The organism is Porphyromonas sp. KLE 1280, from assembly GCF_000700805.1.
Lineage (GTDB): Bacteria > Bacteroidota > Bacteroidia > Bacteroidales > Porphyromonadaceae > Porphyromonas > Porphyromonas pasteri.
This window is the reverse complement of record NZ_KL362964.1, coordinates 1-57,671: the sequence shown is the minus strand read 5'-3', so window position 1 is coordinate 57,671 and position 57,671 is coordinate 1. Positions and strand designations below refer to the sequence as shown.

The window sequence follows — 57,671 nt, the reverse complement described above, 5'->3', positions numbered from 1 at the left end:
GTACGAAAGCTTCGCACAGGGGGAGCCTGCTTGATTGGGCTTAGTGTCAGAGACGACTACTTAGCTGCAGGGATTTCCTTGAGGACCTGCAGGAGGTGACGCCACCAGAGGTCTACCGTCTTGATCTCGATACGCTCAGCGGGTGAGTGTACGTCACGGAGCGTAGGACCGAAGGATACCATATCGAGGTCGGGATAGACATCGAGGATCAGACCGCACTCGAGACCTGCGTGGATAGCCTTAACAGCTGCTTCCTTGCCGAAGAGCTTGCGATAAGCATCAGCCGAAGCCTTCAGGATAGCAGAGTCTGGGTTGGGCTTCCAGCCTGGGTAAGAGTCGGTGACCTTGACATCAGCACCGGCGAGCTCGAAGACAGAGGCTACCATCTCCGAAGCGCTGTCGCGCAGGCTCGTCGTGGAGCTACGCTGGCTGGTTTCGACGAGGATGACGCCGTCACGCTGCTTGATAGAAGCGAGGTTATTCGACGTCTCTACCAGATTTTCCAGCTCGTGGCTCATACCGAGTACGCCGTGAGGGCAAGCGTAGAGCGCACGTACGAGAGCGGACTTCGTCTTGCAGTCGATGACCTGTGCTGGAGCAGCAGCGTCCTCGATATCGAGGCGGACCTTGGGGTCGACGGCCTTGAGCTCATTGCGTACAGCAGCATCGAGCTCGCGGAGGAGTTCCTCAGCCTTAGCCTTGTCAGCGGGCTTGACACCGATGAGCGCGTGAGCTTCGCGGGGGATAGCGTTGTGGAGGTTACCGCCACCGATCTCAGCGAGGCACCAGTCGAGGTTCTTCTCGAGAGCGTAGAGGTAGCGCGTGAGGAGCTTATTAGCGTTGCCGAGGCCGACATGGATCTCACCACCAGAGTGACCTCCCTTGAGACCAGAGACCGAGGCACGGAGCCATACGAGATCCTGAGGGGCAGCCTTGTACTCGGGCTTGAAGGTAGCGACGATACCCTTACCACCGGCGCATCCGATGAAGAGCTCACCTTCGTCCTCGCTGTCGAGGTTGATGAGGATCTTACCGGTGAGGAAGCCAGGCTGGAGGGCGAAGGCACCGGTCATACCGGTCTCTTCGTCGATGGTGAAGAGGGCTTCGATAGGCCCGTGTTCGATGTCGTCCGAGGCAAGGACGGCGAGCTGTGCAGCACAGCCGATCCCGTTGTCAGCACCGAGGGTGGTGCCGTCAGCATGGAGCCATTCGCCATCGATGATGGTACGGATGGGGTCGTTGTCGAAGTCGTGCACGGTACCAGCGTTCTTCTCGCATACCATGTCGACGTGACTCTGCAGGATGAGCTTGACACGGTCTTCGTAGCCAGGGGTAGCAGGCTTGCACATGACGATGTTGCCCACCTTATCCTTCTTGTACTCGATACCGTGGTCCTTAGCGAACTTCTCGAGGTAAGCGATGATCTTCTCTTCCTTCTTCGAGGGGCGGGGGACTTGTGTGATCTCATGGAAGTACTTCCAGACAATCTTGGGGTTCAGCTCTGTAATTTCCATTGCTTTACTTGATGTTTACGTATAGGTAAATGTGTTGGCAGGGCGACAAGCAGCACTTTTCTGTACCCCTCGTAGTACACTTAAGGCCTTAATCAGCGAAAACTTGTACCTTTGCTCCCAACAAATATAACGATAAAAAACAAGCATGGCACTCCTTTCGATAGTCCTCTTCGTAGGTGCAGTCATACTTTTCATTCTCTCTAAAGGCAAAGACAAAGAGTAGTATGTCACTATTCCTCATCTCACTCCTCGCTATGGGGCTCGTGGTCTTCCTCCTCTCTATCGGGTTGATCTTCAAGAAGAACGGGCGCTTCCCCAGCACCCACGTTGGGGGCAACCGAGCTATGCAGCAGCGTGGTATTTCGTGCCACACGTCACAGCACAAGGACGCCCAGCGCCACAAGACCCTGGCTGAGCGCCTCTCAGCTAACGAGGGGTAAGCCACCTCTATAGCCCCCACTATCCACCCCGCATATCCATATACAAATCATAATCTACCTATGACAAAGAAAGGTTTCGTAAGCCTCGGCACACTCGCCATCGCACTCGCCAGCTCCCTCTGCCTCTCCTCCTGTGGAGGGAACAAGGCCGAGCAGAAGTCTACCCCCACCACTCCCGTTGAAGTACAAGCTACTGGCCTGCCCATTGCTCTTGTGAATATGGACAGTGTCACCTCACAGTATAAGTTCGCACAGGAAATCAAGGAAGCTCTCGAGAAGGATGCTGCCGCTCACCAGACCCGTCTTCAGGGCAAGAGCGCTGCCATCCAGAAGGCTGCAGCCGACTTCGAGCGCCGTATGCGCATCAACGCTTTCGTCTCTGCAGAAGCCCAGCAGGCTGAGCAGCAGAAGCTCATCCGCATGCAGCAGGAAGGTCAGGCTCTCAGCGCTGAGCTATCCGAAAAGCTTGCCCTCAAGCAGCAGTCCCTCCTCGAGGATATGATGAAGTCGATCCGCGAGCAGCTCAAGGACTACAACAAGGATGGCCGCTACAAGCTCATCCTCACCAAGGTCGGCGACAACATCCTCTACGCAGAAGACGCGCTCGACATCACCGAGGACTTCATCAAGTACCTCAACGAGCACTATAACGCTGGCGAAGGCGTCCAGGCTAAGACGGACTCTACCGCTAAGAAGTAGTATCCACCCTGTGGGCTTCATCGCCCCAAGGTACACCGCATAGAGGGGGAGCAGCATCACGCTGCTCCCCCTTATTATTTGGACCTACTCCCCCACGCTATATAGGATGGCTGTCTATTCCTATATAGGTCGATGAGCTGACCTATATTAGGTTGTTGCTCTGCGTAGGGATAAAAGTTGTGGACGAGTGACAGATAAGTTTGGGCTACGTACGTAGCTCTAATGTCTACGTACGTGGATATTTGGATTTACGTGCCTGGTCTTTAAGACTACGTGCATAGATAGACGAATTCTACTACGGGAAGGCGCTTTTTCTTCACGAGAAGGACACATTTCCCTCTGCATGATAAGAGGAATACTTGTGATAGGGAAGGGCTTGCGTATCACTTCGGAGAGGTACATCAGGGTGCTGGGCGTGCGATGCCTTAGCACAATAAATAGAGGGTAGGACTCTCGGCAACAGTCTCTAAAGGCTGTACAGGAATGCCCGCACACGCTCCCCTCAAACAAAGACATCGCCCCGTGATCCGAAGAGCGGATCACGGGGCGATGCGTATTGGTATGTGTGAGGTGGTGTGAGGTAGAGGCTTAGCTCTGGCTCACTTCTGCCTCTTCGCGCTCAGCCTTCAAGAGGGCTGCGACCTCCTCCAGCTGCGTGTAGAATTCCTCGCCAAAGGCGCGGACGAGCGGCGCACGCAGGAACTGATAGACGGGCACCTGGAGCTTGCGCCCGAGCTTGAGCGCGCACTTGCAGATCGACCACTTATGGTAGTTCACCGCCGTGAAGGTGGGGTACTTCGTCAAGCGCACAGGATAGAGCTGACAGCTGATGGGCTTGATGAAGTCCGTCTTCCCTTCGCCATAGACCTTCTCGAGGGCGCAGGCACAGCGTCCCTGCTCGTCGTAGGTGGTGAAGACGCAGTCACGCCCATTCACGATAGAGGTCACCTCGTCACCGTCTTCATCGAGGTAGCTGACGCCCTGCTCCTCGATGATCTTGAGGGCCGCAGGGGAGAGGAGGTGACGCACATGGGGCAGGCACTGGCGGAGCTGCTCCGCTTCGCCCTCCTCCAGCGGCGCACCGCTATCGCCTTCGACGCAGCACTCCCCCTTGCAGGTGTCGTAGTCGCAGACGAAGAGTACGTCGAAGAGGTCTTGACTGACGATCTTATCTTCTATTTGGATCACTCGGCAGGTCCTCCTATTATCGGATCTTCAGCGTGACGATAGTCATCGCAGCCAGCAGGATACCGATGAGCCAGAAGCGCATCGTCAGCTTGGCCTCAGGGATCTTAGCGATAGGACGCTTCAGGATACTATCCGTAGCCGCGCCGCCAGGGAGCTGGAAGTGGTGATGCAGGGGCGCCATCTTGAAGACGCGCACACCCTTGCCCGTACGCATACGGGTGTACTTGAAGTAGAAGCGCTGGATGAAGGAAGAGGTAAATTCGGCGATGAAGATACCGCAGAGGATAGGCAGGAGGAGCTCCTTACGAATGAGGATAGCGAAGACACCGATGATACCACCGAGTGCCAGACTACCCGTGTCGCCCATGAAGACCTGTGCGGGATAGGAGTTGTACCAGAGGAAGCCTGCCGTCGCCCCAACGAGCGTAGCGGCGAAGATAACCAGCTCTTCTGCCCCTGGGATAAACATCGTATTCAGGTAACCCGCCATATCGTGGTGCGAGGAGACGTAGGCAAAGACCCCCAGCACCACCCCGACAATAGCCGACGAACCCGAGGCCAAGCCATCGACGCCGTCGGTGAGGTTCACACCATTGGAGAGGAGCATGACGACGACGACCGTCATCATGATGAAGATGGTCACCCCGACGATCTTCTTCACCCCTGGATCAGAGAAGGGAAGGATCTCAGAGTAATCGAGGTTATTGGCCTTGAGGAAGGGGATAGAGGTCTCGAGGCTCTTGGTATCTGTGGTCTCGAAGCGAATCTCACGCACACCGCCCTCACGGACGATCTCACTATTACGCTTGATGACGACCGAGGGGCTGAGGTAGAGCGTCACACCGACGATGAGGCCGAGGACGACCTGCCCGATGATCTTGTAGTGCTCCTTGAGCCCGTTCTTATCCTTCTTGAATACCTTGATATAGTCATCAGCAAAGCCCAGAAGCCCCATCAAGAGCGTCGTGACGATCATCAGGATGACGTAGATATTGTCCAGTCGCGCAAAGAGGAGCGTAGGCACCAGGATCGCCATGATGATGATGATACCCCCCATCGTGGGGGTGCCCTTCTTCGTCTGCTCGCCTTCGAGACCGAGGTCACGCACCAGCTCGCCGATCTGCTTGCGGCGGAGGAAGTCAATGACCTTGCTCCCCCAGATCGTGCTGATCAGGAGCGCCACGATGAGCGCTAAGCCCACACGGAAAGAGACGTAGGTGAAGAGACGTGAGAAAGGTAAGGCAATACCCTGACGGGTCAAGTACTCAAAAAGGTGATAAATCATAATCTTGTGTAGAGTGAAATACTAAGCTTCGTGAGCGAACTGCTCGAGGATGATCTCGCGGTCATCGAAGTGATGACGCACACCTGCGATCTCCTGATAAGTCTCGTGGCCCTTGCCTGCGACGAGGATTAGGTCGCCTGCAGAGGCCAACATCGTAGCCGTGCGAATAGCCTCGGCACGGTCGGTAATAGAGAGCGTGCGGCTCAGCTCTTGGGGGCTCAGGCCAGCACGCATCTCCTCGATGATCGCTACGGGATCTTCGCTACGGGGATTGTCGGAGGTGAGGATGAGGCGGTCAGCACGGACTGCCGCCTCGTGCGCCATGATCGGGCGCTTACCGCGGTCACGGTCACCACCACAGCCGACGACGCAGATGATCTTCGAGCCCTTTGAGCGAAGACTCGAGAGCGTCTCCAGCACATTGATGAGGGCATCGGGAGTATGCGCATAGTCGACGACAGCGATATAGCCACGTTTCTCGGAGATGAAGCTCTGGAAGCGCCCGTCGACAGCGGTGAGCTCGCTCAGGCGGCGCAGAGCCTCTTCCTTCGACATACCGAGGAGGGTCGCTGCCGCATATACGGCGAGGAGGTTGTAGACATTGAATTCGCCGACGAGTCGCACCAGCACCTCGACACCTGCGATACGCAGCTGCGTGCCGTAGGGATAGAGCTCGAGGATCTCAGCACGGTAGTCGGCTGCCGCACGCAGTGCATAGCTATACTGATGCGCACGGGTATTCTGCAGCATCACAGCGCCGTTCTTATCATCGGCATTCGTCAGCGCAAAGGCATCCTTGCCGAGCCCATCGAAGAAGCTCTTCTTAGCGCGGAGGTACTCCTGTACCGTGCCGTGATAGTCGAGGTGGTCGCGTGTGAGGTTCGTGAAGATACCGCCACGGAAGTGCACCCCAGCGGCACGATGCTGCGCCATAGCGTGGGAGCTGACCTCCATGAAGACGTGCGTACAGCCCGCTGCCTGCATACGCGAGAGGAGCGCCTGCAGCTCGGGGGCCGAGGGCGTGGTGTGCGTAGCGGGGACGGCTTCGTCCTCGATGTAGTTGCACACCGTGCTCAAGAGGCCACAGCGATAGCCCGCCGCACGGAAGAGGCGGAAGAGAAGCGTGGCGATAGTCGTCTTGCCATTCGTCCCCGTGACACCGACGACTTGCATCGCCTGAGAGGGGTGGCCGTAGAGTGCCGAGCTGGTGAGCCCGAGCACCTCGGCCGTAGAGCCGACGACGATATAAGCGACGTCCGCACGCTGCTCCTCGGGGAGCGTCTCGACGAGGACGGCACGTGCACCCGCCTCGATAGCGGCGGGGATGAAGCGATGCCCATCGGCATGGACACCACGTAGGGCGACGAAGAGCGTCCCGGGCTGCACAGCACGGGAGTCTTCGGTGATATGAGTGATCTCACAGCCCGCGATGAGTGCGGGGTCGGAGGGTGAGGTATAGGCAATGCCTTGGAGAAGGGTGCTCAGTGTCATTGGATATATAGAATTGATATACGTCGATGAGGGGAAAGGGAGAAGGAAGGAGCCGCGCGCCTTAGGAGGCGAAGCCCAGCTCCAGGACAACCTCTGTGCCGGCTGCGGCTGGCGAGCCTGCCGGTATGGACTGCCCGACGACGTTGCCTGCACCACGCAGGCGAGGGTTGTAGCCCATCTTACGCAGGAGGTAGACGGCATCCATAGCGCTCATACCGACGACGGCAGGCACACGGCCATTCGTAGCCGGCAGGGAGCGAGCATGCAGCGTCGTGTCGACAGCGATGAAGAGCCCAGCATCCTTCGGCATACGAGGCGTGGGCATACCGAGCTGCGCCATCACAGCGAGGAGTGCCGAAGCGCGGCCTGCGGCGATCTCCTTCGTATACGCTTTGGGAGAGGATGAGCGACGGAGCGAATCCAGAGGGATAGGATCCTCGAGTGCCAAGAGGCTCTCGGCGATCTTACGGATGATAGGAGCAGCCATCACGCCCCCACCAGCGCTGAACTGGCTCGAGGGTCTGCGGATGACCGCGATACAGGAGTACTTAGGCGCCTCGGAGGGGAAGTACGCGCAGAAGGATACCTGGTGGCGTACGTGCCCCGTGGAGTCGCGGTAGCCACCACGACCCGAGGCGAGCTGTGCCGTACCGCTCTTCCCGCTGATAGCGACGAAGGGCGAGCGCGCCTTCTTCCCAGTACCCTCGGTGACGACACGGCGAAGCATCTCTTGGATCGCCGTCAGCGTCTCGGGCTTACAGATCTGCTCACGCACGACCGTCGGCTCGAAGGTCTTGATGACCTGATCCTGTCTGCGGATCTCGGAGACGAAGTAAGGGCGCATATAGCGACCACCATTAGCGATCGCATTGAAGAAGGCCAGCGTATAGATAGGAGGCACCTGCGTCTCATAGCCGTAGGACATCCAGCCGAGGGTGGTATTGTACCAGCGGTCGGGGTTGTCTGAGCGCTTGCGGATGCGGGCCTTCTCGTAGCCATCGATCTCGAGCTTGAGGTCTTCGCCGAAGCCTAGGTTACGGATCTTCTGCACATAGTCATCGGGGCGCGACTCATAGGCACGGGTGATGATCTTCGCCACACCGACATTACTGGACTTGACGATGGTCTGCGCTACGGAGATACGCCCATAGCCACCGTGGTGGGCATTGTGGTCACGTATGACCTTACCGCCGTACTTCCAGAGGCCGTTGCCTACGTCGATGGTATCATTGGGATGGACGACCCCGTCATCGAGGGCGACCATCATCGAGGCAACCTTGAAGGTAGAGCCTGGCTCACTCATATCCGACACGGCCATATTCACCGTCTCGTGGTAGACGCCAGGTGCGGTGCGCTGGAGGTTGGAGATCGAGACGACCTTACCCGTCTTGACCTCCATCAGGACGACGGTACCGCTCTCCGCCTCGAGGTAGGAGAGCTGCTCGCGGAGGTTGCGCTCCACGATGCTCTGGATATTCATGTCGAGGGTCGTGTAGACGCTTGCCCCATCGACGGGGGGCTTGCTGATGGTCTGCTCGTAGCGACCCATGTTGTAGAAGGAGAGCTTCTCACCGAGCTCCCCACGGAGGAGATCGTTGTAGCGAAGCTCGAGACCGAAGCGCGCCTTCGTCAGCCCGCCATCGGTACGGTCGTAGATATGCCCGATAGTGCGGTAAGCCAGCGAACCGAAGGGATAGACACGACGGCTCTCATTCTCCGTATAGATAAGCTTGCTGAAGAGGCGCTTCTTATACCTATTGGGGCCCGTCTTATGGATGACGAAGGGCTCTGCCTGCTCGAAGGCGCGGTACTGGACGTAGGGCACGTCGGCAGGATAGACCGCGCAGTGGCGGGACTTGGTGTCGAAGCCTTGCTTCCAGCGTGCCTTGAGCCTGGCCTTAGTGAGCTTGCGTGCCGAGAGGTCGAAGGTATTGGACATCAGCTCGGCCAGCGAATCCAGACCGGCCTCATACTCGGCACGAAGCTTGAGGATCTGCTCGCGCTTGGCCTGCTGCTTGCTATCGCCATCCTTCGGAGGGAGGGGCTGACGCAGCGGCTCGAGGGCTTCGTGTCCGAAGTCAAAGAAGAGGCGATAGACGGGGGAGGTGACAGCGACAGGGCGCCCATCACGGGCGTAGATCGAGCCACGCATAGGCTCGACAGCGCTGTAGCGTGGGGGGTTGACCTTAGAGGCCATCTCCGCATAGCGCTTGCCGTCGGGACTGAGGATGAAGAAGACAATGCGGAGCATCACGAGGACCATCGCCAGCGAGATAAAAGCCACGACCCAGGGATAGCGGTCGTGGGTGAGGCGGTGCCACTCGACACCACGCTGGGACTTGAAGAAGAGTCCACGGGCGAGGGCCTTAGCCGCTGCGACGAAGGCCTTGAGCTTAGCGGTGATTGTACGCAGGTTCATTGACGAATCTCAGTCGTAGGAAGGGGGGATATACGTGGGGTTAGTGAGGCTTGGGCGTAGGATACTGGCCCGAGTCGACGAGGAGATAAGGGGGCTGGGTAGCGGGTACGAGCTGGAGCTGATACTGGTCGACCTTGGTCGTGATGTTGTTGATACGCTCATACTCGATGAGTGCCGCCGAGGTGAAGAGTGCCTTGTAGCGGATATCCTCCAGCTTCTTCTCCAGCGAAGTGATCTCACGCAAGCTGCCCTGATAGATATAGGGCCATGCGATCATCACCCCCACGAGGAAGAGACAGTAGGCGATGAAGCGAATATTCTTCCGAAGGCCGGGCAAGCCCCACAGGTCATTCTCGATCCACTCAATGAGGCCGCGCTCGCGATCCTCTTCGCCCTCATGGGCATCGGTATAGTGGGGCTCATGTGGGGTATCCGCTTCGTAGTGGCGGCTCTCGTCGGAGGGGATATATTCGTCTGGAGTCATCGGTAAGGGTAGAGGTATTGGGAGGGATCAGAGAAGCTCAGCGATACGCAGCTTAGCACTGCGAGCACGAGGGTTGCGGGCGATCTCCTCGGCAGAAGGCGTGATGGGCTTACGCGTCACCAGACGCCAAGCCGAAGCCGAAGAGCCGTAGATACGGGCATCAGCCGAGTCATCGCCCTGACGGAGGAAGTTCTTGACGATGCGATCCTCGAGGGAGTGATAGGTCATCACCACGAGACGGCCACCGGGGCGCAGGACGCGCTTCGTAGCTTCGAGGAGCTCTTCGAGAGCCGTCAGCTCGCCATTGACCTCGATACGTAGCGCCTGGAAGATGCAGGAGAGCTGCTTCTTCTCTTGGTCGGGACGCACCAAGGGGCGGACGACGGCGATGAGATCCCCGACGGTCTGCAGAGGTGCCGTAGCTCGGGCCTGCACGATACGCTGGGCGATCTTGCGGCTCTGCTTCAGCTCACCATAGCGGTAGAGGATATCGGCAAGAGCGGCTTCGTCATACTCGTTCAGAAGGTCACGCGCCGAGCGGCCTGCGCGGTTATTCATACGCATATCCAGCAGGGGCGTCTCGTCACGGAAGCTAAAGCCACGCTCCATATCATCGAAGTGATGGGAGGAGACACCGAGGTCAGCCAAGAGCGCATCCACCTGCCCCAGCTCCTCATAGTAGTCCATGAAGCGCTCGAGATGGCGGAAGTTCGAGGCGACGAACGTGAAGCGCTCCGTCTCCTCGGCTCGTGCCGCAGCATCGGGATCTTGGTCGAAGGAGTAGAGATGCCCGCTGTCGGAGAGGCGGTCGAGTATAGCACGTGAGTGCCCCCCTCCACCGAAGGTGACGTCGACATAATGGCCTGTGGGCTGGAGGTTCATCCCCTCGAGGCACTCCTCGAGCATGACGGGGACGTGATAGTCTACTGCTTGTACGATACTCATTGGGCTATAATGTCTTGCAAAGGTACTCAATATAGAGCAGAATCTTCATGAATTTTTCACGCCCTCCACTCTTACTTACAGCACGGGCATCGGGCGGGATAGCAACACTTCTCCTAAGCGCAGCACGGCCACCCCCCCAGCGAGAGCTGGAGCGGTGGCCGTGCTATATCGTGCGATGTAGCGGGGAGGAGCGGACTACTTCGTACCCGTAGCGGTGATCTTCAGATCCTTCCCCTGCTCGGCAAGTGCCTTGAGGATAAAGCCACTCTCACCCTGAGTTAGGTGCTCTGAGGGCATCTGCTTCAAGAGGGCATTTGTGATGGAGATCTCCAACTTGAGTAGCCTACCCTCACGGACGACACTCCCGATGGGGAGGTTATGCACGGAGAGTTTACCTTCCTTCAGAGCAAGCTTCATGCTCTTCTGAACGCAATAGCCAACGGCGCGAAGCTCAGCTGTCTCGCCCTTGATCAGGATAAATCGAGGCTCCCAACCCAGCCCAGTAAAGAGGAAAGTCTTGAAAATGTGGTCTGCCACCTTATGCTCCTTGCCCTCGATGGTGATGGTCTCGGGGGAGATCGTCGGCTTACCAAGATCCCACGAACCCTCCAGGTACTTAATAGCGACACTCGACTTAGGTCCATTGGGGTCGTCCTTAGAGCACGAAGCCGCACCAAGGACGAGACTACCGAAGAGAAGGGCTACTGCCCACTGCTTGATATTCATACGACTTATACATTAGATAGGTTAAAATCATGCGTTCCTAAAGAGCGGGTAAGGCAAGCATCCCGCACGCGCTCGGGGTGTGAGCGAATATACCGATAGTCCGACATGAGGATATCCTCAGGCTATAGCACTCCATAAAGGTATCAAATAATCGCACACGGCCACCACCCCAGCAGGAGCTGGAGCGGTGGCCGTGCTATATCGTGCGATGTGGCGGGGAGGAGCGGACTACTTCGTACCCGTAGCGGTGATCTTCAGATCCTTCCCCTGCTCAGCGATCGCCTTGAGGATAGTACTTACTTCGTCGTTAGCAAAGTGACTCAGAGGCATCTGCTTCAGAAGGTCATTAGTGACGGCGATCTCCAGCTTGAGCTGGTTGCCTTCGCGGACGACACTACCGAAGGAGAAAGAATGGAAGGAGAGCTTACCATCCTTCACCGTGACGTCGAAGGTCTTCTCTATGCCGTCAACGACAGAGATGAGGGTAGCCTTTTCGCCTTCGATCTTGACCTTAGAGGGAGCTACGCTCAGCCCGCCGAAGATGAAGGCCTTGAAGATATGGTCAGCGACCTTGTACTCCGTGCCACCCACGGTGACGGTCTCGGGGGAGAAAGTAACCCCACTGAGGTTCCACGTACCTGCGAGATCCTCGATAGCGACGCTCGTCTCAGGCTTCTTGGGTTCGTCCTTAGCGCACGAAGCCGTACCGAGGACGATAGCACCGAGGAGAAGGGCTGCTGCCCATTGCTTGATATACATACTGCTTTGTTAATTATTTATTGGTTAGAGAATGTGCTCCTGTAGGGAAAGCGAGGCAAGCGCCCCGCGCGCTCTCGGTAGGGAGCAAAAGTACAAAATGAGGAGGAGCTTATGTCACAGGACACTACTCTGGGGCGAGCTACTCAACGAGTCATCTCTTCTCAAGGAGCTAAACGCTAATGACATACCCCACTATATGTAGAGAAGCAGAATACCTAATAGTGGGGATGGGGTCAAATACCCGAAAAAGCACTCCTGCACTCCTTCCTCTATGAGACTCACTTCTTCGGAGAGAAAAGCTGGGAGCAGTAGTGGAGTGACCTCCGATGAGCACGAATAAAAGGTGCCGACGCATGGTAGATAAGTTCCGTCTACGTACGTGGATCTAATGACTACGTGCGTGGTCATTTGGATTTACGTACGTTGTCTTTAAGATCACGTGCGTGGACAGAGGAAAAGGATTACGGGAGGGGCCTTTTTCCCGCACGAGAATACCACTTTCTCCTCCGCTGGATAAAGAAAATCCTTGTGCAAGACGAGGGGTCAGTGAGGGGTATGCCTTGCCTCATCTCGGGGGAGCTACGCGAGTCGTCGTATCTTTGCACCCAGATTATCCCCACGACATTCATGCTGATCAACGAAATATTTTACAGCCTGCAGGGCGAAGGTGTGCACATGGGCAAGGCCTCGATATTCATCCGCCTGAGCCGATGCAACCTCCGCTGCAGCTTCTGCGACACGGAGTTTGACTCGGGCACCGAGATGACCATCGAGGAGCTTCGCGACGCCATCGCCCCCTACCCTGGGCGCCGTATCATCTGGACGGGTGGTGAGCCCACGCTCCAGCTCACCGAGGAGACGGTGGCTTACTTCAAGGCCCTCGGCTACCACCAGTCCATCGAGACCAACGGCACGCGACGCCCACCCGCTGGGCTGGACTACATCACCTGCAGCCCGAAGAAAGAGGCGATGCAGCTCCTGCACCGCAACTTCCCCGACGGCGTGGGCGAATTCCGCTTCCCCGTGGGAAGCCCCGCTGATCTCCCACCTGCAGTGAGCGAACTGCCCCCCGCTGGCGCCTACCTCCTAAGCCCGATCTTCGTCGGCGAGACGCAGAGCGAGGCCGACAAGGCTGCCATTGAGCTCTGTGTCTCCCACATCCTCGAGCACCCCGAGTGGCAGCTCAGCCTGCAAATGCACAAGCTTATCCACATCCCTTAGCACCGCTCTGCGCCATGCTTTGGCCGTCTCATCGCCTCCTTCGTCTCTTCCCCTTAGCCCTCCTCCTCGCCCTCAGCTCCTGTGCTGGGAGCCTCCTCTCTCGGGCTCGGGAAGCGGAGCGCACGGGAGCCCACTACGAGGCAGAGCATCTCTATAAGGAGCTCTATAAGAGCACCCCGACGAAAGATCGACAGCGCCGCGGCCTCTACAGCCTGCGTGCTGCCGAGGCCGCCTACCGAGGCAGGCGCTATGCCACAACAAGGGCTCTACTGCAGCGCGCTCAGCGCCTGCACCTCCCCGACAGCCTACTGCGAAAAAGCAAGCTATACACGATCTTATCCACAGCAGCGCTCCGAGCAGAAGGTAGCTCTCCACAAGGGCTGTATGAGGTGGAGCGCTTCGATCGGCTCCGCTCTACACGGAGTGAGTTCGGAGTGAGCTTCACCCCCGACGGGCGGACGCTCCTCTTCGGGAGCCACCGCCCGACAGCGCTCTCCAAGCGCACGTCTCCCGTCACGGGCGAGCCTCTCGGACGCCTCTACCGCCTCAGCCAGCAGGCCGATGGCACGTGGATCAGCGCCCCCGACAGCCTGCAGGGTCTTGCCGACGCGACGGCAGAGCTCGGCACCCCGAGCCTAAGCCCCGACGGGCGACGGCTCTACTACACCTACGCTCCCCAGCGCGAGGGAGAGCGCAACACGCCTCAGATCTGGGTCGCCACCCCCGACGAACGTGGGCGCTGGCAGCCCAGCGGCCCCCTTCGGCTCTTCGCCGATAGCACACGCCTCACAGCGCACCCCGCAGTCAGCCCCTCGGGCGCACGCCTCTTCTTCGTCAGCGAAGTGCCCGACAAAGCCCGTCGAGACAAGGAGCTCTACTACGTCGACCTCTATGGCGATGCCCTCGGTGCTCCCGTACCTATCACGGGAGTGAGTAGCACAGCCGACGAACTCTTCCCCTACGCCACGAGCGACAGCACGCTTTACTTCGCCTCCGACCGCTCGGGGGGCTTCGGTGGGCTGGATATCTACCAAGCGACCCTTCACAGTGATGGGCACACCACCCTCCTGCACCTCCCCTCTCCGATCAATAGCGAGGCCGACGAACTGACCTTCACTCCCACACCAGCGCCACAGGCCTGGCCGAGTGCGGAGCCGCTGGCCGAGGCGGGGCTTTTCGCCTCCTCACGCGATGATGCACGTGGCCTGCCGCACCTGTATGAGTTCCGTCGCCGTCAGATGACTACGACGATCACCGGCTACGTCCTTGACCGAGAGGAGGAGCCCATCCGAGGAGCGACAGTGCGCATCGTAGGGCGACGACCCGACGGGACAGAGCAGCTCATCACGACCGACAGCGAGGGGGCCTTCCGCCTCACGGTAGCGCCCGACACGGAGTACATCCTACTGGCCAGTAGCAGGGACTACCTCAATCAGTTCGTCCGCCTGCGCACCGATCCCCAGCAGGCGCTCAGCGAAGAGTATACCGTAGAATTCTTCCTCTCCTCCCGCGTGCGCCCCGAGGCCCTGCGTGAGGTGTACTACGCCTTCAACCGTGCCGACCTACTCCCTGAGAGCACGCCCGCTCTGGAGGCCCTCTACCAGATGCTCACCGACAACCCCGAGGTGAAGATCCGCCTCACCGCCCACACCGACCGACGAGGTACAGTGAGCTACAATGCCCGCCTCTCCCAGCAGCGAGCTGAGTCCGTCGTCCGCTATCTCATCGGCCGAGGCATCGCCCCCGAGCGGCTGGAGGCGATGGGACGCGGGAGCGATGAGCCCTACACCGTCACGAAGCGCACCGCAGCGGCATACCCCTTCCTCGCTGTGGGTACGGTACTCACCCCCGACTTCATCGCCAGCCTCACGAAGCCCGAAGAGCAGGCCGTATGCGACCAGCTGAACCGCCGTACCGCCTTCGAGGTGCGTGCCACGCCTTAGCCCCCCGCACGACACAAAAGCGCCACGGGTCCGTCTTCTCCAGCGTGAGAAGGCGGCCCCGTGGCGTAAAAGGGGACTATAAAGGCGGAGCTATGCGCTTAGCAGCCCGAGCCGTCGATACTGCAAGCAGCACCCTCGGCAGGACGTGAGCGCAGGCCTGCGTCTTCGGGAGAAAGCGTCACACGCCCGTCCTCGAGCACGAAGCAGGGGATACCAGCCGCACCGCGTGCCTTGGCAGCAGCGAAAGCAGGGTCGTTGTCACGGAGCTTGAGGAACGCCTTGAGCTGGCGGACATCGAGTCCGAAGTCTATCACTTCGTAGCGGGCATCGCCCTGGACCTGGTCCCAGACATACGTGCAGTCGGGGCAGGATTCCATTCCATAGATCTTGATCATTGTCTTATTATCGGGTCATTAGGCACCACGAGAGGGTGCAGTGATGAATTAGAGTGAAGGAGGAGAAGGGGTTACTTGACTACGGGGCGACCCTCGGCCGTCCAGCGCATATAGCCACCCTCCATGTCGCGCACGCGGAAGCCCTCGGCCTGCATGTAGGTAGCGGCAGCATTGCTTCGCTTCCCGCTACGGCAGTAGAGGTAATAGGTGCGCTTCTTATCGAAGTGCTTGACACCTTCGATGAAAGCAGGTTGGTCGAGCCAGTCGAGGAGCTGTGCGCCCTCGAGGTGACCTTCGGCAAATTCGCCAGGGCGACGCACGTCGAGGATAAAGGCTGTACTATCGGTACGAGCCGTCTCGATGAAGACCTCGGGAGTGAGTACAGAGACTTCTCCGTCGGGAGAGCCAAGAGCGCAGCTACCGAGAGCTGAGGCAAGGAGTGTCATCAGATAGTTCATATTAATAGGGTGTGATGTGTAGGGCGAGGAGGACGCCTTACAGCTGTATAACAAGCAATGTGGGCAAATGGCTCGCTTTCGCTAACTTTGTAGGCTACAAAGAGTAGCGACAAAGCGATAAGACATCATGGCTAAGACTTCAGGTAAGACATCAAGTAATCCACGTGGCCGCCGCCCTGCAGCAGGGGGAGCGAAGAGGAATGCACCCTCTCCGCTTACCACGCTCTTCGGTGGCCTGAAGGATCTGATGAAGGTGAACTTCGACAACCGCCGCATCCCCACCCTCATTGGGCTGGTGCTGGCGGCATGCTCCCTCTTCGCCTGCTTAGCACTCATCACCTTCCTCTTCTCTGGGGGGAGTGACCAGAGCCTCATCTATGCCGCTCGAGATGGCGAGGCTGCGACCGAGCTGGGACGCGAAGCCAAAAATATCTTAGGCCTGCCTGGGGCCCGTCTCGCAGACTACCTCTTCAACCAGCTCTTCGGCTGGGGGATTGTCTTCGCACTCTCCTACGTCGTCTACCTCTTTGCACACCTCATCTGGCGTCCCCGTATCGCGCCCTACCGCTACATCACAAGCTTCCTCGTCAATGGCTTCCTCCTGCTCTGGGTCTCCGTAGCAGCAGCGGGCCTGCAGTCGCTCTTCCCCTCGGATAGCTTCCTGCGCTGGGGCGGTCTGCGCGGTGAGGAGCTCTTTACCTATATATATAAGGGGATAGGCATCGCCGGCCTCATCGGTGTACTGGCCTTCACGCTACTCATCTTCGCAGTGACGTGCAGCAGTCGCGTGCTCAGCGCCATACAGAATCCCAAGGTGCCGAAGGTACCCCACGTCTCCGTCCCACGCCCTCAGGTGGGTGGCTTCTTCTCGCGCCTTTTCTCTCGCAAGAAGAGGGACGAAGAGCCTCAGAGCGAGGTGGAGGGGGAGAGCTACAGCCAAGACGAAGATGCTTGGCGTGACGAGCCTCCGATGCCCACCGATGACGAGGATATGGACGTGCAGGAGGAAGACCCCACGCCTTACGTAGTGCATACGCCTACGACGGCTACGACTTCGCACACCACAGAAGCAGCCCCCGGTGTGACGTCCTTCAGCCGCACAACCAGCGCCGAGCCTTCGGACGTCCCTGAGATGATCGTCGAGGAAGCGCCTAAGGATGACCTCGTCGAGGACGGTGACCGCACCGCCCCCGAGCCCTTAGCTCCTGGCATCCAGCTCGCCCTCTACCGCAAGCCCACCATCGACCTCCTGCGCGACTATGAGCAGGGCGGCACGGGCATCGACATGGAGGAGATCGAGTACAACAAGCAGAAGATCATCGACACGCTCGCCAGCTTCAAGATGAACGTCACCCCCTGCAAGGCCACCGTTGGCCCCACCGTGACGCTCTACGAAGTCATCCCCGAGTCGGGTATCAAAGTCTCCCGCATCAAGACGATGGAGGATGATATCGCCATGAGCCTCAAGAGCGAGGGCGTACGTATCATCGCCCCCATGCCAGGCCTTGGCACGATCGGTATCGAGGTACCGAACTCCACCCCACAGACCGTATCGATGCGCTCCATCCTCGCCTCACGCAAGTACCGTGAGCAGCAGGAGAAGATGGAGCTCCCCATCGGTATCGGTAAGACGATCACGAACGAGCCCTTCATCTTTGACCTGACGAAGATGCCCCACCTGCTCATCGCAGGGGCTACGGGTCAGGGGAAGAGCGTCGGGCTGAATGCCCTCATCACCTCACTCCTCTACAGCAAGCGCCCCGAGGAGCTGAAGTTCGTCATGGTCGACCCCAAGATGCTTGAGTTCTCTATCTACGAAGAGATCGAGCGTCACTTCCTCGCTAAGCTCCCCGATGCCGAGCGCGCTATCATCACCGACATGACCAAGGTCGTGGCGACGCTGAACTCCCTCTGTATCGAGATGGACAACCGCTACCGCCTCCTGCAGACTGCAGGGCGCGCCGTGCGCAACATCCGTGAGTACAACGAGCAGGTCCGCTCCGGTGCCCTCAAGCGTATCGACGGACATGAGATCCTCCCCTACATCGTGCTCATCGTCGACGAGTTCGCCGACCTGATGATGACCGTAGGCAAGGAGGTCGAGCAGCCCATCGCCCGCCTGGCGCAGAAGGCACGTGCCGCAGGGATCCACATGGTCATCGCGACACAGCGCCCCTCGACAGACGTCATCACGGGTCTTATCAAGGCGAATTTCCCCGCACGTATCGCCTTCAAGGTCTTCTCTATGGTCGACTCCCGCACCGTCCTCGACTCCCCAGGAGCCAACCAGCTCATCGGCCGAGGCGACATGCTCTTCTATCAGGGCAAGGATATGATCCGCGTGCAGTGTGCCTTTATGGATACGCCCGAGACAGAGGCTATCGTTGAATATATAGCGCAGCAGGAGAGCACCGGCTCCGCCTACGAGCTCCCCGAATACATCCCCGAAGGGGAGGAGAATGGAGCCAAGGGCTTCAACCCCAACGAGAAGGACAGCCTCTTCGACGAGGTCGCCCGCATGGTCGTACAGACACAGGTGGGCTCGACGTCGAATATCCAGCGTAAGTTCAACATCGGCTACAACCGCGCTGGCCGTCTCATGGACCAGCTCGAGGGCGCCGGCATCGTCGGCGTACAGGAGGGTAGTAAGCCCCGCGAGGTCTACATCAAGGACCAAGCGACCCTCGAGCAACTGCTGCAGAAGCTAAGCTAAGCCCAAGGGGAATGGGCCGTTTTATCATTACTTTATAACTTTGAGCTATGATTATGCGACGTATCATCATGACGCTGAGTGCCGCTGCCCTGCTCTGCACGGGAGCCATAGCACAGCGCAAGGCTACCCCCGCAGCCCCTACTTCTTCCGTCACTCCACAGAGCCTACTTGAGCGTGCTGAGGCCAGTCTCTACCGCACAGGTGCTACCGTGGTAGACTTCTCCACGCAGCTCCAGGACAAGGCTGGACGCAGCACCGGATCGACGGCAGGTAAGATGCACCTCCAGGGTGATGCCTTCCGCCTCGAGTACGGGACGATCACAGCGGTCTACACCGCTGGGACGCTCACCTACTACGATAGCGCCGAGCATACCCTCACCATATCCAAGCCCTCGCAGGACGAGCTCCTGCAGATCAACCCGCTCTACTTCCTTCGCTCCCGCGCTCAGGGCTTTGCAAGCCAGCTCGAGGGGAAGTCAGGTGCTACTGCTGTCGTGGCCTTCACCCCACAGCAGAAGAGCAATATCTCCCGTGTCGTGACGACCTTCCAGACGAGCAATGGGCTTCCCACGCAGCTGGTCTTCACGGCTAAGGACAAGAGCGTCTTGACCGCCCGTGTCGCGACGGTCAGCCCTCGCACAGCCTATGCCGCGAGCTTCTTCACCCTCTCGGCGAAGAGCTACCCAGGCTGCGAAGTCGTTGACCTCCGCTAAGTAAGCCCACTCCCTCCAAGTAGATACTAAATGGAATTTAAGGCCCTCGCCGAGGTAGGCGAGTATACGCAGCTTATGGGACGCGTCTTCACGCTGCCTATGCGCTGGCGGATGTTCTTCCGCTCCGTCATCCGAGAGATGTACAGTCTCGGGGTCGGCTCTCTCTGGATCGTCTTCATCATCTCACTCTTCATTGGTGCGGTGATCACGATCCAGCTGTCGATCAATATGACGAACCCCCTTATCCCACGCTTCACCATCGGCTACTCCACGCGTGAGATCATGATCCTCGAGTTCTCCTCGACGGTCATGTGCCTCATCTTGTCGGGCAAGGTCGGCTCAAGCGTCGCCTCAGAGCTCGGTACCATGCGCGTCACCGAACAGATCGACGCGATGGAGATCATGGGGGTCAACTCTGCGAACTTCCTTATCTTACCCAAAATCGTAGGCTTCATGGCCTTCATCCCCGTGCTCTCGGTCTTCTCCATGGTCACGGGTATCGTCGGGGGGTATATCGCCTGTGACCTGGCGCTCTCGATGACGCACAAGGACTTTGTCTATGGGCTCCAGCTTTTCTTCACGCCCTCCTACGTCGGCTACTCGATCATCAAATCGGTAGTCTATGCCTTCATCATCTCCTCGGTAGCCTCCTACTACGGCTACTGTGTGAAGGGCGGGGCACTGCAGGTAGGCGCCTCGAGTACGCGCGCCGTCGTCAATAGCAGCGTCCTCATCCTCTTCTGGGACCTCCTGCTCACCAACATCCTCCTCACCTAAGCCCTCCCGCACTATGATACAAGTCAAGTCGCTCGCTAAGCGCTTCGAGGACAAGGAGGTCATCAAGGGTATCGACGCCTCCTTCGAGACTGGGAAGACTAACCTCGTCATCGGCCGAAGCGGTGCTGGTAAGTCCGTCTTCGTGAAGTGTATGATCGGCCTCATCCGTCCCGACCAGGGCGAAGTCCTCTATGACGGCCGTGACCTCATCAAGATGACCAAGCCCGAGCTGCTGCGTCTACGCCGTGAGATGGGGATGCTCTTTCAGGGCTCAGCACTCTTCGACAGCATGACAGTCGTGGAGAATGTCCTCTTCCCTATGGAGATGTTCTCCTCAGACAGCTACGACAAGTCCTACCGCCGTGCGATGGAGCTACTGGAGCGTGTCGGTCTGGCCGAAGCTGCGAAGAAGTATCCCGCTGAGATTAGTGGTGGGATGATGAAGCGTACCGCCATCGCCCGCGCTCTGGCACTCAATCCGAAATACCTCTTCTGCGACGAGCCAAACTCCGGTCTGGACCCCAAGACCTCTACGGTCATTGACCAGCTCATCTACGAGCTCACGCAAGAGTACAATATCACGACCATCGTCAATACGCACGACATGAACTCCGTGCGTGCTATCGGCGATAAGATCATATACATCCACAACGGACTGAAGGAATGGGAGGGAAGTAGTGCCCTACTCTCCTCACCAGATGTGCCCGAGGGCGTCCTTCAGTTCATCAACGCAGGCCGCGTATAGCCTGCCCACTCCCCTTCTGACCAGCATATGTCTCTCCTCAAGAAAGATTCGCTCCTGACGCACGTCCTACTCGCTGTAGGCGCCTCCGTCCTACTCGTCGTCCTGCTCATCTACGGCCTCGACATCTACACCCGCCACGGGGATACGGTCAAGGTACCCGACCTGCGTGGTAAGACGCTCGCCGAGATGCAGCGCATCCTCGATGACGCAGGGCTGAAGTACGAGATCAACGACTCGACGTTCTCCCGCACCGCTATCCCTGGTACCGTCCGCGAGGTCATCCCCGCACCTGGTAGCGAGGTCAAGCTCGGCCGCATCCTCTTCATCGCTATCAATGGCTTCCACCAGCGTCGCCAGACGATCCCCACCTACAAGGATCAGTCGGCCCGTCAGATCCTTGCCCTGCTGAAGGGGCTGGGCTTTGAGTCCGTCGACCAGCGTGTCGTCCCTGGTGGCTACGTCGGCTCTGTCGTGGGCCTGCAGACAGCTGATGGCAAGGTCGTAGAGGCCGGTACGCAGCTGCCGATCGATACGAAGCTCGTCCTCCTCGTAGCGGGTCAGGTCATCGATACGCTGGGACTCGACCGCTATATCGAGGGATATAGCAGCAGCCAAGGTGACAGCACCGTTGTACGCACGACACCAGCCACACCCGAGAAGAAGGATGACGGAGGCATCAGCAATGACTGGTGGTAATCCGCTGACTGACGAGGAGCTGCTCCTTGATAGCGAAGCCTGGGAAGGCGACGAAGATCTCTTCCTCCCCGATGGCACCGCCGAGGTCGAGCGCCTCGATGCCACTGCCGTCTCCTATCTCCAGCATGCCGATAGCTCGCCGCTCTATGAGCACTTCCGTGTCGTAGCTGACAAAGGGCAGGCGCCTATGCGCATCGACAAGTATCTGGCTACTCGCATGACGGGTAGCAGTCGTAGTCGCATCCAGCAGGCGCTCGATGGGGGCTATGTCTTTGTCGGCGACAAGCCCGTCAAGAGCAACTACCGCATCAAGCCCCTCGACGTCGTCACCCTCCAGCTACGCCGTCCCAAGCATGAGCTCGAGATCATCCCCGAGCCCATACCGCTGGATGTCGTCTACGAAGATGAGGTGCTGATGGTGGTCAACAAGCCTGCGGGGCTCGTCGTCCATCCAGGGCACGGCAACTATACTGGCACGCTGGTCAATGCACTCGCGTACTACCTGCAGGATGATCCCCTCTATGATCCCGCCGACCCCAACGTCGGTCTCGTCCATCGTATTGACAAGGACACGAGCGGCCTGCTCGTCATCGCCAAGCGTCCAGAAGCGAAGGCGCATCTGGCACGTCAGTTCTTCAACAAGACGACCCGCCGCACCTATCGTGCCCTCGTCTGGGGGAGACTGAAGGAAACCGAAGGCACGATCATCGGCAACATCGGCCGCGATGAGCGTGACCGCCTGCAGATGGCTGTCTATCCCGAAGGCTCACCCAAGGGCAAGCACGCCGTCACGCACTACACGCTCCTCGAAGAGCTGGCCTACGTCAGCTGGGTCGAATGCCGACTCGAGACGGGACGCACACACCAGATCCGCGCCCACATGCGCCACATCGGGCACCCGCTCTTCGCTGATGCACGCTATGGCGGCGACAAGATCCTTTGGGGCAACCAATTCTCCCGCTACAAGCAGTTCGTCCAAAACTGCCTCACGCTCTGCCCCCGTCAGGCACTCCACGCGAAGACGCTGGGTTTCGTTCACCCCGTGACGGGCGAAGAGATGCTCTTCGACAGCGAGCTCCCCAGCGACCTCCAGCAACTTTTGGAGCGCTGGCGCACCTACGCAGCGCAGGTTGATAACGAATAAGCATAGGGGAAGGCCTCCCCGACATAAGTCCCATACCAATAGGGCGGCACGCATACATGATGCGTGCCGCCCTATTTTACTTTAGGAGGAGTGAAGAAGCGATCTCGTGAGCGGGGTGATACCGACCTATATTGAGAGTGCTAAGGCATCACACGCCCAGCTCCCCGATATGCCTCTCCGCAGCGATACGCAAGCCCTTCGCCTTATCGCGAGTATTCCTCTTACCCAGCGGAGGGGAAAGCATCATTTTCGTGAAGAAAAAAGCGCCATCCCGTAGTGGTTTTTCCGCATCTATGCACGTAGTCTTAAAGACCAGGCACGTAAATCCAAATATCCACGTACGTAGATATTAGAGCCACGTACGTAGCTCAAAGTGGACGTAGGCGCGTCAACTATAAAATCATAATACCTCCAAAGAGTATTTAATTCTTTGGAGGTATTTTCTGCAAAAAAGCACTATAGCTCTGTAATCATAGGTATAACCATAGACTTGTGCCTGTGGTATTTTACTAATTTGCTATTATTTCGTAGCTTCTTTCACTTCTTTTTCGAGGTCTTCTATGCGGTTCTTTAAATCATCTGATAACTTTTGAGCAGAACCTTTTAACTTTTTCAGATTGAACGAAAGTATTACAGATGAAATACCTGTGGAGATAAATGCTAAACCTGTGAATACTACTAATGAGATACCTGTAAAGATAGGATTAGCAATCAAAATGAACGAGAGGATAATACTCAATACGCTCACTATGGCTAAGTTCCCCCAATTCAGTACGCCTGCTTCTTTTTCTTCGAAGGCAAAACCAAGTAGCTCAAACGAACGGAATAGCAACGTAAAACCTACTACCAATGGTAATATAAACATTGATAGGGCAGGATACATAAGTAAAAAGATACCCATTATCAATGAAATAAGTCCGCTTACCAAATACCAGCCCCAACCATTAAGATTTTTAGTATTCTGTAGGGCAAAGAAGGTTTCAATTATCCCCGATACTAAGAACGAAAGACTAAAGAGTATTGAAAGGGTAAGATAAGAATCTTGTGGTGATATAATTACCCCTATACCACAAAGAATGAACAAAATCCCTAATATAAGGGGAATGTACCAGTGTTTTACTGATCTTCTGATGGATTTGAAAAAATGCAACATAACTTTATCATTTGATGAATAACGACGCAAAGATAAGGATATTTTATTGATTAGCAAAATGAGACCATTGCGCAAGCCCATCTCCTTACAGCTTCCACCTTCTTGCCTCGAGAATTGGGATCTTTAGGCTGAGAAGTGGGATACCTGCACCTCCCCCTTGCCCCTTCCCGGGAGGATCATCCTCCCGAGAGGGGGCTTTTCTGGGCTATTTGGTGCTCTGGAGCACAAGAAGCCTAGGCATACGCTTCAGATTGTATGCCATAGCCTCCAAGATATTCTGTGTATGCGTTCGCTCAAGCCCTCGGTAGCGACATCGCCCTCCTGAAAACCACCTTCGAATACTCCCGAAGGTGCGCTCTATCAAACAGCGTATTTTGCTGATGCCGTTATTCAGTTCACGTTGTCGCTCTGTAAGCTTCATCCCCTTCTGCGCTTTGAGCATAATCCCATCAATCAAGCCGCGCTCAAGGAGACAAGCCGAGTTCTTCTTACTACAATAACCTTTATCGGCAAGGACACTAACGCCCTGCGTAAGCTCAGCCTTCTCTATCAGCTCGGGCAATACCACCGTATCGGCACAATTGGCTGGCGTGGTAATTATGCTCTCCACCAACCCTTGCCCATCGGTCAGCACGTGCTTTTTGTACCCGTAGCGATAGTGTCTGCCTTTGCGCACCCAACGAGCTTCCGTATCCACCCCTGGTTTGCGACTTTTTAGCTCATACTGATAAGCCTGCTCTTGGGCTTGCTCTTCTTCGGTGCGCAAGTCCTCTCGGTCGTCGGCCACTTTGATGAGGATACTCCCATCGGGAGCGTGCGGGCTATCCACAATGCTCGCATCCACAATAGCCCCTTGGTCAATACGGCTAATCCCGTGCTTCTTGAACTGCTTATTCAGCTCGCGAAGGAGCTTGTCCATAATCCCCAAGCGGGTCAGTTCAGCGCGAAAGCGACAGATGGTGCTGTGGTCTGGAGCTGGAAGGCCCATATCCAAGAGGGGGAATTCGCTGAAGAGGAGGGAGTCGTTGATCCGTTCTTCGACTTCGTAATCACTCAGGCCGTACCAGGTCTGAAGTAGTAGGATCTTGAACATCATCAAGGCATCATAGGCTGGATTTCCTGTGGCGTTCTGGGTCTTTGTATACTTCTTGTTGAGTAGTGTGCGAATACCTCGCCAGTCAACGCAAGCGCTGATCTGTCGGAGGAACGAGTGCTTCATACGGTCGCGGCGCACCTGCGTATAAACTTGCAGGAAGCTCGGAGCGGATTCGGTTTGTTTGGTAGGCATAGCTATACGATTGTTTTGGTTATGAAGATACTAAATGTCAACGGCATACGAAATGGTTAAAATCCTGTACACCTTTGAAATGCCGTGCAATGGTCTCATTTATTCAGCTAAGGCATCGCACGCCAAGCTTCCCGATATACCTCTCCGAAGCGATACACAAGCCCTTCGCCTTATCGCGAGTATTCATCTTATCCAGCGGAGGAAAAAGCATCGTTCTCGTGAAGAAAAAAGCACCTTCACGTAGTGGGTTTCATTTATCTATGTACGTAGTCTTAAAGACCAGGCACGTAAATCCAAATATCCACGTACGTAGATTTTAAGACCACGTACGTAGCCCCAACTTATCTACCACTCGTCTGCAACTTTTATCCCTACGCAGAGCAACAACTCTTAGAGGTCACTTCACAAAGCTATATAGCTTTCTTCGCCATCCTATATAGCTCTACCATGCACCCATATAGCTATATATGGAATCATTGCGCAAGACCACTTCTTCATTACTCGTACCTTCTTCCTTCGCAAATCGGAGGCTTTAGGCTGAGAAGTTCGAAGGAGGAAAGTGCAAGCTGTGAAGAGATGGCCTTGCGCAATGGTCTCTTCTATATGCCGATCTAACGCGCTCCCAATTCGCTCTGGCGAAGTCCAGCTAAGCGAAGCGAGCACTGTGCGGTCTATTGCCTGCACAGTGCTCGCTTCGCTATTGGCGATCAGAGGGGATGCGTAGCTTCCTGCTAAAGAGCTCTACGCTTGTGGCTCGATAGGCAGGCACTCACACTTTTGCCGTACCTTTGCACCCGTGTGGCACCGCATTCATTCGTACAATATTATAGGGTAAGGAAGGGCCCCGCCACAGACCTTCGGTATCCCATACCGCCCCAGCCTACGGGGAGGACAAACTAATCAAGACTACTCCATTGGAATATCTATTCACCCTCGAGATGAAGGTGCGCGACTACGAGTGCGACCTACAGGGCGTCGTCAACAACGCCAACTACCAGCACTATATGGAGCATACGCGACATGAGTTCCTCGAGAGCCTGGGCGTGAACTTCGGCAAGATGCACGAAGATGGCCTGGATGCCTTCGTCACCAAAGTATCTATCTCCTATAAGAAGAGCCTGCGCAGTGGCGACCACTACCGCTCAGCACTCCGCTGTGCAATGCGTGCGCCCAAGCTCGTTTTCTATCAGGATATCCTGCACCTCGACGGGAGCCTCGCTGCACGCGGTGAGGTCGAGTGTGTCGTCGTCGACAACGGGCGCCTGACCCGTGGGGAGTTCTTCGCTGACCTCCTCCGTGACGTCCTGCCCAAAGACGCCCAGTAATCCCTCCTCTCCCCTATCCCCCTCAGAGTAAAGCCCCACAAGCACACTATGGCAAAGAAGATCGCAGAGACCCCGATGATGAAGCAGTACATGGAGTTCAAGGCTAAGCACCCCGACGCTATCCTGCTCTTCCGTGTCGGTGACTTCTACGAGACCTTCAGCGACGACGCCATAGCTGCCGCCGAGATCCTCGGCATCACGCTCACCAAGCGTGCCAACGGCTCTGCGATGCACGTAGAGCTGGCGGGCTTCCCCCACCATGCCCTTGACACCTACCTACCGAAGCTCGTTCGCGCGGGGCGTCGCGTGGCTATCTGTGACCAGCTCGAGGATCCCAAGCTGACGAAGAAGCTCGTCAAGCGTGGCATCACGGAGCTCGTCACCCCAGGGGTCGTACTCGGCGACAACGTCCTCAGAAGCAAGGAGAACAACTATCTGGCTGCCGTCTGGCTCTCCAGCGACGGTGCCATGGGGAGCATCTCCCTGCTGGACATCTCGACGGGCGAATTCGTCGTCTCCGAAGGCACCCCCGAGCACCTCGAGAAGCTCCTCAGCTCCTACCAGCCCAAGGAGGTACTCGTTGAGCGCACGAGCCGCAGCCTCTTTGACAAGGTCATTGGCTATCGAGGCTTCATCTTTGAGGTCGAGGACTGGAGCTTTGCTGTGGAGAACAACCGTCGCAAGCTCACCGCCCACTTCGGTGTGCAGAGTCTCAAGGGCTTCGGCCTCGAGCAGCGCCCCGCCTCTATCGCAGCGGCTGGGGCTATCCTCAATTACCTCGAGCTGACGAGCCACCACGAGATCGGGCACATCACCACCCTTCGGAGCATCGACCGCCTGAGCTACATGCGTCTCGATAGCTTCACCTTCCGCAGTCTGGAGATCCTCTCTCCGATGAACCGCGAGGAGGGCAAGAGCCTCCTTGACATCATCGACCACACCCAGACGGCTATGGGTGGACGCCTGCTCCGTCACTGGCTTTCCTTCCCCCTCATCGACCTCACCGAGATCCACCGCCGCCAGTCAGTCGTGACGGATCTCGTACGTACGGCCGACCTGCGTCGCACGACCAGCGAGCTCCTCATCGGCATCGGGGACCTCGAGCGTATGGCATCGAAGGCCGTCGTCGGGCGTATCTCCCCTCGTGAGGTACGCCAGCTGGCCACCTCCCTCGGCCAAGTGGAGCAGATCGGCACACTCCTCTCCTCCAGCGACTCAGCCGAGCTACAGAAGATAGCCAGCCGCCTGCAGCCTATGGGCGAGCTCATCTCCGACATTGAGCACACGCTGACCGAAGAGCCACCCGCCGCTCTTGGCCGTGGCATCACCATCGCCCCAGGAGTGAATAGCGAGCTGGATGAGCTCCGTCGCCTCTCCTCCCACGGCAAGGAATACCTCCTTGAGCTCCAGCGTCGTGAGAGTGAGCGCACGGGTATCCCCTCCCTCAAGGTCTCCTATAATAATGTCTTCGGCTACTACATCGAGGTACGCTCCACCCACAATGATAAGGTGCCCGAAGACTGGACACGCAAGCAGACGCTCGCTAACGCCGAGCGCTATATCTTCCCCGAACTCAAGGAGTACGAGGAGAAGATCCTCGGCGCCGAAGAGCGTATCGCCAGCCTCGAAGGGCGTCTCTATAGCGAGCTTCTTGTACGCCTCTCGCGCTTCGTCCGCCCCCTGCAGCAGGATGCCCGCGTCATCGCTGAGCTGGACAGCCTCAGTTCGCTCGCCGAAGTGGCCATCACGGAGCGCTACGCCTGCCCCGTCGTTGATGATGGCTTCGTCATCGATATCCGTGCTGGGCGCCACCCCGTCATCGAGAAGCAGCTCCCCTTCGGGCAGAGCTACGTACCCAATGACGTACACCTCGACAATGAGGAGACGCAGATCATGGTCATCACCGGGCCGAACATGAGCGGTAAGTCCGCCCTCCTTCGCCAGACCGCCCTCATCGTACTTCTGGCGCAGATCGGCTCCTTCGTCCCAGCCGAAGCCGCACACCTCGGGCTCACCGATGGCATCTTCACCCGTGTCGGAGCCTCGGACAATATCTCCCGTGGCGAATCGACCTTCATGGTCGAGATGCAGGAAGCCTCCAGCATCCTCAACGCCCTCACGCCTCGCTCCCTCGTCCTCTTCGACGAGCTGGGCCGTGGTACCAGCACCTACGATGGGATCTCCATAGCTTGGGCCATCATCGAGTACCTGCACGACAACCCCCACGGGCGCCCCAAGACCCTCTTCGCTACGCACTACCACGAGCTCAATGACCTCGAGGGTCGTCTCAAGCGCGTGAAGAACTACAACGTCTCCGCGCGCGAGATCGACGGGCGCATGCTCTTCCTTCGCAAGCTCGTCCGCGGGGGGAGCGAACATAGCTTCGGTATCCAAGTCGCGCGCCTCGGTGGTATGCCACGTAGCATCACCGACCGCGCTACCGATATCCTCGGTCAGCTCGAGTCCGCCCACATCCATGAAGTCACGGGCCTCAGCACCGAGGTCAACATCAGCCGAGCCGCGGCACCCAGCGTCACAGAGCCCAACAGTAATATCACGGGGGGCGTGCAGATGAGCTTCTTCCAGCTTGACGACCCCGTACTCTCCGATATCCGCGAGCGCCTGCTGATGGTGGACATCAACAGCCTCACGCCGCTGGAAGCCCTGAATAAGCTCAGCGAGATCCAGCGCCTGCTGAAGACGCCTTAGTGATTTTTACCCGATCATAATCCGTACATATAATAGAAAGCGCCTTGTCTATGCGAGTTTCCCCCTCCAAGACAAGGCGCTTTCTTTACATATACAGATACAAATCAGTCACGAAGTAAAAGTAAATTAGAGAGTGTGTACTATCTACATACCCTCATACGTCCATACGATAAGAGTGGGTCACCCCACGCCATATCCTTCTGACAGCATTGATCACATTTTCGTATGGACAAAAGCCCTACTTGTTAGAGCGAGCAGATATCACTCACACCAAATCCCCCTTACATGCGTAGCCGCCTTGTGCGGTAACCCTTCCTATGCTTGAGCTTGGTAGCACCTTGTAGTAGCGCTCCTAAGTCCCTGCGAGCAAGGAAAACATTCACCACATGCGCATTCAGACCTCTCCCTAGGTCTAATTCTCCAGCACGGGCACTGAGAGCCCATCTACAGCCGTGCACCCTTCACTCTCCACCTTACTTTTCCGGTAGCTCACGAGCCCCCATTGCGCCTCTCTAAGCACATCTCTTAGCAGGACGGCGTAGCACGTAGAGTGCCCTCTCATCATGCACAGCCCACTGACGACAGGATCATCAGTGGCGTGCGATAGCGCTTTATCTTCTTTCAACTTAACTTTTCACGATGACCTATTTGACAGATTACCTCGCCCCTAAGGCCGAGTTCTTCGAGATCGAAGCGACAGTAGATCTCCTCTTACAATTCTCAGGAGACGCTGACTTTGAAGACTTTGAAGAAGGAGAAGACCTTTAAGTTCATCCAGATATCACCTATATTGTTTTTAGTTACCCACACATGAATCGTATTTTTCGCTCAGGACTCTTCCTTGCCGCTCTGTCTATTATAGCAAGCTCCTGCAGTAAGAACAGTGACGCCCCCATTGATCCCGATCACGAGGGCCCACACATAAAAGCTCCCGTCTCCGTCGCCCTTGAGAGTACGCTTCTCACCTATGACGCCAAGACACTGGAAGATCAGTCATCGGGACGCTCCCTGGACTGGGATCCTCGCAACTCTGAGGTGACCTACACCATCCAAGGCTCCTCCAAGGATATCCTTGATGATAACGGCCAGGCCTCTGGCAACAAGAGCAAGATCGCTAAGTACAACAAGACACTCACCATCACGAATCACCCCACCCGTGATCTCTTGATGATCTATAAGGTGGAAGCTACGGGCAAGCCCACACAGCTCACCTATGAGAAGGCTACATGGACCTACAACACCAGCAAACAGTCCTACGAGCTCATCGCTACGTTCAATATCGGCTTCCCTGAAGGCCTCGGTGAGGAAGATCTCAAAAATGGTCAAGCTAAGCTCTCCATACTCATCGTCACTGGTGGCAATAGCTTTGACCCCGAAAGCAAAATCCTAAAGGTGGGCTTCAAAAAGCCAGCTACAACTGATGCGACGAAGACTCGTAAAGCGGTAGGTCCTGGAGGTATTGCCAACGAGGTTGACCTCCCAGTCCCCTATGCTTCTGGATGGGTCACGCTACAATATGCTCGTACGGACGGCACAAAAAATGTATTCCGCCCAGCTGGTGTAGTCGCCCTCAAGCCTCAGGGTGTCCTACTGACGACGACCATCCGCAATAATAGCGAGCAAGATATGAAATACAAGGGGTTCACCTTGCGCTCGAACGCGCTACAGTTCGAGGGTGAGATTGACCTCTCTCGCGAAAAACTCCTTAGCTCTGACGGCATGACCCCCTCGGGCTTCAGCGTCCAGGACTACTTCATCAACACAGGGAATAAGTGGATCTCCAACGCTATGTGTAGTCGCGACTACACCCCCTTCTATGAGACGAGCTACATCTATGACGGCGACCGCCTCTGTAAGAAGGGTGGTGCACTCTCCGAGGACGTCATCGTGACTTGGGCTATGCCTGTCAAGGGGATCGAGACGGCGACCGACTACACCGAGCGCATCGGGAATACCTACCGCCCTGCTATTGGCTATGCCCAGACTCACATCTATGTCAATGGTGCAAAGGCCACTACTGGCGAAGAAATCACAGCTCCCAACTACACCATCGCCCCAGTCATGGGTACCGACAAGGCACTTAAGCTTGGGAAGGCCTACACGGTCAACTCGGAGTTCTACACGCAGCCTAAGCAGGCTCTGGGCTATGTACTCAAGGAATACTTCGGTGTCAACCCCACGAGATGGGTCGCTGACAACTCGAAGAACCTGGATATCCCTCTCGTATCGAATAAGAAGGTCACACAGTACGGCTTCCAGAATGGCTGCCCAACCAGCCCTAAGGGCTTCGTGCAGGTCCTCACACAGCCCTGGATGGAGCTGCTGAGCCTCTACACTCCCATGGAGTTCATTGACAACACGAATAACGACCGCTTCACCCACGACCCCAAGAATCAGGTAGGTCGCTATCGTGCACTCCAGTTCGAGCTCCCCTATGCGACGACCAATACTGACCCCACGACCTTCCGCTACCGCAACTTCGTCACGACCGATGCTATCGACTGGTGCAACACGGACCAGGGTGAAGGCCTCTCCTACGCCTACCGCTTGACCTACCGCGAGCCCAACTCGTTCGGGAACTCTAAGCGCAGCCCCTATCAGAGCCTCATGCGCTTCACGGCACGCCCCAACAAGGGCCCTGTCGGGTCAGACACTCAGGACAATCGCTACATCAAGTACATCGATATCGAGTCCGTCTATCTCGGGAAGTACTTCGTCGGGAACCTCTACGACACGCCTATCCCCACGGGTAAGTACGACGGAAGCAACCAGCTCCTCCGTGCTGCTGTCGACACCGAGCTCTGGGACGGCACGAAGTATCCAAGCATCCAGAAGGGCTACATCACCCCCGTACGCTCCCCTCTGCTGGTCTGTACAAGGACGTCACGGCAGCGGATGGTGCTGAGCTCAATGAGCCCATGCGTCGTAGCACCTTCGACACTGACCGAATTAACTTCCACTGGGGTATGACCACGGAGAAGGAGAACTACATCACCGACCTGCTCACCAAGGAAGTTAGCACCAACGTAAACGACAATGCAAAATTCGTAGATAAGTTCAACAAGACCTCTGACCTCTTCTACCGCCGTGGCTTCGCCTATGGCGGTATCAACGGGGATATCTTTACCTATGGTCATGGTGTGAAGGGACAGCCTGCACCAGGTGGTGGCACCTACGACTTCACGCAGAAGGCATGGAACCTCACCTACCAGGCACTGCGTCTCTTCTCTACCACCTATCAGGGTGCAGGAAATACGCCTCGTCACCTGACGACGAATGACCCAAACTAACGGGCATCAGTCGCCACACTGACACAAGAAAGGCTTCGCCCCAGATCCGTCTCGACGAGATGGATCTGGGGCGAAGCCTTTTGTATGCGGTAAAGAGAGCTAACCTCTTTAGTTAGGAGCGAAGAGATCGTTCAGCGCCTCTGCGATCGTGGGATGCGTGAATATCTGCGTGCGCAGAGCTTCCGCTGGGATCTGATGATCCATCGCCAGCTTCAGCAGGTTGATCAGCTCGTGCGCCTCGGGGCAGAAGAGCGTAGCACCGAGGATGAGGCCCGTCTCGGTATCGACGATAGCCTTCAGCAAGCCGTGCGTCTCGCCAAGGACCTTCGCCTTGGGGATAGCCACGGTCTGCAGTCGCTTGACTTCATAGGGGCGACCCGAAGAGGCTGCCATAGTCTCCGTCATCCCGACCTGTGCCAGCGCAGGTGTAGTGAAGACGCTGGTAGGCAGTAGCAGGCGGTCCTTCGTGGTGCGCTTCCCTTCGCCTAAGATCTGATCACGGACGATGCGGTAGTCATCCAGCGAAACATATGTGAACTGCGGACTGCCCGCCACATCGCCCATCGCCCAGATATTTGGAGTGGCACGTAGATACTCATCCGTCTGGATGAAGCCACGAGGTGTCAGCTGGACGCCAGCAGCCTCGAGATGCAGCGCCTCTACATTGGGGCGACGGCCAATAGCCACCAGGACAGCCTCTGCCGCATACTCACCCTGCGAGGTCACTACGGTGACGGCCTCTTCTCCTGGGACAAAGCGCTTCGTCTCGGCTTGGAGGACGACCTGGATACCTCGGTCGGCGAGCATCGCGAGCATTGCCTCTGCGACATCACGATCTTCACGAGCGAGGAAGGTATCCCCTTGCTCGAGGATCGTCACCTCAGTCCCGAAGGCCGCATACATACAGGCGAATTCCAGCGAGATATACCCCCCGCCTACGATGACCAGCCGTGCGGGGAGTGATTCGAGCTGTAGCAGACCCGTGCTATCATAGATACGCTTGTCGTCAGCGCCCTCAAGAGCCAAGGTCGCTGGACGCGCTCCGGTATTGATATAGATGCGCTCTGCCTCGATCTGACAAGCGCCGTCCTCTGTAGACACTTCGACTACAGTCGAAGAGAGGAAGCGTGCCGTACCCGTCAGGATCTCTACGCCAGGGATCGTAGCCAGCTTATTATAGTTCGCAGCTCTGAGGGCAGAGGTCAGCTGCTCACGGCGCTGCATCGCAGCCTGGAAGGCAGCAGACTTATCCGTAAGACGAGTGCTCTTCTCGCCCTCGACCAGCAGGAGCTTGGAGGGGATACAGCCAATGTTGATACAAGTACCGCCATACATCGCAGGGCTTTGCTCTACGAGGATCACGGACTCACCGTGCTTCGCCAGGTCAGCTGCCAAGGTCTTACCAGCCTTCCCGAAGCCGATGATCAGATGGGGGATGGATCGTGTTGTCATCTTCTAATGAGTTTATAAGTTGTTTGCTATACAACACTTCGGGATAGCAAATGGCTCATTTACGATGCAGTGTAGAGTAGCGCACGCCCAGCTCTCCGATATACCTCTCCGAAGAGATACACAAGCCCTTCGCCTCATCGCGCGTATTCCTCTTATCCAGCGGAGGGAAAAGTGTCCTTCTCGTGAAGAAAAAATCGCCTTCACGTAGTTGTATTCTTCTATCTATGCACGTAGTCTTAAAGACCAGGTACGTCAATCCAAATATCCACGTACGTAGATATTAGAGCCACGTACGTAGACCAAACTTATCTGTTAGTCGTCCACAACTTTTATCCCTGCGTAGAGCAACAACCTAATACAGGTCACTTCACAAAGCTATATAGCTTTCTTCGCCATCCTATATAGCTCCACCCGCGCACCCATATACCTATACATGGGATCATTCGGAGAGTTTATTGTACCTTTGCACCACGATCCGTGCGTCGTCTGACTGCTTCCGCACTCTGTGGCAAGCCCACTGGACGAAGAAGACGAGCTGACGACGGCGGTATTTTGTTTCACTATTTCCTCAAGTACAAGTATGTATTTAGATTCAGCTAAGAAGGCCGAGCTCTTCGAAAAGTATGGTAAGTCCGCTACGGACACGGGTAGCCCTGAAAGCCAGATTGCCCTCTTCACCTTCCGCATCGCCCACCTGACGGGTCACCTGCAGCAGAACAAGAAGGACTACAGCACTCAGCGCGCACTCAAGATGATCATCGGTAAGCGTCGTCGCATGCTCGACTACCTTCAGAAGATCGACATCGAGCGTTACCGTGCTATCATCAAGGAACTCGGTATCCGTCGCTAAGTGAAGACCTCGCTCCCTCGTGGAGCGAATCCCCTTCGAAAAGAAAAGCTCCGCCCCAGACCAGTCTCTACGACAGGGTCTGGGGCGGAGTCTTTATTGAGATTAATAAGGGGGAGGATGCCTCGCTACTGTGAGGGACTTACTCTCGTACGGGGGCTGCCCAGAGGAGCTTCTTACGGAGCGTGTCGGTGAAGGAGTAAGAGTCGAGATGCAGAAGGCAAAGGCTATTGACCGACTTACGGATGGTGATCTTCACGCCACAGGGTAGGATCTTCGTCTGACCATCCAGCACGATGAGGAAGGTATTGTTGCGCGCCGAGACAGTGAGCTCGATCGTCTCGTCCTCGGGGATGACCAAGGGGCGCATCGTCAGCGAGTGTGGTGCAATAGGCGTGATGAGCATCGCACGGACCTGCGGCATCATCAGTGGCCCGTAGGCGCTGAGCGAATAGGCGGTAGACCCCGAAGGCGTGGAGATCACAAGCCCATCACACTCGTAGCTGGCGAGCTCCGTATCAGCGAGGCGCGCGTGTAGCGTGATCATTGAGCCCGTCTCACGCTTGAGGAGCGCCACATCATTGAGCGCCTCACCATAGTGCGCACCATCGACCTCCACCGAGAGAAGCATACGGTGCTCCGTCGTATACGTACCATCAAAGAGTCGAGACAAGAGGGGGAGCGCCTCCTGGACACTGCGATCCGTGAGGAAGCCCAGTCGACCCATATTGAGTCCCAAGACGGGAGTGCCCTCAGCAAAGACCCTACGAGCGGCACGAAGCAGCGTACCATCTCCCCCCAAGCTAATGACGAAGTCCATATCCAGCGGGGTATAGTCTGCTGGTATATAACCCGCTATCGTGGGGTGCAGATCGAAGTCAGAGGCCAGCGTACGGTGGAAGCTACGGTCACACCACAAGCTCACATCAGGCCTATCAAGAAGGTGAAGGAGTTCGGTAAGATGAGCGGCATGAGCCGCAAGGTGCGAGGAGGCGATGAGCGCTATCTTATACATAGGGGTAGCTGAAGAAGCGTTAAGTTATTGTAGGTAGGTCAAATAAACTTAACTTTGTATTTCGGGGGTCTTGCCCCTGTCTACAAATGTATAAAAGTTCGACGTATGACTCAACTAAGCGTCAATGTAAATAAGATCGCTACCCTGCGCAATGCTCGTGGCGGCAATGTCCCCGACCTCATTCAGGTCGCGCTGGACTGTGAGCGCTTCGGGGCACAGGGTATCACCGTCCACCCACGCCCTGATGAGCGCCATATCCGCTATCAGGATGTGCGTGATCTCAAGCGAGTAGTCACCACTGAGTTCAACATCGAGGGGAACCCCATCCCCTCCTTCATGGATCTCGTCGAAGAGGTACGCCCCCATCAGGTGACCTTAGTGCCCGACGCCCCCGATGCTCTGACAAGTAATGCGGGCTGGGACGTAGCTCGTCACCGCGACTTCCTCAGCGAGATCCTCGGTCAGCTCCACGCTTGGGGCATACGCACCTCGATCTTTGTCGGCACGGATCTCAAGAACCTTGATGCAGCTGCTGCCCTTGGCACCGACCGTGTCGAGCTCTACACCGAGCCCTACGCCTCGGACTATCCTGCGGACCGCGCCAAGGCTGTAGCTCCCTTCGTCCAGGCAGCAGAGCACGCTCGCTCCCTCGGGCTGGCGCTCAATGCTGGGCACGACCTCAGCTTGGAGAACCTCCGCTTCTTCTCTGAGTCTATCCCCTTCCTCTCCGAGGTCTCCATCGGTCATGCACTCATCTCCGATGCCCTCTACCTCGGTCTCGAGGAGACCATCCGTCGCTACCGCGCTTGTCTCGCAGGTAAGTAGCACCATCCCATAGCAACCATCCTTTCACATTTATATCGACTACAATTCACGTGGATACAACCGCAACAGCCTCTCTGGCTCAGACTCTCGCTGACACGGCCCCTCAGGCCTCTCTCTCCATCCTCGACCTGGCTACCAAGGGTGGCTGGATCATGATCGTCCTGCTCGTACTCTCACTCCTGGCTCTCTACATCTTCGTATCGAAGTTCCTCCAGCTCCGTGCTGCAGGTCGTGAAGACAAGTACTTCGTAGAGCGCATCAAGGACTATGTCATCGAAGGCAAGACGCCCTCTGCTATCAAGCTCTGTGAGGACACCAATACCCCTTATGCCCGTATGATCCGCAAGGGTCTTACCCGTATCGGTCGCCCTATGTCTGACGTCCTCGTGATCGTCGAGAATGCAGGTAACATCGAGATCGGTCGCCTGGAGAAGGGCCTTCCTATCCTCGCTACCATCGCTGCCGGTGCTCCTATGATCGGCTTCCTCGGTACAGTCACCGGTATGGTACGTGCCTTCTTCGACATGGCTAACGCTGGCTCGGGCGGCGTCGACGTAGCACTCCTCTCGGGCGGTATCTACGAAGCCCTCGTGACCACTGTCGGTGGTCTTGTCGTCGGTATCGTGGCGCTCTTCGCTTACAACTACCTCGTCGCAGAGCTTGACAAGGTCGGAGGTAAGATGGAGACCAAGACGATGGAGTTCATGGACATGCTCAACGAGGTGCACTAAGCCCTGAGCTATAGCCCATCTCACCTTACCCACGAACGCATGGCACTCAAGCGTAAGACCAAAGTCGCAGACACCTTCAGCATGGCCTCGATGACGGACGTCATCTTCCTCCTGCTGATCTTCTTCCTGGTGACCAGCACGATCATCGTACCCAATACGATCAAGGTCACCCTCCCTACCTCCGCCCCTCAGTCAGCTCCCGAGACGCCCTCCGCACGCGTCACGCTGACTCCCGACCTGCATTATTATCTCTCGATCGACCGCGGCACCCCCACCGAACTTACCCGTGATCAGCTCAAAGAGCAGCTGGGTATCTTCGCCGCAGAGCACCCCGAAGCCTTCGTCTCCGTACAGGCCGATGAGACCGTGCCCTACAAGGAGGTCGTCGCCGTCATCAACGCTGCTGCTCAGGCCTCCCTCAAGGTCGTCCTGGCGACGCGTGCCGAGAGCGAGCCAGTCCAATAAGCCTCATGCCACAGACCGATCCCGCCGCCCCACGCCGTGGAGCCGTCGCCGCCCTGGTGACTGTGGCTTGCCACGTCCTCTTCCTCCTCCTACTCTGGGTCCTCAAGCTCAGCAGTGACCGCCCTGCCCCCAAGCCAACGGAGGTACTCATCGCGGTCAATGTGGGCAACGTGGCCTCTGCAGCAGGGGCCATCGAGCCTGGAGGTACACCCGACGTCACTGAGCCCGCTCCTAAGGTAGCCGCACCTCCAAAGGTCGCTACCCCTACTCCTCCCACGCCACCTGCGCCACAGCCCAAGGCGCAGCGCCCCACTCGTACGCAAGAGGCCAGCCAGCCCCTACAGACTCAGCAGCATGAGCAGAGTCTGCAGGTAGAGGCTACCCGACGCGCTGAGGCCGAGCGTCAAGCCAAAGCCAAGGCTGAGGCCGCACAGCGAGCTGCTGAAGCTCTCGCAGCCTCCCGTCGTGCCCAAAGCCAGCAGATAGGCAACTCCGTAGCGGGTGCCTTCGGCAAGCAGGCTGGGCAAGCTGGTAGCCAAGGTACAGCTGCCTCGGGCTCGGGCAATCAGGGGGATCCCAACGGAAGCCCCTCCAGCTATGCACTCTCTGGACGTAAGATCATCAGCAACGGCGGTGCTCTCGTCGCCCCACGCGTACAGCGTGCTGTCGAGGGCAACGTGCGTGTGCGCATCGTCGTCGATGGCAATGGCTCGGTGATCCGTGCTACCATCGCGCCAGGGACCAACATCGCTGATCCCTCCGTCCGTGCCGCTGCCCTTGAGGCGGCACGTAAGACGCGCTTCAATGCCGTGCCAGGCTCTGACGAGCAAGAAGGTAGCATCACCTACCACTTCAAGATCCGAGCCTAAGGCTGACTAACCTTTATACCAAGCTATTCATATGTCTAAGAACGTGTACGTCTTCCTTGCGGAAGGCTTTGAAGAAATCGAGGCCATCGGGACGGTTGACCTCCTGCGCCGTGCAGGCCTGCCCACGCACGTCGTGGCCGTCGGTCTGGAGCCCAACGTCACGGGGGCACATGGTATCGCCATCCATGCCGACCTCTCCATCAGCGAGGTCTACAATGATGACGTCCTCGCACTCGTCCTCCCTGGCGGACTCCCTGGTGTGACGAACCTCGACGCTTCACAGCGTCTGCACCAGCTCATCCGCGAGGCTAACCAAGAAGGCAAGCTCCTCTGCGCTATCTGCGCTGCGCCCTCCGTCTTCGGAGGTGCTGATATCCTCGAGGGGAAGGAAGCTATCGCCTACCCAGGCTTTGAGAAGAACCTCAAGGGTGCTAAGGTCTCCGAAGCTCCCGTCGTCAAGAGCGGGCACATCATCACGGCTAAGTCCGCAGGCTATACCTTCGACTTCGCTCTCGAGATCATCACGGCTCTCGCTGGAGAAGAGAAGGCAAAGGAAGTGGCTGCTGGTATCATCTACACGCGCCACTAAGTCGCCTCCTTACAGCAAAGCAAAGCGCTCCCCTACCTCACTCGGAGGTAGGGGAGCGCTTCTTTTTGTAGCAAACAGCTCGAGGCTATAGGGCATTCCTCTACTGCAGCCAGACTCCAGCTCCACGGCGAATCTTTATCCTCTGCGGTGGAGGAAGCATGAAGCAATACTGATATGCCTATATCTTGGTGCGTAGTCTTTAGAGCTACGCACGGAGATCATATAAGCCACGCACGTGGATGATAAATCTACGTGCGTGGATATAAGTCTATCCCTATTGGTGCGAAGGATAAACCCATAGTCCTCGGGAAGAATAGCTATTGAGAGTCAAGATAAATCCCGAGTAAGAGCGTGCCTCCTCCCACCATTGGTGCTGAGAGAAGCTACGTGCACGATGTCGCAGCTCTCGATACACCTTCGCTGAGGGCATAAAATAGGTAGACGCAGAGACCTACGAGAGATCCCTGCGCCTACTCACTAACAAACAAACCGCAGCTTGCCTATAAACTTAGGCCAACTGTAACCCAGAGAGAGGATTTCCCTCCAGAGTAGGTCGGTGCCATATACGTGGCATCGAGGGCTAAGGGCTTGAAGCGCAGGCCGAGCCCTGCACTCACGCCCTTCGCACCATTGGTATCATACTGATAGCCGGCACGCAGTGCTACGAGCTGGTGGTAGAGGTATTCCCCACCGAAGTGGATAGCACTTGATGCGGCATTCGAAGGAGCGAAGAAGTAGTCTACGCCTGCGCCGAGCGCCAGACGATGCTCACCGCTGATGCCGTAGCTGATCTCACCACCAGCACCCGCATAGGCGGGGGCATAGGTCGAGCTACTCTTGGCACTCTGCTTGTACTTCGCACCGAGGTTATCGACCTTCGCACCGAGGATGAAGTTCATCCCCGTAGCGGATGGCTCTTCGCTACTGCGGAGGAAGACGCCCCCACCGAAGACCATCGTCGAGGCGGCAGCCCCCTGGTCGGTGTAGACGTAGCTCCCCTTAGCGTAGGCTGAGAAGACGCCCATACGGATAGCGTAGCCGAGGTCGACGGTGTAGTCGAAGAGCTGGCGCATCTTCTTCTTAGCGTTCTCATTCTGGTCGATCGGCGTGTACTTCATGCCACCGAGATAGCGGAAGCCGCCGAAGAAGGCATGACGTCCGACGCAGATGCCGAGCGAAGCGTTGTAGAGGTTATTCGTGCCGTCGAAGCCCTCGACCTTGCCGAGGGTACGAAGACCACCACCAAGAGAGAGGACCGTCTCGCCGTAGAGGAGCGAGGTGGGGTTGGTGTAGAGATGAGATACATCGCTCTCACCATAGTGGTTCCCCCCGAGGGCTGCCGTCTGTGCGCTCTGAGCATACTCGAGGATAGGCAGGGCACGTGTCCCCTTGATCTTCTGGGCCTGCAGCGTGGAGGTAGCGCAGAGCCCCGCTGCGAGCAGCAGGATAGATGCTTTGGTATTCATGGGTAGGATGCGTTATTTCTTGACAAAAGCCTTAGTGTAGCTACCCTGAGCGGACTGCACACGGAGCGTGTAGGCGCCTGGGGCGAGGTTCTTGACGAGGAGCTTTACCTTACCGATCCCAGCGACGGTGTAGTCACGGTCAAGAGCCTTGACACCGGAGAGGGAGTAGATCTGGATGTTGGTGCGCTGGATAGCGGGATTCAGCACGATGTTCAGCTCCGTCGTAGCGGGGATAGGATAGACTGAGTAGACGGGCTCAGAGGCATCCTTGACGACACGTACAGGGATAGACGTCTGCACGGGCGTGCTGATACCATCGGAGGCCTCTACCTGGACCTGAGTCGTACCCGTCTTCAGGCCACGGATCGTGAGCTTGCCATCTTCAGCGATAGTGACCGAAGCGATAGAGCCATCAGCGACGCTGGCCTTGTAGGTAATGGTCACGCCATCACTCTTCTCGAGGGAAGGTGCTACCTCTACCATCGTGGACTGGCCCATCCCGACGACGTGGTTGCCGAGGGAGGCGATGAAGGCAGGAGCCTTATAGGTGTAGACTTCGAAGGGGATCGTGAGCTCGGTCTTTGCCCCGAGGACGTCGGTAGCGGTGACCTTGATCTCGTGATTGCCGACGGGAGCTACAGCACGCAGCGAGAAGATGACCTTATCACCGCTGACCTGATAGCTCACCCCACGGGTCTCACCAGCGACATTGATGCTGACCTTCTGCTGGTCGGGATCGGAGAAGGTGACGGAGAAGGTTTCCTTCGTGAGAGCAGAGACGCGGATCTTCTTGTCGGTAGAGAGCGTCAGCACAGGAGGATTATTCTTCTTCGTCTTGAACTGACCCATCGTCAGACCCGACTTGAGGCCCCAGCGGTCGATAGCTTCGATAGCGATATGGTAGGTGGTATTCTCCGTCAGAGCACTCAGCGGGAGGAACATCTTCGTGCCAGCAGTATAGCCCGTAGCATTGATCTTGGCATAGTGGACATCCTTAGCGTTAGCATCGGTGATCTCCTTTTCGGAGAGATAGACGTTGTATTCGACAGGCGTACCATCATCTTCGTCGCTGACAGCAGCCCAGGAGATGTTGGCCGTGACGAAGGAGACTTCGTCGACATTAATCTGAGAGACCTTAGCAGGAGCCTTACCCTTATTTTCAGCGAAGACAGCGGAAGCATCGATGTAGCCACGACCCATACGACCTGGGAAGCCCGTGAGTGCGTCGATATTCTGAGCCTTCAGAGCACCGAGCAGACGCTGCTGACACTCAACGTTCGTGAAGCCCTGGCGACCGAAGTGCGAGACGATAAGGGCGGCGATACCGGATACGTGAGGACAAGCCATCGAGGTACCCTGCATGTAGCCGTAGTCCTTACCCGTGATCTTCTTAGAGAGCGTACTGAGGACTTCGCCCTGAGGATAGTGAGTATCACCACCAGGAGCCGTGATATCGACCCAGTCCCCACGGTTGGAGTAGTAAGCAGACTTCCAGTCTGGAGCCATCGAGGCAACAGCCACTACAGGAGCATAAGCCCCTGGGAAGGAACGATAGTCCAGCCCGTCGTTACCCGCAGCGAAGATGACTACCCCACCCTTCATAGGCGAGTTGGGCAGCTGATTCCCATCCTTGTCACAGCCAGCATACTTGATGAAGTAGTCAATAGCAGCCTTCTGGCTCTGAGGGATAGCGGTGATGTTGGCCTTGTAGATATAGCCCCAAGAGTTCTGGCTGATGACAGCACCGTTATTGGCACTGTAGACGATAGCGTTGGCGCTATTACCGCCTTCACGTTCGCCCCCGAAGATCTGACAGCTCATCAGGCGAGCTCCAGAGCCTTCGGTACCATCCCCCCCAGCGATACCAGCGACGCCGATACCATTGTTGTTGCGGGCTGCGACCGTACCTGCGACGTGCGTACCGTGGGACTCATCGTCGGGGTAGATCTTACCATTGTTGTGGATGAAGTTGAAGCCGTTGATATCGTCGATGAAGCCGTTGCCATCATCGTCGACACCTTCCTGACCATTGAGCTCCTTCTGGTTGACGTAGAGGTTATCCTTGAGGTCGGGATGGGTGATATCGATACCACCGTCGGTGATAGCGACGATGACGTTAGGCTTACCCGTTTCCGTTTTCCAAGCCTTGAAGAGGCCGATATCAGCACCAGCGACGCTGCGTGAGAAGCGACCCGTATTGTTGTAGTGCCATTGGTCGCCGAGCATAGGGTCATCGAAGGGAGCTGCAGGAGCATCGCTTCTACGAGGAGCATCGACAGCTACAGCCTTGCCCGTAGGACGAGCGATCTCGTAGACGGGCTCGGTGTATTCGATCTCGGGCGTAGTGGAGAGTGTCTGCATAGCAGCCTGGAGGTCCTGCTGCTTATTGAATCGGACGACGTACCAGAGATCCAGACCTTCGCGGCGCATACGCTCCTCGAAGCGTGGGTCGATGGGGAAGAGGGGCTCGAGGGATTCGGTGCCGATGCTACGCAGGGACTGAGCCATCTGCGAAGGCAAAGAACTCATCGAAGCGCCATTAGCATCGAAGGCACGAAGGCTGCTCTTGGCCGAGCGCTGGATGCGGAAATAGAGGACCCCAGCCTCTGCCCCCTGGGTGGACAGGAAGGCACGAGCGGGTGTAGTGGGGCTACCGGTCTCAGAGGCCTGAGGCTCTCTCTGAGGTGTCACTTCATCGAAATCCCGCTGACAGGAGGTGACGGCCAGTGCCGAGAGAAGTGACAGGGTCAGTATAGATCGTTTCATTGTCGTAGTCTTATATGTGTGTTTAGACTAAGGCGCCTGTCGCTGGAAGGGACTTCACCACGAGGGGCGCAGGAGGGAAGATCGTTGGGCGGGCATCCCGAGGTTAGTGGGGCGGGTATGCGAGCCAGAGGGAAGGTGGAGATGGAGTATTTGCTTGTCTTCATCCCCATCAGCCTATGGGAGGGGGGCTAACCCCTCCCATAGGCTGCGAGATGCGGGTCATGGGAGGCGGTGGGCTGGAGGTGAGTCACCCACCGTGAGATGCACGATCGGGCGATGCATCTTGCTGTGGTGTCCTTAGTGGTGGTAGTGATGTATGTGCTGTGCGACTCTTGTAGTGTGTATGGAGATTATAGTGAAGATTGATCGGATGGCATGGGGCTACTTCTTGCGACGAGAGAGATGGCGCTCCAGCGAGCTACGGATAGCCGAAGCATCAGCCGAAGGCTTGTCATAGTAGCACTGGATCTCAAGGATCGACTTCCCGCCCTCCTTCACAGGTGTGAAGATATAGGCCTTACCTGTCTTCTTGTTGAAGAAGGCTTCATTCCCGCCAGGGAACGTACCATAGAAGGGGAAGCCCGCAGCAGCCATAAATTGCATGACTTCACGCGTCAGGTGGAGCTTACCGACGGGGTCACGCCAGAAGGCTAGACTCAGATCAGCATACGCGGCCTGCAGCCCTTGGACATGATTGATATAGGGGTCACCCTCGGGGATCTCTGCATCTGCTGTCGTGTAGAAGTAGCCACGGAGCAGCTCGGCCTCGCGATCTCCCGTAGTAGACTCAGGGATGAAGCGGTCGTATCCAGGCTCACTGATCTTCGTATCTAAGCTGCTCTTCCAAGTCTTCTCCTGAGCACGCACCTCATCCTGCGAGGCTCCAAGCTTGCCTAAGGGGCGACTGCCGAGGAAGGTATCTTGATGATGCATCGGGAGCTTAGTGAAGGTGGGATAAGCCTTATCCTGGATAGCCAGATAGACTGTGCGAATGGAAGCATCATCTGTCCCGAAGACGACGGAGAGGAGTGCAGGGAAGTCCTTCTTCGTATAGACAATCACCTTGCCTGCCTTCTCTTCATGATCGCGAGTGAAGCCATACTCGAGGAGGAAGGCTTCGAAGTCGGGATTGTCCTTGACCAGCGAGATATCGGTACATTGCGTACGAGTAGCATAGTAGACCTCGTCGTTGTCCTGGCTGTACTGGTACTCAATGTAAGGAATGAGCTTGCTACGGGTCATGAAGCAATAGGAGGCATTGCTCGAGAATCCATCGGGGACGCGCACCATGATATGCCCTCGACCCTGCTCATACTGCATCACCTCGCCAAGACGTGCTGGGAAGGTGAGCAGAGGCAAGACATAGGGCAGTGAACCCTCCTGATCTACTGCGAGCTCTTGGACGCTATTGCCGCTGGCGATAGTCACCTTGGTCGTGCGGCGAAGCTTCTCCGTCGTAGGCTTTGCCACGAGGGTGAAGCCGTCACGACTCTGTGACTCGACCGTCAGCCAGTCTGTGCCAGGGGCCAGATCGACACGTAGGTCAGCTGCATTCGTCTTAAGGCTCACCGTCTTACGCCCCCCTTCACGGAAGAAGGAGATCTGCATGGTCTCGGGCTGAAGCAGAATATCAGCAGCACTTTGGCGAACGGAGATACGACGCTGGGTACCACCAGCATTGACGATGACAGCACCTGTGCGCTCACGGCCCATCTCGTTAGCCTCGGCCTTCACATGGAGGGTGTTGCCCTCTTGACGAAGGGTAATCCAGGAGGCCTCTTGCGGGGAGAAGGCCATCCAAGCATCACGATTCGTCGAGATAGTCACGGTCTGTTCGCTGGCTTCTTTAGCAAAAGCTAAGCTCTCTGTGGAGAGATCAAGGGTAGCCTCCTCCACATCGCTCTGCCCTTGGCAGGAGGGGAGGAGCAAGAGGAGCGCGAGGGCACCAAGTAGGTTCAGTAGATGCTTCATATCAGAAATAGATAGTGGGAAGAGTGCTGGCGGGAGGTGCCCGCCAGCACGTGTGAATGTGTGTTAGCGGCGGGACTGGAGGCGGCGCGTCTTCTGCAGATGACGGCTGATGGTCTCTACGATGCGAGCACGGCGCTCGAGGAGGTTTTCCTTCTTAGCAGCCTTCAGGCGGGGAGCAGAGCCAGCACCACCAGGCAGCTCGACGAGGAAGGTCTGGATCTCAAGGACGGGCTTACCATCCAGCTGAGCAGGGTGCAGGATGTAAGCAGCCTTCTCCGTAGCATTGTAGTAGGCGACGAAGCCACCATTGAGCGTGCGGAGGTAGGTATAGCCATTATCCTTGAGGAGCTGCTCCATCTCCCTCGTCACATAGGACTTGCCGAGAGGGTCGGTCCAGAAGCCGAGCGTGACGTCGGCGAAGATGGCCTGCGTCGTAAAGACTTCGCCTACGAAGGGATCATCAGCAGGGATGTCTTCGCTGGGCTGGAGGTAGAAGTAGCCACGGTGAGACTCTCCTTCGAGCGAACCCTTAGCGATGAAGCGCTGGTAGTCTTCGCGATTAGCGCGGGGGTCCTTCACATCAAGTTCGCCCTTCCATTCGACTTCCTTCTTAGCGACATCATCTCGCTTGTAGCCGTGGATATCACGGCCGCGGTCACAGTTCAGAGCCAGCAGCTGCTTCATAGGCAGGTGGTCGAAGGTCTTGTAAGCCTTAGGCTGACGGGGCATATAGACCGTCTCAAGGAGCGCTTCGCCCGAGGAGTCGAAGGCTACATTGAGGTTGTAGGGAAGGGTGCTATGTACATAGACGTCTTGACCTGCATTGCTCAGTGCGTCGGACTTCTGATAGCCACGGCCCTGCAGGTAGGCGACGAAGGTAGGATTGCCCTTCACCGCCTTGTCATCGAGACAGAGCTGGATCGTAGCCTGGAAGCCCTTGCTACGCTCGTGCTCGAACTCATACTCGATCAGAGGGAAGAGCTTGCTCTGCGTAGCATAGCGGAAGACGACGGCGCTACCACGGGTGAAGCTACGCGTCAGCTCGCTCAGACGGCCACGCTCGAAGCGGATGACATCCTTGAGACCTGCGGGGAACTGCTGCAGAGGCAGGACGTACTGGTTGGCACCATCCTGAGTGACTTCGATCTCCTTGAGCTGGGCACCAGCCGTGATGACGACCTTCACCGAGCGGGGCGCATCGCTTTCGTTGCGCTCAGCGGCGAGGGTAAAGCTTGACTTCGTCACTTCGGCAAGCTTGAGCCAAGAGGCTTCGGCTCCGATCTCCACCTTAGCAGTGGTATTGCTCTCGAAGACAACCTTCTTTGTCCCTCCTTCGATGGGGAAGACAAGGCGCTCAAGGTCGGTGGCGAGGATGACGTCGCCAGAGGCCTGACGGACGGTGATGCGCTTCTGCAGGCCACCGGCATTGACGATGACCGAGCCGACGCGGTCGTTGCCCAGGTCATTAGCCTCAGCACGGACCTTCAGAGTATTACCCTCCTGTGTGAGGCTTAGCCAGGTGGCTTCCTGTGGGGAGAGGGCGGACCAACTTTCCTTGTTCGTCGAGACGGTGAGGGTCTGCTCTGAAGCCTCCTTAGCGAAGGTCAGTGTCTCGGTGGAGAGATCCAGGGTGGCCTCCTCTACGTCGCTCTGTGGGCTACAGGCGGGGAGCAGGGCGAGGAGGGCGGAAAGACCCAAGATACGGCTGATTGTCTTTCTCATCTTGTTTGTTGTTAGTTAGTGGATATAAGCTTGGTGCACTCAGCGTATGGTGCGCTGAGAGAGGGCATCCAGACGGCGGAGGAAGGCGGCACGCTTCTTCTGGGAGGTGCGGTGGTTCATAAACTCCTGGACAGAATTTGCCCCATCATCGATCTCGGTGTAGTAAGCCTGGACGTCGAGGACGCGCTGCTCCTGATAGAAGAAGATACGTATGGTGTAGGCTAAGTTCTTCGCACGATTAGCGAAGGCATAGCTGGCATTCTGCGTCTGGCCCATATACTCGTAGCCAGCGGAGGTGAAGAGCTTCATCACCTCATCGGTGAGGTGATAGTGCCCGTCGATCTCATCGTACCACAGAGCACGCTCGAGCTGGGGGTAGTAGCCCAAGACGCTATTCACGACACCCAGATAGGGGTCATCCATCTGCGTCGGGGTGATGATGTAGAAGTAACCGCGGATGATCTCATCTTGGAAGGAGTGCTTGGGCTTGAAGAGGTCGTAGAAGTCGGGGGTATTCTCAATGCGTTCGCTCCCCTCGGTCTGCTCGAAGGCACGTACATCCTCCTGCTTCTTGCCCTTGATATCCAGCTCACGGCTCCCGAGGAACTCGATCTGGCGCTTCAGAGGCATCTCGCTGAAGGTGGGGAAAGGCTTCGTCTGCGTGGGGTTGTAGACGAACTGCACCTTCGCCCCTCCTGTGAAGATCGTCACGAGGAGCTGCAGAGGGAGCTTCGGATTCTCATACAGCGTGTAGACGAGGTCGGGCGAAGAGCTCTGCTTGACAAAGCCATAGGCAGCTACGGCTTCGTCAAAGTCCTTGTTCCCCTTGACGAGGTCCTTATCCGTATAGATGAGGGTAGCGATAGAGAAGCCAGGGCTATTCGTCGCGCTGAACTGGTACTCGATGAGTGGCACGACCTTGCTCTTGGTGAGGAAGCGGAAGCTGGGGTACTGCTCCTTCGTCTCCTCTCGGGAGTAGAGGAGCGTATTGCCTCGCTCATGCTCGTAGCGAACGATATCATAGAGGCGTGAGGGGAAGGTCAGCATGGGGAAGATGTAGGGAGTGAGTCCCAGCTGGGTGACCTCCAGCTCACGGACGACCGTCCCTGCGGTGAGGGTGATCTTAGCCGTGCGATTGTGCTTGTCAGCATTGGCCTCTGCGACGAGAGTGAACGTCTTAGCCGTGCGCTTATCGACACGAAGCCAACCAGCACCCTCGGCCAGCTCGATAGTGAGGGCATCGCTATTGCACTCGAAGCTGACCTCTCTTGACCCGCCCTCAGCTTGGAGCACGACCGACTTAGGAGCCTCCAGGAGGACGTCGGCCGCCGTCTGATGCACGGTGACGCGACGCTGCAGGCCTCCTGCTTGGACGAGGACAGCACCCGTACGCTCCTGCCCAGAGGTATTCGCTTGCGCTCCGACATAGAGGGTATTGCCCTCCTGTCGTAGGGTGATCCACGTAGCCTCCTGCGGTGAGAAGGCTGACCAGCTGGACTGGTTCGTCGTGATGGTGAGGGTCTGCGCCGTGCCCTCACGTGGGAGCGTCAGAGCAGTGGCAGAGAGTTCGAGGGTAGCTTCCTCCACATCGCTCTGAGGGCGACAGGAGGAGCAAAGGAGGCTGAGTAGGAATACGCTCAAGATCCCAAGAAGGGTAAAGTGGAAGCGTCTCATGGGGGTAAAATTGCGTGTGGTGTGTGGAAGGTGTGAAAGGAAGAAAAGTAGCTGTTCGTTATAAGCAGTCTGATTTGATATGGAGAGGAAAAGCTGGAGGCGGGGCGAGATCTCCCCGCCTCCAGCGGGAGTTTATCTATAGAGGTTGAGTAAGATACTTAGTCCTTGTGGTAGTAGACATCTGTGACGAGCTGGCTCAGTCGGCGCAGATCCTCACGACGCTGCTTGACCGAGGCTCGATAGTCGAGCTGGGAAGCGAGGGAGGCATTGGCACTCTTGACCTTAGCGTAGATCGACTGGACTTGCAGTACCTGGGTCGCCCCATCATCTACTGCGCGCAAGACATACACCTGGAGCCGCTCCTTATTATAGAAGGCGTAGTCGCCATTCTTTAGCTTCCCGAGGTAGGGATAGCCTACCCCTGCAAAGAATGAACGCACTTCATTGGTCAGATAGTGCTTCCCGGTGATCTTATCCTGCCAGTAACCCATAGTGATGGGGAAGAAGGCATTGACCCCGACGCAGACATCAATGTAGGGATCATTCTCTGCGATCCCCTTGTCAGGGTTAGCCACGACGAAGAGATAGGCACGGACATCCTCGCCATCGAAAGACTTCTTCACCTGATAGACATCAGCTGAGGGATCACCGACATCGAAGTATTCGCTACCCAGAGCTTCTTCATCCTTGCGGATCTCAGCACGCTTCTTACCGGCCTTATTCAGCTCACGATTGCCCATATAGGCGGTCATGCGCGTCATAGGCAGCGTGGTGAAGGTCTTGTAAGCCTGAGGCTGCTGGGGCTGGTAGGTGAACTCCAGCTTCACGCCATCGGAGAAGTAGTACGTCTGTAGGCTGACGGGGATCGTCGTGCTCGTGTAGACGGCCATCTGATCGGTGCTCTTGCTGAGCGTGAAGCCGTGGTCCTTGAGGTAGGCTTCGAGGGCGGGGATATCCTCCTTGGGATTGAAGCCGAAGAAGAGGGTCTCGGCCGACATGAAGCCGGGGCTGAGAGGGACGTTGAACGTGTACTGGATGAAGGGCACGGTCTTATCCTTGGTGAGGAAGCGGTAGACAGAGGGTTCATCTTCGCCACCATTGACAGACTCGAGGAGGATGTGGCCTCTGCCCTGCTCGTAGCGGATGACCTGATAGAGGTCAGCGGGGAACTCCAAGAGGGGCAGGAGTGTCGAGGGAAGACCTTCCTGCACGACCTCAATTTCCTGGATGCTATTGCCACGGATGACGTTCACCTTAGCAGTGCGGCGTAGCTTCGTAGCGTTGGCCTTTGCGATGAGGGTGAAGCCCTTGGCACTTACAGCTGAGATGCTCAGCCAATCCGTGGGGACAGCGAGCTCAGCCTTAGCATCCGCCGAAGCCTCAGCGAAGGTAATGAGATGAGAGCCTCCTTCGAGGCCGAAGGTCACCGCTTGCTCCAGCGTGAGGCTTGCCTCACCAGCTGACTGACGGATGGCGATGCGACGCTGCACACCTCCGGCATTGACGATGACCGACGTTGTGCGCTCTTCGCTGCGAGGGTTGGCAGGGACGCTCACACGGAAGGTACTCCCCTCTTCCTTGAGCTTGACCCAAGCGTCTTCTTGTGGGGAGAAGGCGCTCCAGTTCTCGCGGTTGGTAGTGATCGTGACGACCTGTTCACCGCCATCCTTAGTGAAGCGGAGGGTGGAGGGAGACAGCTCGAGGGTAGCCTCCTCGACGTCGCTATCAGGCTTACAGCTGGTAGGGAGGAGGAAGACGAGCGCCAGAAGCGCTAATAAGTAGGTAGATATGGACCTCATGGTGGGTACAGAGTAGGAGGACATTGGCCTCTCCGCTTCGACGACGAGCGTGTGTGCTAAGAGCATCGCCTGCGGGTGGCAGAAATGGGTAGGAACGGATATAAGCGTGCGGTCTACAAGGTAGCGCAGCTGGGGTTTGTCTGGTGTAGAATGCCTGCAGATCCCACGGAGCGAAGTGCTCTACGGGCAGAGACATAAGAAAGCGATAGGGAGGACGAGCAGCAGACGAGCTATGAAGAGGGTACTGTGGTGGTAGCTCCGTGCGTCGTAGGCGTGTGGTGTGAGGTGTGTCGATGTGTGTGGCCGAGAGGTGAGCGGCTTGTGTGGAAGGAAACAGGGCTTCCAAGGCTCTATCTACGCGGAGGGAGGCCGCCCCAAGCCGACGTAGTTGAAGGGGATTCTTCGTGAGCCTCAGCAGCCCAGGGGCATATCTGAGGTTAATGATTCGATCATGAGTGTTCTGTATTTGCAGAGGCTTTGTGCCCCAACCATGGGTCAAAGTTAGAGATTTGTTTCGGTAAATCCAATACTAATGAGCATAAAGTTAGCCTTACACATTGCAGCCGTATACCACACTTTCTCTGGGGTAAATTCTCATCACAGATACCACCTCCATCCCGACATCATACACCACACATTCCAAGCCACTTATCACATCACGAGAAGCATCCTATAGAGGAGCCCAAATCCAACCTATATTGGTCAGCTCACAGACCTATATAGAGACTGTCACCGCGAGTCCTGACCTCTATTTAGAGTGCTAAGGCATCGTGCACCCAGCTGCCCGATAGGCCTCTCCGAAGAGATCAGGCAAGCCCTTCGCCTTAGCGCGAGTATTCCTCTTATCCAGCGGAAAGAAAAGTGTCCTTCTCGTGAATAAAAAAGCGCCTTCACGTAGTGCTATTCTTCTATCTACGCACGGAGTCTTAAAGACCAGGCACGTAAATCCAAACATCCACGTACGTAGATATTAGAGCCACGTACGTAGTCCAAACTTACCTGCCACTCGTCCATAACTTTTATCCCTACGCGGAGCAATAACCTGATATAGCTCTGCACTCGTACTTATTATAGGTCAGCCCACCACTCCATATAGGTTCGCACTACCCCACTCGTGAAGAAACAGAAATAGGGCGCCCAGGCCGAAGCCCGAACGCCCTATCCGTGTGGTGCGGTACACGGGAAGATTAGTGCCCGAAGATAGCCTTCAGCTGAGCAGCGAAGGCACGATCCTCAGCCTGCTGAGCACGCAGGGCGCGCAGATAGCTGGGATAGTCGGAGAGGGTAGCCACTGAGAGGGTAGCGGACTTGTTACCACGGTCAGCGTAGGTGGCTTGGATCTCGAGGATGTAGCGGCCTTGGTAGGTCTGCTTAGGTACGGTGAAGATGAAGGCGAGCTTCTTCTCCTTGTTGTAGTAAGCCTTACTATAGCCGTCGAGGTTCTGCAGGAAGGTATAGCCGTTGTCTTCGAGGAGCTTGATGACTTCATTGGAGAGGTGGAAGTCGCCAGCGTAGTCACGCCAGAAGGCCAGCTCGGTATTGTGGTAGATGGTCTGGATCCCCTTGACAGCATCCACGTATGGATCATCTTCGGGGATCTTCTTGTACTTGTCAGGGACGATATAGAAGTACCCACGAGCGAACTCACCGTCGAAGGCCTTCGTCACCATGAAGCGGTCGTAGTACTTACGATCGTGTGGCTCAGCCCATTCAGAGCCCCATTCAGCTTCCTGCTTGCGGATCTCAGCGCGCTTGGCCTTCATGATACCCAGCTCACGGCTGCTGAGGAGCTTGAGCTGCTCGGCCAGAGGCATGACGTCGAAGGTCTTGTAGGACTTGCGCTGCGTGGGGCGATAGGTCGTGGTGATGACAGCACCCTTAGGCTGGATCGTCACCTCGATCTGGAGCTGGAGGCTTTCGCTGGTGTAGGTCGTGGTCTTACCGTCCTTAGAGATCGTAGGAGCATCGAAGCCCTGTTCCTTGACAAAGGCCATGAACTCAGGATTGTCCTTGACGAGCGTGCTGTCGGCACAGATAGACATAGCAGACTTGAAGCCAGGAGCACTGGGGTCAGTGAACTCATACTGGATGAAGGGCATCGCTTCACTGCGCGTAGCCACGCGGTAAGAGGTCGTATTGAAGAGGCCGTCAGGGAGCTGGATAAGCGCGTTACCACGAGCCATTTCTTCGCTCATCACGGTAGCCAGCGAAGCGGGGAACTTCAGGATAGGCAGGACGTACTGTACAGAGCCTTCCTGGATAGCTTCGATTTCGGTGAGGGTCGTACCGACGGTCAGGAGGACCTTCACACGGCGACGATACTTCTCGGGGCTTTCCTTCGCAGTGAGGACGATGCTGCCATCAGCGACGCGGTCGATGGTGAGCCAGTCTGCTGGGGTAGCCAGCTCGGCCTTGACGGCACCGCCATTGCTCGAGAAGGTGACCTTCTTCGTGGCACCAGCCTTGGGGAAGAGTACGGAGGTATCCGTCATCTCGATGAGGCCGTCAGCTGCACTCTGTGTGACAGCGACACGGCGCTGTGCACCACCAGCATTGACGATGATCGAAGCGGAGCGATCGACACCACGATCATTGGCGCTGGCCTTGACCTTGAGCGCATTGCCCTCCTGTGTGAGGGTGAGCCAAGATTCCTGGGTGGTGAAGGCAGTCCACGTGTCCTTGTTCGTCTTGACGGTGAGCGTCTGTTCGCCACCATCTTTAGTGAAGGTCATGAGCTGCGTGGAGACATCGATGGTAGCTTCCTCGACGTCACTTTCGTTCTTACAGGCTGGCAATAGGAGGAGCAGGCCCAAGCAGCCAATGAGGTACTTGAGATACGATTTCATAATGTGTCTTTGTGTGTGGGGATGGTGAACCCAAGGCGAGGCGGCAAGGTAGGGCCGATCTCACCTGAGGGGAGTGTGTAATGTGTGCGTCTGGTGACGGAGTCATACGCCCCAAGGAGGCAGGGTGCCCGGAGCATATCCTGGGCACCCTATCCTCTTAGAGGGGAGTGATCGCAGCCTTAGCGGAAGCGAGGCGTATCGAGGATACGACGTTCGATGCGGCGGAGCGAAGCTTCGTAAGCCTTCTGAGCACGTACACTGCGTTCGTAGCTGGAGAGCGTAGCGATCGAATTGCCACCTTCTACCTTTTCATAGAAGGACTGCATTTCGATGATGGGCTTACCCTTGTCGTAAGCGACACGCATGACGTAGACTTGCATCTTTTCCTTGTTGTAGAAGGCCTGATAACCCTTGCTACCGACAGCACGGAGGAAGGGGAATCCAGCTTCCTTGAAGAGAGCCTGTACTTCCTTCGTCAGAGCGAAGCGACCAAGAGCATCTTGCCAGAAGGCCAGACCGATGTTAGAGTAGACGGCCTGAGTACCATGCATGAAGTCAATGTAGGGGTCGTTTTCTTCGATCTTATCATCCTTAGAAGGACGGATGTAGAAGTAACCACGATAGATTTCTTCTTCGAAGGCACTGCTACCCGTAGTGAAGCGGTCATAGTTTTCCTGCGTGATGGATTCATCTCGCTTGGAGCCCCAGGTTTCTTCCTGCTTACGGATATCTTCCTTCTTCTTGCCCTTGTTGATCTTGAGATCACGGTCACTCATTAGCTCAGTCTGATGCGTCATAGGCAGGATCTTGAAGGTCGTGTAGTCCTTATCCTGCTTAGGAGCATAGGTCGTCGTGATCATAGCACCACCCGACTGGATGGCTACTTGGACCTGCAGCTGCTTGGCATCATCACGATAGGTCACGGTCTTACCATCCTTACCTACGGTCTTGTCGCCGAAGCCATTTTCCTTAAGGAAGTTATCGAAGTCCACATTGTCCTTGACGAGATCTACATCGTAGCAGATAGATACGGCAGAGGAGAAGCCAGGAGTGCTTTCGTTACGGAATTCGTACTGTACGAAGGACATGATCTTACTCTGCGTAGCGAAGCGATAGAGCGTCGTGTTGAAGAGCCCGTCAGGGAGCTTGATCAGTTCGTTACCACGGCTCTTTTCGTAGCGGATGACTTCGGGAAGAGAAGCGGGGAACTTCAGGTAGGGAAGTACGTAGTACATGATCCCTTCTTGAGTGACTTCGATTTCCTTGATGACGGTACCTACGGTGAGGTTGACCTTGACGCTACGCTTGACCTTCTCCTTGCTTTCCTTAGCGGTGAGGACGATAGCCGTAGGAGTAACCTTGTCGATCGTCAGCCAGTCGACAGTCGAAGCGAGCTCAGCCTTGACGGCCCCACCGTTGCTGGAGATAGCGAGCTTCTTCGTTTCCCCTGCGGCAGGGAAGACGAGCGAAGTAGGGTCAGCATCGAGGATGATGTCAGCAGCGCTCTGCTTGATATCTACGACGCGCTGCATGCCGCCAGCGTTGACTACTACGGAAGCAGCACGATCCATGCCGCGATCATTGGCCGTAGCCTTGACCTTGAGGGTATTCCCCTGCTGCTCTACGGTGAGCCAAGAGCGTTCGGTGGTGAAGGCTGACCAGCTGTCCTTGTTGGTCGAGACGGTAAGCGTCTGCTCGCCGCCATCCTTGGTGAAGGTCACACTCTGGGCCGAGAGATCAAGGGTAGCTTCTTCGACATCACTCTCCCCCTTACATGCGGGGAGAAGGAAGAGAAGCGCCAAGCAGCCCAAGAGATACTTGATATGGAGTCTCATAATTGTAGTTGCGTTAATGTGGTGTCAAGAGGGTACACGAGGTGCCCTCTGGGAATGTGCGTAATGATAGGACTGCATCCCTGAGGCACCTCGGAAGGGGACTCTGGGAGCGTATGAGACGGTATGGTGGGGAACAAAGGCTTGATATGTGAGTGTGTGCGACCCTTAGCGAGGATCGGGAGGAGCCTTTGCGTGTGCGTGGTGGTGTCCGCCGAAGCGGGGGAAGGGGTATGTGGCCGAGTGAGCGTCTGTCGGGTGTATCGGGGAAGTAAGAGGACTGCTCGAGCTCTAAATTGCGCCGTGGGAGGCCAACCCAATGAGGGGCGTAGGTGGGATTACCGAGAGCTCCAGGAGCCCAGAGAGTTGTCGTGGGAGGTTTGTTTGTTCATATTGCGTTTGCTATAGATCGGAAGCATAGAGCCCCGAGATCATGTACCAAAGGTAGAGAATAGTTTTGTGAATAACAAGCAAGCCCACAACGGCCCGATATTCCACCACACCTTCCCCTCATATTAGCTCACAGAGGCGCAAGGAGAGGCACACTCCCACTACCCTATTAAATAGGCTCGCCCCGACAAGCAGTACTTGTCGGGGCGAGCCTATGATTTAGAGGTCTAAGACCGAAAGCTTAGAGGTTCACAGAGCGAACGACCAGCGTCGTCCTCACACCACTGACAGCGATTCCATTGGCCGCTATGAGCTCGACACCAAGCGTCACGGTACCAGCAGCCTTATCATAGCGAGCCGAGTTGATAGCAAAGCGTGCATCCTCGAGGTAGATATCACGGGTATCATGCCCGCCAGAGAGCACACCTTCCAAGTTATCACCATCCCACTGCAGTTCACCTCCGTAGGTATTCTGAATGCCTGGGCTGGCGAGCTTGATCCAATAATTGGGATTATTCTGCACCAACTGCAGGACGACAGCATCCGTGATCGCCTTACTCTTCTGAATCTTCTTCAGTCGATCCCTCATGCGCTCATTAAGCTCACCAGAGGTAACGAAGGTAAGCTGGCCCTGGAGTGCAGAGAGTGGCTTGAAGCCCTTAGCCTCGAAGTCGAGTACTACGACAGGGTCCTCCATGCCCGCACCTACGAGATGTACCAGACCGCGGAACGAAAGGTTATTATTCGAGTGGTCTGCACGCGCATCCGTCAAGACGACAGCATACTTCTTACGGTCATACCCCTTCAGGATCTCCCCTGCACTGGCGGGGAAGAGATGGGCAATCCCACCGAGGTAGTACTGCGGAGCAAAGTCCTTATTCATCTCGAACTTCTGCACGAAGTAGTCACGGCGAGAGACAGGGATGCGCAGGACAGACGTCCCCAAGATGTGATTGTATCGGACCTTGAAGGCAATGTAATCATTATAAGAGCCATGCTCTTCGTACATCATATCCACCAGCTCCAGCTGCTTCAGATCTTCTGCCGTCAGCGTGTAAGGCTCACCATCGAGGTCGGAGGCCTTGAAGGTCACGAAGGGAAGGAGATCAGCGAGCTTGATGGCATCCTTATCACCACGCCAAGCGAAGTCTTCGATCTTCAGCGTGGCCAGCATCTGAGCCGTCTTCGCCTTGATCGGCTCCACGACCATACGCGTAGCGATGCGATGGTCCGAAGGCTTAGGCACCGAGGGCGTGGGCTCTGCGGGCGATACCGGAGGCGTAGGGTTAGTAGGATTCGTTGCGGGGGCAGGCGTCCCTGGCGTCTCGGGTACTACAGGCGTAGGCTCGGGAGTCGGTTGGGGCATATCCTCCTTACAGCTCGTAGCAAAGCCGAGCGCAAGAAGCATAGAGAAAAGGAGTATCTTCTTTGTCATACGTAAATAAAGAATCAAATGGGTAGGCGTATAAACGACAATAGGGTGACGAAGCTTGCGGCTCCATCACCCTATCTCTTAAAATGGCGGCTACCTACTCTCCCACAAAACGCAGTACCATCGGCACAATTGGGCTTAACTTCTCTGTTCGGAATGGGAAGAGGTGGAACCCCAACGTTATAACCACCTAAATATCTCAAATATCTAGACAATCATTGACTCGATAAAAACATCCGATACTCACCACCGTATCGCTAAGTCGGTATACAACCTCAGGCAAAAACTTTCGGGCAATTAGTACTACTCGGCTATGACGTCACCGCCTTTACACCTGTAGCCTATCAAGGTCATCGTCTATAACCACCCTTATAATGAGATCTAATCTTGAGGCAAGCTTCGTACTTAGATGCTTTCAGCACTTATCTCAACCGAACGTAGCTACTCGGCAATACGCCTG

General features: G+C 56.6%; 45 protein-coding genes and 2 rRNA genes. 21 read left to right on the top strand and 26 right to left on the bottom strand.

The window, feature by feature from the left end:
- Positions 1-56 precede the first annotated feature (56 nt).
- Positions 57-1,514, bottom strand: coding sequence for an aminoacyl-histidine dipeptidase (locus tag HMPREF1121_RS05550; RefSeq protein ID WP_009432290.1), 1,458 nt, complete (start codon positions 1,512-1,514; stop codon positions 57-59).
- Between the two features lie 224 nt (positions 1,515-1,738).
- Between HMPREF1121_RS05550 and HMPREF1121_RS05545 the strand changes: the two genes are divergently transcribed.
- Together HMPREF1121_RS05545 and HMPREF1121_RS05540 are read left to right on the top strand one after the other, a co-directional pair.
- Entirely contained in the window at positions 1,739-1,954 is a 216-nt protein-coding gene (locus HMPREF1121_RS05545) for a hypothetical protein (protein ID WP_044115231.1), read from the top strand.
- A 60-nt stretch (positions 1,955-2,014) separates the two neighbouring features.
- Positions 2,015-2,653 carry an OmpH/Skp family outer membrane protein gene (locus tag HMPREF1121_RS05540; protein WP_044115230.1) on the top strand — a complete coding sequence of 213 codons (639 nt, stop codon included), beginning with the start codon at positions 2,015-2,017 and terminating at the stop codon, positions 2,651-2,653.
- A 588-nt stretch (positions 2,654-3,241) separates the two neighbouring features.
- On the opposite strand, the gene HMPREF1121_RS05535 is transcribed toward HMPREF1121_RS05540, so the two are convergent.
- From HMPREF1121_RS05535 to HMPREF1121_RS05500, 8 genes are all read right to left on the bottom strand, one after another.
- Complete coding sequence (locus tag HMPREF1121_RS05535) at positions 3,242-3,841, bottom strand: DUF3109 family protein (RefSeq protein ID WP_044115229.1); 600 nt, start codon at positions 3,839-3,841, stop codon at positions 3,242-3,244.
- 16 nt (positions 3,842-3,857) lie between these two features.
- The gene (locus tag HMPREF1121_RS05530; RefSeq protein WP_044115228.1) at positions 3,858-5,126 is read right to left on the bottom strand and encodes a phospho-N-acetylmuramoyl-pentapeptide-transferase; all 1,269 of its coding nucleotides are present in this window, start codon (positions 5,124-5,126) and stop codon (positions 3,858-3,860) included.
- A 21-nt stretch (positions 5,127-5,147) separates the two neighbouring features.
- Positions 5,148-6,617 carry a UDP-N-acetylmuramoyl-L-alanyl-D-glutamate--2,6-diaminopimelate ligase gene (locus HMPREF1121_RS05525; RefSeq protein WP_052353615.1) on the bottom strand — a complete coding sequence of 490 codons (1,470 nt, stop codon included), beginning with the start codon at positions 6,615-6,617 and terminating at the stop codon, positions 5,148-5,150.
- Between the two features lie 61 nt (positions 6,618-6,678).
- A complete protein-coding gene (locus HMPREF1121_RS05520) occupies positions 6,679-9,036 on the bottom strand; it encodes a penicillin-binding protein (protein WP_044115227.1) in 2,358 nt (785 codons plus the stop codon).
- Between the two features lie 40 nt (positions 9,037-9,076).
- Positions 9,077-9,520 (bottom strand): FtsL-like putative cell division protein, encoded by a 444-nt coding sequence (locus HMPREF1121_RS05515; protein ID WP_044115226.1) that lies wholly within the window; start codon positions 9,518-9,520, stop codon positions 9,077-9,079.
- 27 nt (positions 9,521-9,547) lie between these two features.
- Positions 9,548-10,465, bottom strand: a complete 918-nt coding sequence (gene rsmH / locus HMPREF1121_RS05510) for a 16S rRNA (cytosine(1402)-N(4))-methyltransferase RsmH (protein WP_044115225.1) — start codon at positions 10,463-10,465, stop codon at positions 9,548-9,550.
- Positions 10,466-10,660: 195 nt separating this feature from the next.
- Positions 10,661-11,191: a hypothetical protein gene (locus tag HMPREF1121_RS05505; protein WP_044115223.1), complete on the bottom strand. Its 531-nt coding sequence runs from the start codon at positions 11,189-11,191 to the stop codon at positions 10,661-10,663.
- Between the two features lie 228 nt (positions 11,192-11,419).
- Positions 11,420-11,950: a hypothetical protein gene (locus tag HMPREF1121_RS05500; RefSeq protein WP_044115222.1), complete on the bottom strand. Its 531-nt coding sequence runs from the start codon at positions 11,948-11,950 to the stop codon at positions 11,420-11,422.
- A gap of 627 nt (positions 11,951-12,577) precedes the next feature.
- On the opposite strand from HMPREF1121_RS05500, the gene HMPREF1121_RS05495 reads away from it, so the two are divergent.
- Entirely contained in the window at positions 12,578-13,171 is a 594-nt protein-coding gene (locus tag HMPREF1121_RS05495) for a 7-carboxy-7-deazaguanine synthase QueE (protein ID WP_044115219.1), read from the top strand.
- A gap of 14 nt (positions 13,172-13,185) precedes the next feature.
- Positions 13,186-15,114, top strand: a complete 1,929-nt coding sequence (locus HMPREF1121_RS05490) for an OmpA family protein (protein ID WP_052353614.1) — start codon at positions 13,186-13,188, stop codon at positions 15,112-15,114.
- Positions 15,115-15,212: 98 nt separating this feature from the next.
- Here the strand turns inward: HMPREF1121_RS05490 and HMPREF1121_RS05485 are convergent, their stop codons facing one another.
- Complete coding sequence (locus HMPREF1121_RS05485) at positions 15,213-15,509, bottom strand: glutaredoxin (RefSeq protein WP_044115218.1); 297 nt, start codon at positions 15,507-15,509, stop codon at positions 15,213-15,215.
- A 71-nt stretch (positions 15,510-15,580) separates the two neighbouring features.
- Positions 15,581-15,967 carry a rhodanese-like domain-containing protein gene (locus HMPREF1121_RS05480; protein ID WP_052353613.1) on the bottom strand — a complete coding sequence of 129 codons (387 nt, stop codon included), beginning with the start codon at positions 15,965-15,967 and terminating at the stop codon, positions 15,581-15,583.
- A gap of 127 nt (positions 15,968-16,094) precedes the next feature.
- Here HMPREF1121_RS05480 and HMPREF1121_RS05475 point away from each other — a divergent pair, with 127 nt between their 5' ends.
- From HMPREF1121_RS05475 to HMPREF1121_RS05450, 6 genes are read left to right on the top strand one after another with little or no spacing between them, the layout of a single operon-like run.
- A complete protein-coding gene (locus HMPREF1121_RS05475) occupies positions 16,095-18,680 on the top strand; it encodes an FtsK/SpoIIIE family DNA translocase (protein WP_052353612.1) in 2,586 nt (861 codons plus the stop codon).
- A gap of 53 nt (positions 18,681-18,733) precedes the next feature.
- Positions 18,734-19,393 carry a LolA family protein gene (locus HMPREF1121_RS05470; protein WP_232223741.1) on the top strand — a complete coding sequence of 220 codons (660 nt, stop codon included), beginning with the start codon at positions 18,734-18,736 and terminating at the stop codon, positions 19,391-19,393.
- A gap of 30 nt (positions 19,394-19,423) precedes the next feature.
- Complete coding sequence (locus HMPREF1121_RS05465) at positions 19,424-20,170, top strand: MlaE family ABC transporter permease (protein ID WP_044115216.1); 747 nt, start codon at positions 19,424-19,426, stop codon at positions 20,168-20,170.
- 13 nt (positions 20,171-20,183) lie between these two features.
- Positions 20,184-20,915, top strand: coding sequence for an ABC transporter ATP-binding protein (locus HMPREF1121_RS05460; protein ID WP_044115215.1), 732 nt, complete (start codon positions 20,184-20,186; stop codon positions 20,913-20,915).
- Between the two features lie 27 nt (positions 20,916-20,942).
- Positions 20,943-21,611: a PASTA domain-containing protein gene (locus HMPREF1121_RS05455; protein WP_044115214.1), complete on the top strand. Its 669-nt coding sequence runs from the start codon at positions 20,943-20,945 to the stop codon at positions 21,609-21,611.
- Positions 21,598-22,755, top strand: coding sequence for an RluA family pseudouridine synthase (locus HMPREF1121_RS05450; RefSeq protein ID WP_232223740.1), 1,158 nt, complete (start codon positions 21,598-21,600; stop codon positions 22,753-22,755). The genes HMPREF1121_RS05455 and HMPREF1121_RS05450 overlap by 14 nt, the downstream gene beginning before the upstream one ends.
- A gap of 520 nt (positions 22,756-23,275) precedes the next feature.
- Here the strand turns inward: HMPREF1121_RS05450 and HMPREF1121_RS05445 are convergent.
- Positions 23,276-23,989, bottom strand: a complete 714-nt coding sequence (locus tag HMPREF1121_RS05445) for an HdeD family acid-resistance protein (RefSeq protein ID WP_232223739.1) — start codon at positions 23,987-23,989, stop codon at positions 23,276-23,278.
- 124 nt (positions 23,990-24,113) lie between these two features.
- The gene (locus tag HMPREF1121_RS05440) at positions 24,114-25,202 is read right to left on the bottom strand and encodes an IS5 family transposase (protein WP_369793555.1); all 1,089 of its coding nucleotides are present in this window, start codon (positions 25,200-25,202) and stop codon (positions 24,114-24,116) included.
- A gap of 932 nt (positions 25,203-26,134) precedes the next feature.
- Here HMPREF1121_RS05440 and HMPREF1121_RS05430 point away from each other — a divergent pair.
- The 5 genes from HMPREF1121_RS05430 (at position 26,135) to HMPREF1121_RS05415 (ending at position 32,520) form a co-directional block, all read left to right on the top strand.
- A complete protein-coding gene (locus HMPREF1121_RS05430) occupies positions 26,135-26,521 on the top strand; it encodes an acyl-CoA thioesterase (RefSeq protein ID WP_044115208.1) in 387 nt (128 codons plus the stop codon).
- Positions 26,522-26,569: 48 nt separating this feature from the next.
- The gene (mutS, locus tag HMPREF1121_RS05425; protein WP_044115206.1) at positions 26,570-29,230 is read left to right on the top strand and encodes a DNA mismatch repair protein MutS; all 2,661 of its coding nucleotides are present in this window, start codon (positions 26,570-26,572) and stop codon (positions 29,228-29,230) included.
- 639 nt (positions 29,231-29,869) lie between these two features.
- Positions 29,870-29,998, top strand: a complete 129-nt coding sequence (locus tag HMPREF1121_RS08895) for a hypothetical protein (protein ID WP_255327146.1) — start codon at positions 29,870-29,872, stop codon at positions 29,996-29,998.
- A 42-nt stretch (positions 29,999-30,040) separates the two neighbouring features.
- Entirely contained in the window at positions 30,041-32,200 is a 2,160-nt protein-coding gene (locus HMPREF1121_RS05420) for a hypothetical protein (RefSeq protein ID WP_044115204.1), read from the top strand.
- A complete protein-coding gene (locus HMPREF1121_RS05415; protein ID WP_044115202.1) occupies positions 32,197-32,520 on the top strand; it encodes a hypothetical protein in 324 nt (107 codons plus the stop codon). The genes HMPREF1121_RS05420 and HMPREF1121_RS05415 overlap by 4 nt, the downstream gene beginning before the upstream one ends.
- 108 nt (positions 32,521-32,628) lie before the next feature.
- Here the strand turns inward: HMPREF1121_RS05415 and HMPREF1121_RS05410 are convergent, their stop codons facing one another.
- Complete coding sequence (locus HMPREF1121_RS05410; RefSeq protein ID WP_044115200.1) at positions 32,629-33,972, bottom strand: FAD-dependent oxidoreductase; 1,344 nt, start codon at positions 33,970-33,972, stop codon at positions 32,629-32,631.
- A 580-nt stretch (positions 33,973-34,552) separates the two neighbouring features.
- On the opposite strand from HMPREF1121_RS05410, the gene rpsO reads away from it, so the two are divergent.
- Positions 34,553-34,822: a 30S ribosomal protein S15 gene (gene rpsO / locus HMPREF1121_RS05405; RefSeq protein WP_009432203.1), complete on the top strand. Its 270-nt coding sequence runs from the start codon at positions 34,553-34,555 to the stop codon at positions 34,820-34,822.
- A 139-nt stretch (positions 34,823-34,961) separates the two neighbouring features.
- On the opposite strand, the gene HMPREF1121_RS05400 is transcribed toward rpsO, so the two are convergent.
- The gene (locus tag HMPREF1121_RS05400) at positions 34,962-35,834 is read right to left on the bottom strand and encodes an NAD(+)/NADH kinase (RefSeq protein WP_044115199.1); all 873 of its coding nucleotides are present in this window, start codon (positions 35,832-35,834) and stop codon (positions 34,962-34,964) included.
- 105 nt (positions 35,835-35,939) lie between these two features.
- Between HMPREF1121_RS05400 and HMPREF1121_RS05395 the strand changes: the two genes are divergently transcribed.
- The 5 genes from HMPREF1121_RS05395 to HMPREF1121_RS05375 all read left to right on the top strand — a co-directional run bounded on the left by HMPREF1121_RS05395 (position 35,940) and on the right by HMPREF1121_RS05375 (position 39,313).
- Positions 35,940-36,659, top strand: coding sequence for a pyridoxine 5'-phosphate synthase (locus tag HMPREF1121_RS05395; protein ID WP_044115198.1), 720 nt, complete (start codon positions 35,940-35,942; stop codon positions 36,657-36,659).
- Between the two features lie 74 nt (positions 36,660-36,733).
- Positions 36,734-37,390 carry a MotA/TolQ/ExbB proton channel family protein gene (locus HMPREF1121_RS05390; protein WP_232203969.1) on the top strand — a complete coding sequence of 219 codons (657 nt, stop codon included), beginning with the start codon at positions 36,734-36,736 and terminating at the stop codon, positions 37,388-37,390.
- A 39-nt stretch (positions 37,391-37,429) separates the two neighbouring features.
- A complete protein-coding gene (locus tag HMPREF1121_RS05385; protein ID WP_009432200.1) occupies positions 37,430-37,855 on the top strand; it encodes an ExbD/TolR family protein in 426 nt (141 codons plus the stop codon).
- A 5-nt stretch (positions 37,856-37,860) separates the two neighbouring features.
- Positions 37,861-38,724 carry an energy transducer TonB family protein gene (locus tag HMPREF1121_RS05380; RefSeq protein ID WP_044115196.1) on the top strand — a complete coding sequence of 288 codons (864 nt, stop codon included), beginning with the start codon at positions 37,861-37,863 and terminating at the stop codon, positions 38,722-38,724.
- 31 nt (positions 38,725-38,755) lie between these two features.
- Positions 38,756-39,313: a DJ-1 family glyoxalase III gene (locus tag HMPREF1121_RS05375; RefSeq protein ID WP_044115195.1), complete on the top strand. Its 558-nt coding sequence runs from the start codon at positions 38,756-38,758 to the stop codon at positions 39,311-39,313.
- A 500-nt stretch (positions 39,314-39,813) separates the two neighbouring features.
- On the opposite strand, the gene HMPREF1121_RS05370 is transcribed toward HMPREF1121_RS05375, so the two are convergent.
- From HMPREF1121_RS05370 to HMPREF1121_RS05320, 11 genes are all read right to left on the bottom strand, one after another.
- The gene (locus HMPREF1121_RS05370; RefSeq protein ID WP_044115193.1) at positions 39,814-40,779 is read right to left on the bottom strand and encodes a PorV/PorQ family protein; all 966 of its coding nucleotides are present in this window, start codon (positions 40,777-40,779) and stop codon (positions 39,814-39,816) included.
- A 12-nt stretch (positions 40,780-40,791) separates the two neighbouring features.
- On the bottom strand, positions 40,792-43,545 hold the full coding sequence (locus HMPREF1121_RS05365) for a S8 family serine peptidase (protein ID WP_044115192.1): 2,754 nt from the start codon (positions 43,543-43,545) through the stop codon (positions 40,792-40,794).
- 381 nt (positions 43,546-43,926) lie between these two features.
- Positions 43,927-45,516: a BACON domain-containing protein gene (locus tag HMPREF1121_RS05360; protein WP_044115191.1), complete on the bottom strand. Its 1,590-nt coding sequence runs from the start codon at positions 45,514-45,516 to the stop codon at positions 43,927-43,929.
- Positions 45,517-45,579: 63 nt separating this feature from the next.
- Positions 45,580-47,238, bottom strand: coding sequence for a BACON domain-containing protein (locus HMPREF1121_RS05355; RefSeq protein ID WP_052353610.1), 1,659 nt, complete (start codon positions 47,236-47,238; stop codon positions 45,580-45,582).
- Positions 47,239-47,277: 39 nt separating this feature from the next.
- A complete protein-coding gene (locus HMPREF1121_RS05350) occupies positions 47,278-48,912 on the bottom strand; it encodes a BACON domain-containing protein (RefSeq protein ID WP_044115190.1) in 1,635 nt (544 codons plus the stop codon).
- Between the two features lie 158 nt (positions 48,913-49,070).
- Positions 49,071-50,711: a BACON domain-containing protein gene (locus tag HMPREF1121_RS05345; RefSeq protein ID WP_198019162.1), complete on the bottom strand. Its 1,641-nt coding sequence runs from the start codon at positions 50,709-50,711 to the stop codon at positions 49,071-49,073.
- 1,187 nt (positions 50,712-51,898) lie between these two features.
- Positions 51,899-53,557, bottom strand: coding sequence for a BACON domain-containing protein (locus HMPREF1121_RS05340; protein ID WP_044115187.1), 1,659 nt, complete (start codon positions 53,555-53,557; stop codon positions 51,899-51,901).
- A 179-nt stretch (positions 53,558-53,736) separates the two neighbouring features.
- Positions 53,737-55,392 carry a BACON domain-containing protein gene (locus tag HMPREF1121_RS05335; protein ID WP_044115185.1) on the bottom strand — a complete coding sequence of 552 codons (1,656 nt, stop codon included), beginning with the start codon at positions 55,390-55,392 and terminating at the stop codon, positions 53,737-53,739.
- A 628-nt stretch (positions 55,393-56,020) separates the two neighbouring features.
- Positions 56,021-57,214 (bottom strand): hypothetical protein, encoded by a 1,194-nt coding sequence (locus tag HMPREF1121_RS08910; protein ID WP_044115183.1) that lies wholly within the window; start codon positions 57,212-57,214, stop codon positions 56,021-56,023.
- Positions 57,215-57,295: 81 nt separating this feature from the next.
- Positions 57,296-57,405, bottom strand: a 5S ribosomal RNA gene (gene rrf, locus HMPREF1121_RS05325).
- An 82-nt stretch (positions 57,406-57,487) separates the two neighbouring features.
- Positions 57,488-57,671 (bottom strand): 23S ribosomal RNA (locus HMPREF1121_RS05320); the annotation flags it as partial.

What these genes read in the sequence shown, in the direction of transcription:
- HMPREF1121_RS05410 (WP_044115200.1), bottom strand. Translation starts at nt 33,972, where the DNA reads ATGACAACACGATCCATCCCCCATCTGATCATCGGCTTCGGGAAGGCT.
- HMPREF1121_RS05495 (WP_044115219.1), top strand. Translation starts at nt 12,578, where the DNA reads ATGCTGATCAACGAAATATTTTACAGCCTGCAGGGCGAAGGTGTGCAC.
- HMPREF1121_RS05465 (WP_044115216.1), top strand. Translation starts at nt 19,424, where the DNA reads ATGGAATTTAAGGCCCTCGCCGAGGTAGGCGAGTATACGCAGCTTATG.
- HMPREF1121_RS05550 (WP_009432290.1), bottom strand. Translation starts at nt 1,514, where the DNA reads ATGGAAATTACAGAGCTGAACCCCAAGATTGTCTGGAAGTACTTCCAT.
- HMPREF1121_RS05455 (WP_044115214.1), top strand. Translation starts at nt 20,943, where the DNA reads ATGTCTCTCCTCAAGAAAGATTCGCTCCTGACGCACGTCCTACTCGCT.
- HMPREF1121_RS05450 (WP_232223740.1), top strand. Translation starts at nt 21,598, where the DNA reads ATGACTGGTGGTAATCCGCTGACTGACGAGGAGCTGCTCCTTGATAGC.
- HMPREF1121_RS05395 (WP_044115198.1), top strand. Translation starts at nt 35,940, where the DNA reads ATGACTCAACTAAGCGTCAATGTAAATAAGATCGCTACCCTGCGCAAT.
- HMPREF1121_RS05505 (WP_044115223.1), bottom strand. Translation starts at nt 11,191, where the DNA reads ATGAATATCAAGCAGTGGGCAGTAGCCCTTCTCTTCGGTAGTCTCGTC.
- HMPREF1121_RS08910 (WP_044115183.1), bottom strand. Translation starts at nt 57,214, where the DNA reads ATGACAAAGAAGATACTCCTTTTCTCTATGCTTCTTGCGCTCGGCTTT.
- HMPREF1121_RS05380 (WP_044115196.1), top strand. Translation starts at nt 37,861, where the DNA reads ATGCCACAGACCGATCCCGCCGCCCCACGCCGTGGAGCCGTCGCCGCC.
- HMPREF1121_RS05370 (WP_044115193.1), bottom strand. Translation starts at nt 40,779, where the DNA reads ATGAATACCAAAGCATCTATCCTGCTGCTCGCAGCGGGGCTCTGCGCT.
- HMPREF1121_RS05485 (WP_044115218.1), bottom strand. Translation starts at nt 15,509, where the DNA reads ATGATCAAGATCTATGGAATGGAATCCTGCCCCGACTGCACGTATGTC.
- rpsO (WP_009432203.1), top strand. Translation starts at nt 34,553, where the DNA reads ATGTATTTAGATTCAGCTAAGAAGGCCGAGCTCTTCGAAAAGTATGGT.
- HMPREF1121_RS05365 (WP_044115192.1), bottom strand. Translation starts at nt 43,545, where the DNA reads ATGAAACGATCTATACTGACCCTGTCACTTCTCTCGGCACTGGCCGTC.
- HMPREF1121_RS05475 (WP_052353612.1), top strand. Translation starts at nt 16,095, where the DNA reads ATGGCTAAGACTTCAGGTAAGACATCAAGTAATCCACGTGGCCGCCGC.
- HMPREF1121_RS05480 (WP_052353613.1), bottom strand. Translation starts at nt 15,967, where the DNA reads ATGAACTATCTGATGACACTCCTTGCCTCAGCTCTCGGTAGCTGCGCT.
- HMPREF1121_RS05400 (WP_044115199.1), bottom strand. Translation starts at nt 35,834, where the DNA reads ATGTATAAGATAGCGCTCATCGCCTCCTCGCACCTTGCGGCTCATGCC.
- HMPREF1121_RS05470 (WP_232223741.1), top strand. Translation starts at nt 18,734, where the DNA reads ATGCGACGTATCATCATGACGCTGAGTGCCGCTGCCCTGCTCTGCACG.
- HMPREF1121_RS05375 (WP_044115195.1), top strand. Translation starts at nt 38,756, where the DNA reads ATGTCTAAGAACGTGTACGTCTTCCTTGCGGAAGGCTTTGAAGAAATC.
- HMPREF1121_RS05490 (WP_052353614.1), top strand. Translation starts at nt 13,186, where the DNA reads ATGCTTTGGCCGTCTCATCGCCTCCTTCGTCTCTTCCCCTTAGCCCTC.
- HMPREF1121_RS05360 (WP_044115191.1), bottom strand. Translation starts at nt 45,516, where the DNA reads ATGAAGCATCTACTGAACCTACTTGGTGCCCTCGCGCTCCTCTTGCTC.
- HMPREF1121_RS05345 (WP_198019162.1), bottom strand. Translation starts at nt 50,711, where the DNA reads ATGAGGTCCATATCTACCTACTTATTAGCGCTTCTGGCGCTCGTCTTC.
- HMPREF1121_RS05445 (WP_232223739.1), bottom strand. Translation starts at nt 23,989, where the DNA reads ATGGGCTTGCGCAATGGTCTCATTTTGCTAATCAATAAAATATCCTTA.
- HMPREF1121_RS05335 (WP_044115185.1), bottom strand. Translation starts at nt 55,392, where the DNA reads ATGAGACTCCATATCAAGTATCTCTTGGGCTGCTTGGCGCTTCTCTTC.
- HMPREF1121_RS05420 (WP_044115204.1), top strand. Translation starts at nt 30,041, where the DNA reads ATGAATCGTATTTTTCGCTCAGGACTCTTCCTTGCCGCTCTGTCTATT.
- mutS (WP_044115206.1), top strand. Translation starts at nt 26,570, where the DNA reads ATGGCAAAGAAGATCGCAGAGACCCCGATGATGAAGCAGTACATGGAG.
- HMPREF1121_RS05540 (WP_044115230.1), top strand. Translation starts at nt 2,015, where the DNA reads ATGACAAAGAAAGGTTTCGTAAGCCTCGGCACACTCGCCATCGCACTC.
- HMPREF1121_RS05385 (WP_009432200.1), top strand. Translation starts at nt 37,430, where the DNA reads ATGGCACTCAAGCGTAAGACCAAAGTCGCAGACACCTTCAGCATGGCC.
- rsmH (WP_044115225.1), bottom strand. Translation starts at nt 10,465, where the DNA reads ATGAGTATCGTACAAGCAGTAGACTATCACGTCCCCGTCATGCTCGAG.
- HMPREF1121_RS05430 (WP_044115208.1), top strand. Translation starts at nt 26,135, where the DNA reads ATGAAGGTGCGCGACTACGAGTGCGACCTACAGGGCGTCGTCAACAAC.
- HMPREF1121_RS05530 (WP_044115228.1), bottom strand. Translation starts at nt 5,126, where the DNA reads ATGATTTATCACCTTTTTGAGTACTTGACCCGTCAGGGTATTGCCTTA.
- HMPREF1121_RS05525 (WP_052353615.1), bottom strand. Translation starts at nt 6,617, where the DNA reads ATGACACTGAGCACCCTTCTCCAAGGCATTGCCTATACCTCACCCTCC.
- HMPREF1121_RS08895 (WP_255327146.1), top strand. Translation starts at nt 29,870, where the DNA reads ATGACCTATTTGACAGATTACCTCGCCCCTAAGGCCGAGTTCTTCGAG.
- HMPREF1121_RS05355 (WP_052353610.1), bottom strand. Translation starts at nt 47,238, where the DNA reads ATGAGAAAGACAATCAGCCGTATCTTGGGTCTTTCCGCCCTCCTCGCC.
- HMPREF1121_RS05520 (WP_044115227.1), bottom strand. Translation starts at nt 9,036, where the DNA reads ATGAACCTGCGTACAATCACCGCTAAGCTCAAGGCCTTCGTCGCAGCG.
- HMPREF1121_RS05515 (WP_044115226.1), bottom strand. Translation starts at nt 9,520, where the DNA reads ATGACTCCAGACGAATATATCCCCTCCGACGAGAGCCGCCACTACGAA.
- HMPREF1121_RS05545 (WP_044115231.1), top strand. Translation starts at nt 1,739, where the DNA reads ATGTCACTATTCCTCATCTCACTCCTCGCTATGGGGCTCGTGGTCTTC.
- HMPREF1121_RS05460 (WP_044115215.1), top strand. Translation starts at nt 20,184, where the DNA reads ATGATACAAGTCAAGTCGCTCGCTAAGCGCTTCGAGGACAAGGAGGTC.
- HMPREF1121_RS05350 (WP_044115190.1), bottom strand. Translation starts at nt 48,912, where the DNA reads ATGAGACGCTTCCACTTTACCCTTCTTGGGATCTTGAGCGTATTCCTA.
- HMPREF1121_RS05340 (WP_044115187.1), bottom strand. Translation starts at nt 53,557, where the DNA reads ATGAAATCGTATCTCAAGTACCTCATTGGCTGCTTGGGCCTGCTCCTC.
- HMPREF1121_RS05500 (WP_044115222.1), bottom strand. Translation starts at nt 11,950, where the DNA reads ATGTATATCAAGCAATGGGCAGCAGCCCTTCTCCTCGGTGCTATCGTC.
- HMPREF1121_RS05415 (WP_044115202.1), top strand. Translation starts at nt 32,197, where the DNA reads ATGACCACGGAGAAGGAGAACTACATCACCGACCTGCTCACCAAGGAA.